Origin of the sequence: Buchnera aphidicola (Pemphigus populi), from assembly GCF_964058935.1 — a bacterium.
Lineage (GTDB): Bacteria > Pseudomonadota > Gammaproteobacteria > Enterobacterales > Enterobacteriaceae > Buchnera_C > Buchnera_C aphidicola_D.
Genome location: NZ_OZ060372.1, coordinates 519,043 through 576,528, shown reverse-complemented (window position 1 = coordinate 576,528; position 57,486 = coordinate 519,043). Strand labels below are relative to the sequence as shown.

Sequence of the window (57,486 nt, the reverse complement as noted above, 5' to 3'; positions counted from 1 at the left end):
AGAATTTCTGATAATGGTTTTGGTATGAGTAAAAAAGATTTAAAAATAGCTATTTTACGTCATACCACTAGTAAAATTTTTTTTTTAAATGATTTAGAAACTATAAAAAGTTTGGGGTTTCGTGGTGAAGCATTATCGAGTATTACTGCAATTTCACGTACTACTTTAATTTCTTGTACTAAGAAAAACACTACAGCATGGTTATTATATACGGAAGGATATAATAATCCAATTATATTAAAACCGACTTCTCATCCTATAGGTACTAGCGTAACAGTATGTGATTTATTTTATAATGTTCCTGTACGTCAAAAGTTTATGAAAACTGAAAAAAGTGAATTTATTAAGATTCATGAAGTGGTGCGTTGTATGGCATTATCTAAAAAAAATATTGATATTACATTAAAACATAATAATAAATTAATAAAACATTATGTTAGAGTTGATAATAACTCACAAAATATTATTAGACTACAAAGTTTATTTAATCACAATTTTGTAAAGAAATTAATACCAATAGATTTTAAAAAAGATTTTATGTATGCATCCGGTTGGATTTCATTATCTGAAAAAAAAATTTTCAATCAAAATAAACAATATTATTATGTTAACAATCGTATTGTAAAAAATAATATCATTCGTCATGCTGTACATCAAGCTATTCAAGAAATTTTTGGTAATAATGTTTTTTTTCCTTCCATTTTATATATTATAATTCCAAATAATAAAATTGATATAAATATTCATCCTGATAAATCTGAAATTGAATTTAACCAATCTCGTTTAGTACATGATTTTGTTTATCAAGCAATAATATTTTCTTTTAAAAAAAATAATAAGAGCACTGTATTAATAAAATATGATGACGTGATATTGAAAAATTCAAAATTATCTGATGAAAAATTTTTTAAAATTTCAGGAAAAAATAAGGATAAAATACCTAAAAAACTATTGTTAAAAAATTTTTTAAATAACGATTCCAATCTACAAGAAAAATGGAAAAAATATTATTTTTTTGAAAAAACTGTCTTATTTAATAATTTTTATAAATGTTTTGGTTATTTGCTATCTTTAGTTAATAAGTATTATATGGTTATTGAAAATAATAAAGGTTTTTTTTTAATTTCTCTTCCTATGGCTCAAAGATTAGTTTTTATTAGTAATACAAAAAATATTTACTCTAATAAAATAGAGTTATTTATTTTACCGAAAGCTTTTAAAGTTAAAATTATTGCTATAGAATTACATTCTATTATTAAAAATAAAAATATTTTATTTAAATTTGGATTGTATTTTTTTATTTTTTCTCATTATCTTTATTTAAAAACTATACCTATGGTTTTGAAAAAACAAGATTGGAAAAAATTATTTTTATATTTTTTAAAACATTTGTTTTTAAAAAAAAGTATTACTTATTCATCATTATTAAAATGGTTTGCATTACGTATAAAAATATCACAAATAAAATGGGATAATATTAAAATAATAAAAGTATTATCAGATATGGAAAAATTTTGTCCTATTTTTATAGAATTCCCTCCTTCAGAATTATTACAACCAATAAATTTTAATAAAAAAATGAGTGTTTTAAAAATATGAATTCAATTATGGAAAGAAAATCTATAGTAATTTTTCTCATGGGTCCAACCGCATGTGGAAAAAGTAATTTAGCCATTAAATTAAGAAATTATTTGCCTGTAGATATTATTAGTGTAGATTCAGGTTTAGTTTATAGAGATTTAAATATTGGAACAGCTAAACCAACTAAACAAGAATTAATTCAAGCTCCACATAAATTAGTTGATATTAAAAATGCTGAAGATAACTATTCAGCTGGTGAATTTAAAAAAGAAGTTTTAATTGCAATATCAGAAATAATAAATAATAAAAAAATACCTTTGTTAGTTGGTGGAACTATGTTGTATTATAAAATATTGTTAGAAGGATTAACAGAATTACCTTCTGCAGATATTAAATTACGAAAGCATTTTATTAAAGAAGCAAAAATAATAGGTTTAAGTTGTTTCCATAAAAAATTAAAAATAATTGATCCGGTTTCTGCAAATAGAATTCATCCTAATGATTTACAAAGAGTTGTGAGAGCATTAGAAGTTTATTTTATTTCAGGAAAAACATTATCAGAATTAACTAATAAAAAAAATTATTTTTTTCCCTATCAAGCTATTCAATTTTCATTGATACCAAGAAATATATTATTTTTGCATAAAAAAATTGAGAATAGATTTAGAGATATGTTAGATTTAGGTTTTCAGAAAGAAGTCGAACATTTATTTAATAGAAAAAATTTAAATGTTAATTCATGTTCTATTAATAGAATAGGATATTTCCAAATGTGGAAATTTTTATCTGGTAATATAAGTTATAAAGATATGATAGAACAATCTATTACAGCTACACGTCAGTTAGCTAAACATCAAATGACATGGTTAAAGAAATGGCGTAATGTTCATTACATATATAATGATAGTACCGATTTATCTATAAAGAAAATATTAGAAATTTTTAAATACTATAATTCTAATACGATATTTTAGAATTAAATATATTTTATGTAACTAAAATAATTTTTTATTATTAATAATAACGTATATACAATAAATATTAAATAAATTATTTTTATTTATATAAAACTTATTTATTAAATTTATTTCTCCATATATTTATATTTAGCTCAATATTAAAATATATTTTTAAGATATAATTGATATTAAAAGATTATTGATTTCATTAAAGTAAAATATTATTTTCATTTTTATTAATTATTAATAATTAATATATTAACTAATATAAATATGTTAGTTTTATAATAAACAATATCAATAATGAAATTTTTAATTAATAGTTATAAACTATAACTAAAATTTTTTAAAAAATAAATATAAATTTTAAAAAATATATATCATACATAATTAATTGTAGACGTACGGAGTATGCATATGGTCTGGAATGAACCTAGTGATGATAAATTTAATCACGATCCATGGAGTAAAAAAGATAATAAATCAAATAAAGATATAAAAATAAATAGAAAAAATAAAATATTTTCTTTTAATAAAAAATATTTCTTTTCTTTATTTAGACATATAGTAAAAAACTATGGTAGAAACTTTAATAGATTTAATAATATTAAAACTTCAATTTTTATAATATTAAGTTTGATTTTGTTATGTTCATTTTTTAGTGGATTTTATATTATTAAAGAAAATGAAAAAGGTGTAGTAATACATTTAGGAAAATACAGTCATGTAGTTGATCCAGGATTACATTGGAGACCTATTTTAATTAATAAAATAAAATATATTGATGTTGACATTATACGAGAAATTACATTTTCTAATTTATTATTAAGTATAGAAGAAAAATTATTAAATATAGAAATCAATGCAAAGTATAAGATCGTTAATTTTGAAGATTATCTTTTTTCAGTTGAAAATCCTGATGATAATATTCGTCAAATAATTCGTGGTGTATTGTACAATATAATAGGACGTCATAATATAGATACAATTTTTGTAAAAAATAATGATATCATTAAAAATGAAATTAAAAAAGAAGCAGAAGAAAAGATAAGAATATATAAATTAGGTATCTCTATTACAGATATAAATCTTAAAAAAGTTTGCTATCCGAGAGCAGTGCAATCATCGTTGAATGAAATTAGATTAGCTTATAAGAATAAGCAAAAATATATTAAAATGTCTAAAAATTATGCAAATGAAGTTATTTTTTTAGCTAATAGCAAAGCTCAAAATATTTTAACTCAATCTAAATTATATAAAATGTATAAGATAGAAAAATCAAAAAGTAACATAATTCTTTTCTCAAAAATATTACATGAATATAGAGTTAAAAAAAAAATAATCTTAGAGCAAATTTACATTGAAACCATTGAAAGTATATTAAGTCATATAAAAAAAATATTAGTCGATACAAATCATAATACAATATTATTAATTCCATTAAATAATTTATTACTCAATGATTATAAATTTAACTTATCTCCATATTTTTCTTCTAGAAAAAATATTCAGTTACATTCTTTTCTTTCTATTATAAACAATGATCATGTTGATTATTTTCTATAAAATTTGAGAACAGCTCTTTATAAAATCTTAAAAAATATAGAAAGTATTATTAAAATAGAGGAATTTTTAAAAAATATGAGAAAAATGTATATTTTATTATTAGGTATTTTTTGTTTTTTTTTAAGTACCGGTTTTTTTTTGATTGAAGAAGGAGAACGTGGAATTCTGTTTCGATTCGGGAAAATAGTAAAAAATAAAGATAAAAATATATTACTGTTTACACCGGGATTACATTATAAATTACCTTTAATAGAATCGGTAAAAAAAATAAATTCTAAAATTCAAACCACAGAAAATAGATTACATATTTTTATTGATCAAGAAAAAAAAGATTTAACAATCGATTGTTCCATTCAATGGAAAATAAATGATTTTGGTCGTTATTATTTATCTACCAGAAATAATCATTTCTATAAAATAGAACTTGCATTAAAACAGAAATTAGAAAATATATTATTTTCTACCGTTAATAAATTAAATCAAAATACATCAATTGAAAAAAAAATAAATTTGTTAAATAAAAAAATATATGAAAAATTTAATTTTTATTCATTTGGATTAAAAGATCCTGTTCAAAAATCTTCTTTTTTAAATAAAAAAAATACTATATTAACCAATAAAAATATTAGAGAAGATAGTTTTTCTCTAAAACAACTTATCAATTCTAGTGATATTGAAAATTTAGGGGTACAAGTAGTAGACATATCTATAAAAAAAATTACTTTATCTATTCTAATTTTGAATGAAATTTATCATCATATGCAGTTAGAAAATGAATTTATTGCCAGAAATGAAATATTGAAAGGAAAATTGATAGCTAAAAAAATTAAATCAAAAGCAGATTATGCAGCTATAAAAATATTGTTAGATGCAAATATAAAAGGGTTAATTATTAAAGGAGAAGGTGAAGCAATATCATTAAAATTGTTATCTAGTTTTTTTATCAAAGACCCTAATTTTTATCGTTTTCTTAGAAAACTACAAGTATATGAAAAAATTTTCAATACAGGTAAAAATTTTATTATAATACGTTCAGATAACATTTTTAAAACATATGAAAGATAAAAAAATAATTTTGTTAATTTAAATTGAGATTATTTTTAAAATATTAAATTATATAATAAATATGTTTATTAAAACATATTTATATTTTTTATGTATGAAGACATATTATAGAATTGTATGAAGATCATGTTTTTATAAAATAGGTTATTTTAAAATTATGTATAAAAATATAATAATATTAGGTGCTCAATGGGGAGATGAAGGAAAAGGTAAAATTGTAGATTTATTAACTCAAAAAGCTAAATATGTTGTACGTTATCAAGGAGGTCATAATGCGGGACATACTTTAGTTGTTGAGGGTAAAAAAATAATTCTTCATATAATTCCTTCAGGTATTTTACATAAAAATGTAATAGGTTTACTTGGTAATGGTGTTGTTATTTCTCCCTTTGGATTAATAGATGAAATAAAAAAGTTAGAACAACAAGGTATTTTTGTTAAAGATAAAATATTAATTTCTGAACATTGTTTTTTGATATTACCTTATCATGTAAGAATGGATATAGCACGAGAAAGAAATAGTGGAATGAGTTCTATCGGTACTACAAAACGAGGAATTGGTCCCACATATGAAGATAAAATAGCAAGACGTGGTGTTCGGATTGGAGATTTACGAAATAAAGATAATTTTTCTGTCAATTTAAAAAAGATAATAAAATATTATAATTATCAATTAGTTAATTTTTATAAAGAAAAACCTGTAAATTATAACAACATTTTAAAAGATGTTATGGATGTATCTGATATTTTAATCGATATGACAGCAGATATTCCAAATATCTTATATTCTGCAATTGAATGTAATCAATTGATAGTATTTGAAGGAGCTCAAGGTACTTTATTAGACATTGATCACGGTACCTATCCTTACGTAACATCTTCTAATAGTACTTCTGGAGGTGCAAGCACTGGTTCTGGAGTTGGTCCGTTAAATTTTGATTATATACTTGGAGTTGTAAAAGCATACGCTACTCGCGTAGGGTTTGGTCCTTTTCCAACAGAAGTATTTAATGAATTAGATAATTATTTTTGTAACTATGGATCTGAATTTGGTTCTACGACAGGAAGAAGAAGACGCACTGGTTGGTTAGATATGGTTGCATTAAAACGATCGATAAGAATTAATTCTTTATCTAGTTTAGCTTTAACAAAATTAGATGTTTTAGATAGATTAAAAGAAATTAAAATTTGTATAGCATACAAGAATTTAAAAAACAATTCTATTACTGTTGATACTCCATTTTCTATAGAAGGTTGGAATGAAATAGAACCTATTTATGAAACTTTATCTGGTTGGAATGAAAGTACTTTAGGAATTACTTCTTTATCAAAGTTACCTTTATTAGCACGAAATTATATTAAACGAATAGAAGAGATAACAAAATTACCAATTGATTTTATATCTACAGGGCCTGATCGTAAAGATATAATAAAATTAAATAATTTATTTAATATTTAATAATTATTAAACTAGGGCTAATTTTAAAATTAGTCCTAGTTTAATTTTATAAAACTTTTAGAAAAAATATAAAAAGTTAAATAAATTTTTTAATAAAAATAATTTTTAATTATATGGAATATCGTGTATTGAATTTTTTTTATTACTGCTATATATTATAGTAATAACGTAATTATTTTTTAATAAATTTATTTACTTTTATAAAAATTAATTTTTTAAAAAATCTTATATCCAAAAAGAGTAATTTTATGAGTTATTATGAGATAATATTCATGGTTCATCCAGATCAAAGTGAACACGTACCAAAAATGATAGAACAATATAAAAAATTAATAAAAAAAAATAATGGCACCATATATCGATTAGAAGATTGGGGTAGACGTCAATTGTCCTATTCTATTAATAAATTGCGTAAAGCGCATTATGTGTTAATGAATATAGAAGTTGATTCTAAATTTATTAATACATTATCAAACGATTTTAGGTTTAACACCGCAATCATTCGTAATGTGATTTTAAATATGAAAAAAGCAATAATTGAACCATCTCCTATGGTCAAAATAAAAGAAGAAAAAATAGATAAAAAGGAAGGTATATTGATATAAAAAATGTTTATAACAAATTGTATTTTATAGTTATAATAATCAATATTATATCGTTAATAATAATAACAATTATAAACTATTATTTTTCATAAAAAAAAGGAAAATGTGAATATGGCGCGTTATTTTCGTCGTCGTAAATTTTGTAGATTTACTTCAGAAAAAATTAAAGAAATAGATTATAAAGATATTTCTATATTAAGAAATTATATTACTGAAAGTGGTAAAATTGTACCTAGTAGAATTACTGGCACTAGAGCTAAATATCAACGACAATTATCTCGTGCTATCAAAATAGCTCGTTATTTATCATTACTTCCTTATACCGATCAACATCAGTAATTAAATTTATATTTTTTAATGGAGGATCCATTAATGCAGGTTATTCTTCTTTCTACAGTAAAAAAATTAGGTAATTTAGGTGAATTAGTTCATGTCAAATCAGGATATGCAAGAAACTATTTATTACCTCAAGGAAAAGCAATTTTAGCTACTAAAAGAAATATTGAGATTGTTGAATCTCAAAAAACAAAATTGAGAGAAAAGATAGCTAATAAGTTAAATATTGCTCAATCTAGAGCAAGCAAAATAAAATTAATAGAATCAATAATTATACGATCTAAATCTGGAGAAGAAGGTAAATTATTTGGGTCTATAGGATCCCGTGATATAGCAGAAGCAATAACATTGTTGGGGGTTGCTGTCAACAAAAATGAAATTCGTTTGCCAAATGGTGTACTACGTCATATAGGTAGACATCAAGTAATATTCTATCCTCATAATGAAGTAAGTTTAAATATTAATGTAGATATTGTTTCTAACTCTTAGAGTTTTTGTATATTTTTATTTTTATCAATTATTTTGCAATAAAAGAGTTTTTAAATGTTAAAAAAAATTTTGGTATTAGTTAAAGAAGTTGGATTTATATTAATGAAATACTATCGTAATGAAGTGAAAATGAATATTTCCTATAAACTTGATAAATCTCCTGTAACAGAAGCGGATAAAATAGCGCATAATATTATTAAAAATAAATTAAGTCTTCTAACTCCAAATATTTCTTTTTTATCTGAAGAAAATTTATCTGATTGGAATAAAGATAAAAATTGGAACAAATATTGGTTAATTGATCCATTAGATGGTACAAAAGAATTTGTAAATAAACGAGATGAATTCACAATTAATATTGCATTAATAGATCAAGGAACACCTGTGTTTGGTGTTATTTATGTTCCATTTTTTGATATATTATACTATACAGATAATAATAAAGCTTGGAAACAAGAAAAAGGATATAAAAAAGAAATACATGTCCGTAAATTTTCTCCTCCAAATATTGCTCTGAGTTATTATCATAATAATCATAATATATATGATGCTTTAGAAAAGTTAAAGCCTTATAAAATATTTAAAATAGGTTCTTCTTTAAAATTTTGTTTAGTAGCAGAAGGTAAAATACAGTTGTATCCCCGTATTGGTAAAACAAAAATATGGGATACTGCTGCCGGTGATGCTATTGTTACTGCTGCTGGAGGTATAGTTCGAACATGTAACAATATGCCTTTGAATTACTTTCCATCTATAAATTTTTGTAATCCAGGTTTCTTTGCTGCAAGTGATCAACGATATAAAATAGAATTTTACAAAAACAAAATTAATAATTGATTGATATTAAAATAAAAGTTAAAATGAAAAAAATTAATATTAAGGTATTAGATTCCAGATTAGGCAAAGAGTTTTTATTTTTAAAGTATGCGACTGAAGGTTCTGCAGCTTTAGATTTAATAGCATGTTTAGAAAAAAAATTGAGATTATTATCTTATCAAACAGTTTTATTACCTACTGGAATTGCTATTCATATTGCTGATGCTAATATTACTGCTATGATATTACCTCGTTCTGGATTAGGTCACAAATTTGGCATTGTTTTAGGTAATTTAATAGGTTTACTTGATTCTGATTATCAAGGTGAAGTTATGGTGTCGTTGTGGAACAGGAGTAAAAAAACATATTTTATAAGACCGGGTGATAGAATAGCACAAATAGTTTTTGTTCCTATAATTCGTCCAGAATTTAATATAGTAAATAATTTTACTATAAAGACTGATCGTGGTAATAAAGGATTTGGCCATTCTGGAGATTAATAATTATAATATTTTATTTTTTAGTTCCATATTGTAAACGATAATTATTTAATTTATTTAAATTAAATTTCATATCTTTTTCTTCTGAAAGATAATTAATTACATCTTGTATATTAATTATAGAGATTACTTTACAAGTATATTTACTTTCTATTTCTTTTACGGCAGAGTTTGTTTTATTACCTAATTCTTGACGATCTAAGGATACTATTACTGCAGATATAGATGTTTTATTTTTTTCTTCTATTTTTTTTACTGAATTTTTAATTGCTGTACCCACTGTGATAACATCATCTATAATTATGATGTTTTTTTTCAAATTATGTCCTATTAATTGCCCTCCTTCTCCATATTGTTTTATTTTTTTTCTATTAAAACAAAATGGTAAATTGATATTATAGTATTTATTTAAAGCAAAAGCTGTAGCTGTCACAATAGGAATGCCTTTATAAGCTAATCCATACAATACATTACCATTTATTTTTGATTCAACTATGGCATGAGCATAAAATTTACCTAATTTAGAAATATCTTTTCCGGTATAAAATAAACCGGAATTAAAAAAATAAGGGCTTTTTCTTCCGGATTTTAATTGAAAATCTCCAAACTGTAATACTTTCTTTTTTAAAGAGAATTTAATAAATTCTTGTTTCCAATCAACCATATTACTTATCCTGTGATTTGATAAAAATATCGTTTAAAAAAATTATATTTTAAAAAATAAAATTTTTTTATAAATATAAAAACAATTTTATTTTATAAGAAATAAACATTTTTACATTGTATGTATTACGCTTTCAATCATATACTAGAAATAGTTTTTGGCCCTTGCTGGATTTGAACCAGCGACCAAGCGATTATGAGTCGCCTGCTCTTACCTCTGAGCTAAAGGGCCGATTTCTTTTTTATCTCAGCTATTATATATTATGATTTAAATGATAATATATCAAGTGATATTCTACATATTTTATTAATATTTTTTATAAAAATAAAATTTAAATACATATCATTATAAAAAGAAATTTATTGATATAAAAAAAAAATAATGTTAAAATAATTCTTTCCTCTGTAGTTCAGTTGGTAGAACGGCGGACTGTTAATCCGTATGTCACTGGTTCGAATCCAGTCGGAGGAGCAATTGATTTTCTATTAACAGATTTTATTTCTTTTTACATTTTCTTCTCTTGTTTGATAATATAGTTGATTTAGCTATATAATCATCTTTTCTATTTTTATAATAACTTTTATTATTATCTAGAATATATCGAATTTCTATTCAAATTAATTTTTTAATATAATCACTAATATAATATAATAAAAATATTTTCTTTTTATTATGACGTATTTTCTACATGGTAAATTTTATTTTTTAATTTATTTTCTTACGAAACGAATAAACATAATTATATAGATTATGCAAATTTTTTTTGGATTATTCATATTTTTTACTTTATATTTTTACATTTTTTTGTTTTTATAAATATAAATTTTTTAATTAATTAACAGCGTGTAATTACATCATGATAAGAATTTTAAAAAAATATAAAGATGATACGTTAAAATTCCTATTTTATGATTATGAAACATTTGGAACTAATCCTGCTTTAGATAAACCCGTTCAATTTGCATGTATTCGTACCGATGTTAATTTTAACATGATTGAAGAACCGACAATATTATTCTGTTATCCACCAATAGATTATTTACCTAATGCAGAAGCAATATTAATTACAGGTATTACTCCACAATATACATTTTCATCAGGTTTTAACGAATTTTATTTTGCTAAGAATATTTATAATATACTTAATACAGGTAATACTTGTGTGATCGGTTATAATAATATTCGTTTTGATGACGAGATTACTCGTAACATTTTTTATAGAAATTTGCTTGATCCTTATTATTGGACCTGGATGAATGGGAATTCACGTTGGGATTTATTAGATGTTGTTCGTGCATATTATGCATTTCGACCTAATAAAATTAATTGGCCAATAAATAAATTAGGTATTCCTAGTTTTAAATTAGAAGATATTAGTAAAGCAAATAATATTTCTCACTTCATGGCACATGATGCTCTTTCAGATGTTTATGCAACTATTTCATTAGCAAGATTTTTGAAAGAAAAAAATACTAGATTATTTCAATTTTTATTTCAAAATCGTAGTAAAAAAAAATTATTAAGTATAATAAATATTCATAATATGAAGCCAATGTTTTATGTATCAGGATTATTTGGAAATGCTCGTAGTAACGTTAGTTTAATTGTACCTTTTTTATGGCATCCTAAAAATAAAAATATATTAATAGGTATTGATTTAACAAAAAATGTTTTAACTTTAATAAGTTATTTAAATAATATATATACACAACCAGTAAATTATAATACTATTTTTTCACTTGGACTGATTTTTGTCTATATAAATAGATGTCCAATATTAGCTCCAGAAAGTTGTCTTTCAAAAAAAGATTTAAATAGATTGAATATTGATGATAAATATTGTTATAAAAATTTACATATTTTAAAAAATACAGTATTAATTAAAAAAAATATTTTATTTATTTTAAATTTTGATCATGTAATGGTATCTAAAGATATTGATGAAAGAATTTATGACGCTTTTTTTTGTGATAAAGATAAGAATATTATTAAAAGATTAAATCGGCAACTTCCATTAAATTCTATTAGCAATAGAATTGAGTTCTGTGATGATAGAATAAAAGATATATTATTTCGTTGTAAAGCACGTAATTTTCCTTATTTTTTGAAAAATAATGAAAAAATTACATGGTTAAAGTATTGTCGCACAATATTAAATAAAGAATTAATATATAATTATAGATCCAATATTGAAATTTTATTAAAGAAATATAGTAATCATATAAAAAAAAATTTTTTATTAAAAGAATTATTACTTTATGTTAAAGATTTAGAAAACTATATTTTCTCATAATTTATAATATAAATATTTTCTATTTATTAAAATTATCAAATATAAATATGTAATATTATTTTGGAAATAAAATTCTTATTTTTAGTTATGATTATTAAGCAAATATTTTTTATTAACAATATGATAGATATTTATATATCACTGAATTAGATAAATAATTTAAGAAATTACACATTTTATTTTTTAAAAATCAATGAAAGATATCATCTTTAATTGATATGATAAATAATATAATTATTAACAATATACTTATTCCTTAAAAATAATATTTTTATATTAAGAATAGATTTATTAATCGTATTAATTATTTTATAAATAAAGATAAATATATATATAAATTTATTTTAATAAACAATATAATTTTAATATTGGCACTTATTATTTAATATCTTCCATTATAAATAATGTATTGATTATTAGATGCAGATCTATTTTTTATGGGGAAAGTTTTTATTTTATATTCTTAAACAAGAAATTTATCATATGTTTTTCTATTATCTTCCTGTCATTGACAGAGAATGTGTTTAATTTTTTTTCATTAATTAATATAGTTTGTTTAGATATCCACATGTTCCAAGCTAATTTAGAAATTTCATTATAGATACGTTTGCCTAACGTACCTGGATATATCTGATAATCTTGTCCTTCTGCTTTTTTTTTTAAGAATTTACAAAAAATAATACGATTCATTTTATATTTTTATCTCTTATTATATTTTAAAAAATCACAGTTTATTTAGTATTTTTTTAACAGGACTAGATAAACCAATTAATTGTGGTTTTGTAAGATTATACCAAATAGCATTGCTATTATGATATATATTATTTTTTTGTAAAAGAGTTAAATTTATATATATAGGTACAATATATAATTGTAAATGAGTTAAATAGTGATACATAGGATTGATGATTTTTTTTTCATTTTTTTTAATTTTTTTATTTTTCATCCAAGATAGTGCATTTATTTCATTATAAAATTCTGGAAAAGAAAATAAATTTGCCCAAATACCGTATGAAGGTCGTTTTTTAAGTAATACATAATGATTATATTGTAAAATCAAAAAATAAAAAGTTTTTTTTAAAATATTTTTATTAGTATATTTTTTAGGATACTTTTCAAAATTTTTTTTGGATAAAGTAATACAATTAATATGTAACGGACAGATATTACATTTTGGATTTGTACGTTTACAAATTAAAGATCCTAAATCCATCATAGCTTGATTAAATTTTCCAGTATTATAGATTGGAGTGATTTTATCAATAGTTTTCCATAGTTCGTTTTCTGTTTTGCGTTTATTCATTTCTGTGCTAATTGCATAGTAACGAGTTAAAACTCTTTTAACATTTCCATCTAAAATAGGGTAATAATATCCAAATGCTAGTGATAAAATAGCTCCAGCTGTAGATTTTCCTATTCCGGGCAGTTTAACAAGATCTATAAAATTATCCGGAAATTGATTATTATATTTTTCTGCAATAATTTTAGTTGTTTTGTATAAATTTTTTGCTCTAGTATAATATCCTAATCCACTCCAAAGATATAAAATCTCATTTATAGAAGCCAACTTTAAACTATTGAAATTTGGAAATTTTTTTATAAAAACATTGAAATAAGGAATTACTGTTTTTACTTGTGTTTGTTGTAACATGATTTCAGATAGCCATATTTTATAAGGTGTTTTTTCTGTTTGCCAAGGCAAATTTTTTCTACCATTTACGTGGTACCAATTTATAATTAACTGATGGAATTTAGAAAATGTATTTATCATATACTTATGATCCAGTTGATTTATAATATTTTATTTCCAATGGAGTATAAAATATTTTTACATGATTTTGTAAATAAAATATAAGGATAGTGATGTGATAGAAAATATAATTGTTCCACAATATAACAATAATGGTATATTTTTACGTCAGATTCGTAGTTTTGTTGTTAGAAACAATAAATTCAATGATTCTGAGTTAACAATAATAAAAAAGATTTTTCCTATAATAGGTTTATTGTTTCAAAAAGAAAAAATAAATTTTGAAAATATTTTTGATAGTTTTTCTCCCGTAGTATTAGAAATTGGATTTGGAACGGGAAATACATTAGTAGATACTGCTATTTCAAATGAGAGTAAAAATTTTTTGGGCATTGAAGTACATAAAATAAGTATCATAAAATGTTTAAAATATTCGTTTTTAAAAAAAGTAAAAAATTTAAAAATAATATATCATGATGCAGAAGAGGTATTATTTTATATGATTAAAAACGAAACTTTGTCCAGAGTACAATTATTTTTTCCTGATCCATGGCATAAAAAACGACATCATAAAAGAAGAATTTTAAAAAAAAAATTTATTAATTTAATTTTAAAGAAATTAATGTTAGGTGGTATCTTACATATAGCTACTGATTGCCAGTATTATGCAGATAGCGTGATCGAGATAATAAAATTTATTCCTGGTTATAAAAATTTATCTCAAGAGAATAATTATATTCCAAGACCTGTATTTCGCCCCATAACTAAATTTGAAAAAAAAGCTATTTTTTTAAAAAATTCTGTATTTGATTTAATTTTTAAAAAGATAATGTGATTTCTAATCATGCAGAAAAATTTCTAATAAAGAATTTAAAAATAGTTTACCTTTTTTTGTTGTTTTCCAAGTTTTTGAGGTTTCTTCTAAATAACCTTGAGAAATAGCCAGTTTAATATCTTTTTTAATATAAGTTTCGTTAAGAAAAGTATATTGGTTAAATTTGTTTCGATATGTTGATTGAAATAATCTTAAAGTATTCATAAAATATTCGAAAGGTTTATCTTTATCTTTTACTTTATATTTTTTTTTTATATATTTTCCATTTATAAAATCTGTGACTCCTTTATTTTTAATAATTCTTATTAATGTTCCGTTTTTTTGTGTTAATTTACCATGAGCCCCACAACCTATTCCTAAGTAATCACCATACTTCCAATAATTAATGTTGTGTTGGCAATGATATCCTTTTTTCGAATAAGAAGAAATTTCGTATTGTTTGTAACCAAATGTATTTAATAACTTTCTTCCTTGTTCCCATATTTTCCATATTTCTTCTGTATTTGGTAAATTTAATCGTTTGCTATAAAAGATAGTATTTGGTTCGATAGTTAATTGATACCAAGAAATATGAGATGGATTTAAAGAAATGGCTTTTTTTAGATCTGATAAAGCATCATTGCATGATTGTGATGGCAGTCCATACATGATATCAAAATTGATATTTTTAAGTTTACAATTATACATAATATTTTTAATAGTGTTTATATTAATACTTTCTTTATCTCGTTCTAATAAATTTAATTGTTTTTTATTAAAGGTTTGTATACCTATAGAGATTCTGTTAATACCAATTTCTTTGTATTTTAAAATTTTTTTATATGTAATAGTGTTTGGGTTCGCTTCTAAGGTAATTTCTGCTGATGGAGAAATGTAAACATGTTTTCTTATCTCTTGTAACATAAATTGAATAGATTCACTTTTAAACAAACTCGGTGTACCTCCACCAATAAAAATAGTGTTAATCATTCTTTCAGAAATAAAAGGTATATCATATTTTAAATCTAATATTAGATGATGAATATATTCTTTTTCGTTAATTTTGTTTTTTGTTACGTAAGAATTGAAATCACAATAAGGACATTTTTTAATGCACCAAGGAATATGAACATATAAACTAAGAGGAGGAAGAGCAAACATAGAATTATTTTAACCATTTGATTATTATATATTTTATAAATTTATTAATTTTTTTATTCATGACATAAAATATATGTATTAAAAATAGAAAATTAGAATATACCATATATATTTAAATATATTTTTTCTATAGGTATAGAAACGTTTATTGATTTTATATATAAGATAATAATTGATTATTATATAAATATTTCATATTAGTAATATTTAATATTTTTTAAGAGTGTAAATTTTTTTATATTTTTATCATAAAATTTCAATTATTATGTAAGTTACAGTAATACTTATTTTTTATTAAAAATCATTTTTCTTTGTCAAATAAGTATTTAAGAACCAGCTTTCTAATATAATTACTGCTGACATAGAGTCAATCTTATTTTTTTTAAGTGCTTTAAAACCACCTTTTTCAAATAATATAGATTTAGCTTCTACTGTACTCAAACGTTCATCATGTAATTTTACTGGTAAAAAAAATTTTTTTTTATTAATTTTGCAAATTTTTCTGCTCTTTTTGTTATTTTTTGTTTACTACCATCTATATTTAATGGGAGACCAACTATAATAGATTGTGGTTCCCATTCTAATAAAAGAGAATTTATTTGGTTCCAATTTGGTATACCTAATTTAGCTGGAAGAGCATTTAATGCATGTGCTGTAAAAGTTAATTTTTGTCCTACAGCTACACCAATATTTTTTATTCCAAAATCAAAAGATAATATATTCATATTTAAATATCTCAAAATAAATAATACCATTTATAGTGGTTTTAACCGCTTATTTTTTTCCTTTTTATTATTTCTTTTTCGATAGTATTGATGATTAATTCAGTTATAGATATATCACAATAAGATTCAATTTCGCAAATTCCAGTAGGACTAGTAATATTAATTTCTATTAATTTTTTTCCAATGATATCAATTCCCACAAACAGTAATCCCATTTTTTTTAAGATAGGGGCAATATTATTAGCTATCATAAAATCATTATCATTTAATTTTTCTGGTTTACCGATTCCGCCAGCAGATAAATTACCTCTAGTTTCACCAGATTTCGGAAATCTGGCTAAGCACCATGGAAATACTATTCCGTTTATAATAAAAATTCGTTTATCTCCTTGTTCTATTTCTGGTAAATAATTCTGTGATATACAATATGAGGTTTCATATTTTGTCATAGTTTCAATAATAACTGAGATATTAGGATCATTTTTTTTTATACGAAAAATAGAAACTCCTCCCATACCATCTAAAGGTTTTATTATTATATCTTCATGTTTTCTTAAAAATTGACGAATTAAAGTAGAATTACTAGTCACTAATGTTTCTGGTATAATTGTAGGAAAGTATGTAGCGAATATTTTTTCATTATAATCTCTTAAACTTTTAGGTTTATTAATAATCAATACACCTAATTTTTCTGCTGATTCTAAAATATACGTTGCATAAATAAATTTATTATCTACAGGAGGATCTTTACGCATTAAGATTACATCTAAACTAGATAATGCTATGTATTCTTCTTCTTTAAAAAAGAACCATTTTTTTTTATTTTTTTCTATTTTTAATTTTCGAGTTCTGGCATAACTGTTATTTTTTATCAAAAATAAATCATTAATTTCCATATAATAAATTTCATATTTTTTTTCTTGTGCTTTTAATAGTATAGCAAAACTAGAATCTTTATTAATATTAATAGTAGAAATGGGATCCATTACTATGCCTAATTTAATTTTCATTTTTTCAGTCGTTTTATTTAAAAAATCAGAAAGTTGTGTCCTCATTTTTAATGAGGTATTGAATATAATTAGATAAGGTTAATTTTATTTTTTCTTAATTTTAAAATTTAATTAAATATTGTTACGATATAAGATATATATTAAAAAAATACTAATTTTATAGTAGTAAGAAATAATTCTAATTTTTTATCGATTATTATGGATACATAAAATATATATTTAGATTAATATTTATTAATTCAATTTCATTATTTATTTTTTCAAATAATATAGATAAGCGATTATTTAATCGTCTAATTAGTTAAAAATAATTTAAATATATATTTTTTATCTTCTAATTATGATTATAGCGTATATAAAATGTAAAGCATATAAAAAAGATTATCTTATAGATAAAAAATACATTTTTAGTAAATATTGATATCATATATGGTTCATTCTTCATTATATTGAGGGCCTGCATAATTATCAAATCTAGACCAATGTCCATTAAAAGTTAATCTTATTTTTCCGATAGGACCGTTTCTTTGTTTACCTATAATAATTTCTGCAACGCCTTTTAAATCGCTATCTTCATGATATACTTCATCCCGATATATAAACATGATAAGATCAGCATCTTGTTCCAGAGAACCTGATTCCCGTAAATCTGAGTTAACAGGTCTTTTATCAGATCTTTGCTCTAGCGATCTATTGAGTTGAGATAATGCTATTACGGGAACTTGTAGTTCTTTTGCTAAAGATTTTAAAGATCTTGAAATTTCTGCAATTTCCAATGTTCGGTTATCAGATAAGGATGGTACTCTCATCAGTTGTAAGTAATCCACCATAATTAAACTTAATCCATTATTTTCACGATATATGCGACGAGCTCTTGAACGTACTTCACTAGGAGTTAAACCAGAGGAATCATCGATATACATATTTTTCTTTTTTAATAAAATATTCATTGTACTAGAAATTCTTGACCAATCTTCATCTGTTAATTGTCCAGTACGAATATTAGATTGATTTACCCTAGATAAGGAAGCTAACATTCGCATCATAATTTGTTCTACTGGCATTTCGAGGCTAAATATTAATACTGGTTTATCATAAATCATAGCAGAATTTTCACATAAATTCATAGCAAAAGTAGTTTTTCCCATAGATGGTCTTGCAGCTATGATGATTAAATCAGAACGTTGTAATCCAGATGTTTTTTTATTTAAATCTTGGTATCCAGTATTAATTCCAGTGACCCCGTCATGTGGATTTTTGAATAATTTTTCTATATTCTCTACAGTCATATCAAGAATTTTTTCTATATTTTTAGGTCCAGAATCTTTTTTAGATCTTTTTTCTGCAATTTCAAACACGCTTGATTCAGCGTAATCTAATAATTCTTCGCTTTTTCTTCCTTGAGGATTATATCCAGCATTAGCTATTTTATTTGCGACTACTATCATTTCTCTGACTACAGCACGTTCTCGCACTATGTCTGCATAAGCTGTAATATTTGCAGTACTGGGGGTGTTTTTTGATAGTTCTGCTAAATAAGAAAATCTACCAACTCTTTCTAGAGCTCCTTTTTGTTCCAAAGACTCTGATAAAGTAATTAAATCAATAGGATTACCAAGATCTAGCAACTGTTGCATTTCACGAAAAATTAAACGATGAGGAAGGCTAAAAAAATCATCAGCCACAATACGTTCTGAAACTGTATCCCATCTTTCATTATCCAGCATTAAGCCTCCTAATACAGACTGTTCTGCTTCTAGTGAATGCGGAGGTATTTTAAATGTATGTATTTGATTTTCTTTTATTTTTTTTTTATAAAATTTATTTTCTGACATATGTATATTATATTATCATGTAATGAATAGATTTAAAATTATAACCTAATTTTGATGTAAGAAACTATATGACAATGTATCTATTTACACCTAGTTTCACAAAAATATTTTTAGTTTTTTTTAATTAATAACTTAATTACTTTTATTTTTAGGAATCAATAAAATATTTTTTTAGATTCTAATAATCTGATTTTTTATGTTCTATTACACTAAAAGTTCTATTTTTTTAGAATATAAATTTCTATAGCATATATCTAATATATGATTTAACATTTCTATTGGTTTTTTGTAATTAATTTTTATTTTTTATGAAAATATTGTATATGGAATGTGTTTAATATTTTTTAGGATCATTAAACATTTGAAAGTAATTTAAATAACAGTAATTAACTTTATAATATGTGTTTTCTTATCTTAATGTCTTTATTGTGTGGTTATAATTTATTTTATTTTATGAATTTTATGCAACTATTAATGGTAACGAATAAACTTTTTAAATATTTTATAATCTATAAAATTCATAATTTAGAAAGAAATATTTATATCTTTATAAAGTTTTACGTATATAGATGATACATTTTATGCATGTTTTTTATTTTATAATTTCTTTATAAAGAAATTATTTAAAGAGTAATATATATTATATTATCTTTGCTAATATGTTTAATAGTAAAAATGAGTTTAATACAGCTAAAACATTTTTAATGGAATTTATAGAATTTTATTTTTTATTGGATCTTTTTAAAAGGATTAATTTAAGTCATTTAAAGGAATAGTCTATATTAAAATCACTTTTATTATACATTTTTTATCAGAAATTTTAGTATTACTTTTAATAATTTAGATAGAATAAAATTAGATGTTTATCTTTCCATTGAACGTTAATCTGAATTATTAAAGATTACTTTATTATACTTATAATTAAGAATAGTATTGATAGTCATTTTTGTGGTATATAATGATGTATTAGATGGTTAATTTGAGATTAAAATAACAATAATATTACTTAATATAATTTATTGTGGGTGTTAAAGAAAATTTATTTTTTATTATTTAATAGCATGTTATCATTTTTAATGATAAAAAATATAATTAAAATAGATGTTATTTTATTTTATTTAAAATCAATTGTATATATTCATATTGATTGTTACTTTTATATAATTATTTTTAATAAAAAATTTACTTTTATATAAATATATTAATATTTATTTAATCATTATTATTAATAATAGTTAATATTTTTAAGTATTTACCTATGTGATATAGTTTTATATATAAAAAAATATTTTATATTAAAAATATATTAAAAAATAATAATGTAATTAAATATATTGAATAGGTAAAAAAATGGCAAGCAGAGGTATAAATAAAGTAATTCTCATTGGTAATTTAGGTCAAGATCCAGAAGTTCGTTATATGCCTAATGGTGGTGCTGTAGCAAATATCACCCTAGCCACTTCTGAGACATGGAGAGATAAAAATACAGGAGAAATGAAAGAAAAAACAGAATGGCATAGAGTGGTATTATTTGGAAAATTAGCCGAAATAGCCAGAGAATATCTTAAAAAGGGTGCTCAGGTATATATAGAAGGTGCATTACAAACCAGAAAATGGCAAGACCAAAGTGGTATAGATCGTTATACTACAGAAATTATCGTAAATATTAGCGGTACAATGCATATGTTAGGAAATAGAAATTCTAATCATTCAATGTCTAGTGGATATGTAAAAAAAAGTAATATAATATTACCAGAACAAAATAAATTAGAGAAAAATGATAGACAATCTCATCAATCAAGTTCTTATAATAAGAACGAGACTTCTGTTAATGATGAGAATCAAATTGATTTTGATGACGACATTCCTTTTTAAAAAATATGTTTTTAAAATTAGTATAATCATAGCGCCCCGTATTTAGGGGGGCTAGTAGTTTATTAATTGTTTTAAAAACATATTTATAAATAATTTTAATTTTTTTAAAAAATCATTTTTATTAAATATTTTTAAAATAAAATTTCATGAATAGTAAAATTTTATGAGTAATTATATTATATAATGCTTTTTTTAAATTTTAATAAATATTTACAAAATTCTTTTGGTTTTGTAATAAAAGGTGCATGTGCTGATTTTTTTATAATAATAGAGTTACTATTTGGTATTTTTTTATCTAAAATATTGGCTATTTTTTTGGGCACAAGGGGATCTAAATCACCATATATTCTAAATAATGGAATTTTTAACTTTTTTATGCTATGTCTTAAATCAATAGTACATAAAATTTTAAATCCTTCTTTTAAAGCTTTTTTTTTAGGATGGGGATATGATCCCATCATTTTTTTTAATATTGAAATACCATTATAAGGTTTAAATGAATTAAAAATTTGTAAATCTATAAAATTTTGAATAGTTATTGAATAGTGATTAACTAAATTATGAAAAATATTTTTTAATTTTTTGGAATGAATTCCTGGCCATTTTGGATGAGTTATAAAACAAGGAGAAGAAGCTACGTTAATAATAGCTCGAATATTTTCAGGATAGTATAATCCCATAGTATTAGCAATTAATCCTCCTAGAGACCAACCTAACCAAATAGCGTTTTTTGGCATATGAGAAGATAAAATTTGTATTATTGATTCCAGCGTTATTGCTGAACAATTTCTACTTAACCCAAATCCAGGTAGATCTACTAAATATAATGTAAAATGTTTATTCAGTTTAGGAATAATATGATACCATATTTTTATGTTAGATCCCCATCCATGTAAGAGTATTAAATTAATATTTCCTGATCCTATCTTTTCCCAATATAATCTATCCATATTTTTCTAAAAAAATATTATTTAAGATGCTATATGTAATATATATTACAATAGATAAAGATATTTTAATGTATTTAATTAATATTAATGATCTTATTTTCTATTAGTCAAGAAAATAAATAAATTTTTATCTTGTTATAAAGTAAGCAAATGGGTATTATAAAAAATTATTTACTATTAATATTTTACTAAATTTTTCTTACTATGATTTATATTTCTAAATTAGCTCAACAACATTTTAAGACATTACTTGCAGATAAAAAAATAGGAACACAAATCCGCGTATTTGTTATTAATCCTGGCACATCCGGAGCAGAATGTGGAGTATCTTACTATAATAAAGATGAAATAAAAAAAAATGATGTGGAAATAACATATTCTGGGTTCAATGTCTACATTAGAGAATCTGATGTTCCATATTTAAAAGATGCAAAAATTGACATTGAATTAGAAGGTGTAAATTCTGAATTAACTTTAAGCGCTCCTTTTGCTAAATATAGAAACAATAATGCAAATTTATCTTTAAAAAATAGAGTTCAGTCTTTATTAGATATTGAAATTAATCCTAATTTATCTTTACATGGTGGTCGCGTAGTGTTAATAGATGTTACGGAATCAGGATATGTTAAATTGAAATTTAGCGGAGGTTGTAATGGATGTTCAATGATTAATGTAACATTAAAAGAAAATATAGAAAAAAAATTATTACTCGCTTTTCCTGAATTAAGAGGTATTACTGATTTAACTATGCATAAATATGGCAGTCATTCTTATTATTAATAGCAGTGTAATTTTTATATATTATTATCTAATTTTAATGTAATTTTGTTTTAAAATAAATCAATTAAATATATTTTTACATTCTGGAGTTAATTCTCCTCTTATATTTTCTTGCATTATTTCTCTTATTTTTTTATTAGATAAATTTTTACTAAATAAAAAATGTAGTTTAGTAAGAGTTGCTTCTATGGTTAAATCATATCCACTGACGACTCCAATATCGGCTAATGAATTTCCTGTTGCGTATCCTTTCATATTTACTCTTCCAGATACGCATTGTGTTAAATTAACAATAATTATATTATGTTGGCAAGCAATTCTTAATTCATTTAAAAAATTCCTATCCTGAGGAGCATTACCTACTCCATAAGAACATAAAATTAATGCTTTCACTGGTTGTAGTAGAAAATTATGAATGACTTTAGCTGAAATTCCTGGATAAATTATAATGACTCCAATCGGTTGTGGAGTTACGTAATGTCTTGTAAAATTTTTTCTTATATCTGTTATAAGAGGTTTAAATATATAACGAATTTGTATCCCTATTTCAATTAATGGAGTGAAATTAGGAGAAATAAATGCATTTAATCCGTCTGCATTAGCTTTAGTTGTTCTATTACCTCGGTATAATTTATTATTAAACAGTAGCGTGACTTCAGAAATAGGATAATGTGCCGCTATAATTAAAGCATTAAGTAGATTTTGTCTGCCATCAGAACGTATTTCAGAAAGAGGTATTTGTGAACCTGTAATAATTACTGGTTTTTGTAAATTTTCTAATAAAAAAGATAGTGCTGAGGCAGTATAAGACATGGTATCAGTACCGTGTAAAACGATAAATCCATCATATTTTTTATAGTTTATATAAATATCGTTTGCTATGATTTGCCATTCTATTGGTGTCATATTAGACGAATCAATTAACGGTTGATACTCATGTATTATAAAATTAGGAATTTCTGATTTGTGGAAATCAGGCATATTACTTAATTGTTTTTGTAGATAACCAGATATAGGAATATAACCATGTTTTGATTTTTTCATTCCAATTGTACCACCGGTATAGGCAATATATATAAATTTTTTATTCATTTTCGTCTCTAAATATTAAAAAATTAAAATATTAAATATTGATTTATATTACTATAATATTAATTTTTATAATATATTTAATATTTATAGATATTTTTTTAAAAGACAAATGAATCATTTTTTATAAAAACATTTTTGGTTATTGTATAATATTTTAAATATTAATTTAAAATAGTGTTATTTATAATGATTAAAAAAAAATTAGATTCAAGTTTTTTTTCAGAAATAAAAAAAAGAAGAACATTTGCAATCATTTCTCATCCTGATGCTGGGAAAACAACTATTACTGAAAAGATATTATTGTTAGGAAAAGTTATTCATAAATCTGGTACTATTAAAGCTAGGGGTTCAGGTAAATATGTTACATCTGACTGGATGAAAATTGAAAAAAAAAGAGGGATTTCTATTACCAGTTCTGTTATGCAATTTTATTATAAATTGCATTTAATTAATTTATTAGATACACCTGGCCATGAAGATTTTTCAGAAGATACTTATCGCATCATTACTGCTGTAGATTGTTGTTTAATGATTATAGATGCTGCTAAAGGAGTGGAAGAGAGAACAAAAAAATTAATTGATGTTACTAGATTAAGAAATACTCCTATTATCACTTTCATTAATAAATTAGATAGAGATGCTAAAAATCCTATAGAATTATTTGATGATATTGAGAATCAATTAAAAATATCTTGTGCTCCTATTACTTGGCCAATTAATTGTGGTAATTTATTTCAAGGAATATATCATATACAGAATAAAGAAATATGGATTTATAATAAAAATGTAAAAAATAATAAAGAAAAATTATTTTTTTTTAAAATAACAGATTTGAATGATGATTTTTTAGATAAAAAAATAGGAAAAGAATCAGCTAAACAATTACGTGAAGAAGTAGAGTTAATCCATCAGTGTTATTTGTCATTCGATTATTCTTTTTTTTTACAAGGAATTTTAACTCCGGTATTTTTTGGCAGTGCTTTAAGTAATTTCGGTATAGAGCATATGTTGAATAGTTTAATCAATTGGGCTCCATATCCAATATATAGAAAAACTAACATTAGAAAAGTGGAGCCTAATGAAAAATATTTTTCTGGTTTTGTTTTTAAAATACAAGCTAATATGGATCTTAAACATAGGGATCGTATTGCTTTTATAAGAATAGTTTCAGGAAAATATACTAAAGGTATGAGATTACTACATGTACGAACCAGGAAATATTTTGTTTTAAACGATGCTCTTACATTTTTAGCTGGAGATCGATTTTCAGTAAATTACGCTTATCCAGGAGATATTATAGGCATACATAATTATGGTTGGATAAAAATAGGCGATACTTTTACACAGGGTGAAATAATGAAATTCATTGGTATTCCTAATTTTTCTCCTGAAGTGTTTCGTTGTATTCGGTTGGTTAATCCATTTAAACAAAAACAATTGCTAAAAGGATTAAAAGAATTATCAGAGGAAGGTGCTGTACAAATATTTCGTCCAGTATTAAATAATAATTTAATATTGGGAGTAATAGGTGAATTACAATTTGATATTGTTATTGAAAGATTGAAAGAAGAATATTATATAGAGGCTATTTATGAAAGTATAAATATTATCACTGCAAGATGGATTTCATCTATTGATAATAAACAGCTCAATGAATTTAAATTAAAATATGTGGCTAATTTAGCCATTGATGGTAATAATCAATTAGCATATATTGCTCCGAGTTTGGTTAACTTAAATATTGTTACTTCACGTTATCCAAATATTACTTTTTCTAAAATTAGAGAAAATTAATATTATTTAATAATTTTTAATATTTTTATTTTTAGATAAAATAATAAAAAATTTATATAAGTTATAATTTAAGGGTAATTTAGTAATAACTTTTTAATGTTATCAGGATATATAATAATATATGAAACGTGCATTTGTTTTAGTGTTAGATTCTTTTGGTATAGGTTCAAGTAGTGATGCATATAAGTTTGATGATGATGGTGCAGATACTTTTGGACATATATTACAAGCCTGTTCGAATGGATTAGCTAATAAAAATAGAAAAGGTCCATTAAAAATACCAAACCTAATGTCTTTAGGTTTAGGTGAATTAGTAGAAAAATCAAAAAAAAAAATATTATTTTCTGCTAATGATACCATCAATATTATAGGGAGCTATGCATACGCCAGCGAAATTTCTTCAGGTAAAGATACTATTTCTGGACATTGGGAAATAGCTGGTGTTCCTGTATTATTTAATTGGGATTATTTTAAAAATAAAGAAAATAGTTTTCCTCGGATGTTACTAGAAGAAATTTTAACACGTTCTCATTTAACAGGATCGTTAGGAAATTGTCATGCTTCTGGAACAACGGTATTGGATAATTTTGGTGAAGAACATATTCATACGGGAAAACCTATTTTTTATACTTCCGAAGATTCAGTATTTCAAATTGCCTGTCATGAAAAGATATTTGGTTTGCAAAAACTGTATAATCTTTCTTTAACAGTAAGACAAATATTAAATGAAAATAAATATAATATTGGCAGAGTCATTGCTAGACCATTTATTGGTTTTAAAAAAAAACAATTTATTAGAACAAATAATAGAAGTGATTTTTCCAATCAACCTCATTCTGTGACGGTATTAAAAAAATTAATTGATGAAAAATGCGGTATTGTGATTGGAATAGGTAAAATTTCAGATATTTATGCTGGAGTAGGTATTACACATAATATAAAATCTACTGGATTAAATAATTTGTTAGATGACACTATGAATCAAATAAAAAAATCTGTGGATAATACTATTATTTTTACTAATTTTGTTGATTTTGATTCTTTATGGGGACATCGTCGTGATGTTTCAGGATATGCTAAGGGGTTAGAGTTATTTGATTCTCGTTTACCTGAATTATTAAAATTGATAGAGAAAGAAGATATCTTGATTATAACAGCTGATCATGGTTGTGACCCAACATGGTTGGGTACTGATCATACAAGAGAAAATGTACCTATTTTAATTTATAGACCTGGTATGACATCTAAATATTTGGGCCATCGTAAAACATTTGCAGATATAGGACAGACATTAGCACAGTACTTTAGTTTATCTAAAATGAAGTATGGAATTACTATGTTATAATTTTATGTATATACATATTATTGTCAATAAAATATCACACAAAAGGAAATCAATATGGTTACTCCTCATATGAATGCCAAGATGGGAGATTTTTCAGATATAGTAATTATGCCAGGTGATCCAATTAGAGCGAAATATATAGCTGATAATTATTTAAAAAATGTTATTGAAGTAAATAATATCAGATCAATGTTTGGATGTACTGGTACTTATAAAAATCGTAAAATTTCCATCATGAGTCATGGTATAGGTATACCATCATGTTCTATTTATGTAAAAGAATTAATTACTGAATATCAAGTAAAAAAAATTATAAGAGTGGGGACCTGTGGAGCTGTAATGAATCGTATAGGTTTACATGATATCGTGGTTGGCATGGGTGCATGTACTGATTCAAAAGTTAATAGATTAAATTTTAAGGATAATGATTTTTCAGCTATTGCTAGTTTTCCCATGTTATTAAATGTATTTACAGCAGCTAAAACTCTTAAGATAAATATAAATATAGGAAATTTATTCACAACTGATTTATTTTATTACGATAATAAGGATATGTTGGATATAATAGAAAAATATGGAATTTTAGGGATAGAAATGGAAACAGCAGGAATATATGCTTTAGCAGCAAAATACAATATTGAAGCTATTTCTATTTGTACGGTAACAGATCATATCAAAAAATCAATTAAAGTTACTGCAGAAGATAGACAGTCTACTTTAGATAAAATGATTTATTTATCTTTGGAATCTATTTTATTGTAAATAAAAAAATTAATGTGTATTTATCATACATTATATATTTAAGATGGATAAAAAATTAAATTTTAAAAAATAATTTTATAATTTTTTGGTGAGGAAGGGATTCGAACCCTTGATACGTTTCCATAATACACGCTTTCCAGGCGTGCTCCTTAAGCCTCTCGGACACCTCACCTATTTTAAAATAAATTTTAAATATTTTTAATATATAATAATTAACATAAAAAATAAGATCAAGTTTTTTATATTTTTAATTATTTCAACGTTTCTTATTACATAAGATTGAAATATGATTGTGTAAATAAATATTTTTATAAATTAAATTATTATTATAATAATATTATTTAATTTTTCAATTAACATTTTTTTAGATGAATAATCTATTTTGTATATATGGAATATGTAAATTTTTTATAAAGCAGTATTCTTATACTGATATCATAGAGTATTAATTTTTTATTAAAAATTAATTACTTATTAATTTAATACAATAAACATTGTTCATAATTAACTATAATTAATAGTTATTATACACATATTTTAAAATAAATATTTATAATCTTTGATGTGAAATATTTGGTGCTATTAAAATTATTTAGTAATATAGTTAAGTCTTTTATCTAGTAATAAAATATTGTTAGTGATTCACAAAAATACAAATTAAGTATGAATAGTATTAATGAATAAAATATAAAAAAACTTTAAAAGTATAATTTTAATTGATGAAATTTTTAGTAATGTGATAAGATAGATTTTTTATAAGTTTGATTTTTTAAAGCACGATAATTATTTTTTAATTTTGATATAACTTTATTTTATGCTTTATTTGAATTTTTATAAATTTATGTCCTACTAGCTTAGTATTTCTGACTGTAGGTATGATTAACAAATTATATTTAATAATATTTAAGAAAAATGGCAGAAAAAAGAAATATCTTTCTGATTGGACCTATGGGTGCTGGTAAAAGCACTATTGGTCGTCAATTATCTCAACAACTTAGAATGGAATTTTATGATTCTGATCAAGAAATTGAGAAACGAACTGGTGCTGATTTAAGTTGGGTGTTTGACGTAGAAGGTGAAAAAGGATTTCGTGATCGAGAAAAAAAAATAATTGATGAACTTACTAAACTCCATGGTATTATATTGGCCACAGGAGGTGGTTCCATAAAATCTAAAGAAGCACGGAATCAACTTTCATCGAGGGGTATTGTAATTTATTTAAAAACTACAATTGAAAAACAATTGTTGCGCACACAAAGGGATAAAAAACGTCCATTATTGCAAAAAGATATATTGACTCGTCGGGAAATTTTAGAAAACCTGGCATACGAAAGAAATCCATTCTATCAAGAAATAGCAGATATAGTAGTTAATACAGATGAAAAAAGCGCAAAAATTGTAGCTCATCGTATCATTTATTTGTTAGAAAAAATTCATTAGATTTTGACTAGCATCTTTTATAAAAGTTGATTAAATATGGAAAAATTGATCGTTGATTTAGGAAAAAACAGTTATTTCATTAGCATAGGTTCTAATTTATTAGTTAAAAAAAATATATTTTGTCCTTTAAAATCAGGTGATCAAGCAATGTTAGTTACTAATAAAACATTAGCTAATATTTGGAAAGACAAGGTTTTATATTACCTTAATAAGGCAGGAATTAGAGTAAATCAAGTAGTTTTACCAGATGGAGAAAAATATAAAAATTTATATGAAATGGAATCTATAATTTCTGCTTTATTAGAGCATAGGCACGGAAGAGATTCTACTTTAATTGCATTAGGAGGTGGAGTAATAGGTGACATTACTGGATTTAGCGCAGCTGTATATCAGAGAGGTATCAGATATATTCAAATTCCAACAACATTATTATCTCAAGTTGATGCATCTATAGGAGGTAAAACTGCTGTTAATCATCTTTTAGGAAAAAATATGATAGGTGCTTTTTGGCAACCTAGTTCAGTATTAATCAATATAGATTTTTTACATACTTTACCTAAAAGAGAGTTAATTTCAGGTATAGCCGAAATAATAAAATATTCCATTATTTTTGATGTTGATTTTTTTGTTTGGTTAGAAAATAATATTGATGGAATATTAAGTCTTGATAGTGAGGTAATAAAATATTGTATTCTTAAATGCTGTGAATTTAAATTAAAATTAATTGAACTAGATGAACGAGAAATGAATCTTCGTGCTTTATTAAATCTTGGACATACCTATGGTCATGCTATAGAATCTCATGTAGGTTATGGTAATTGGTTACATGGAGAAGCTGTATCAGCTGGTATTGTTATGGCAGCACGTACTGCAGAAAAAATGGGAAAGTTAGATAATAAAGATGTTCAACGTATAGAATTATTGATTGATAGAGTAGGTTTACCCATTAAAGGACCTAAAAATATGTTACCTTCTTCTTATTTTCCTCATTTTATGAGGGACAAAAAAGTTTTATCTGGTATGATTAGAATGGTTTTACCAGTTAAAATTGGTCAAGCTGAAATATTTACTGGAATTGATAAAAGCGTGATTTCATCTGTAATTGAAGATTGTATTTAAAAATATTATTTATAATATAAATTATGTTCATATTAAAAATAATTTTTTATGAAAATATATATTTCAATAATATTTATTATAAATATTATTTCAACTTAAAATATTTAATATTCTTAATATTTGTAATTTTCATTACAAAATTTATAATTATATATAAAGATATTAATTAAAAAATAAAATATTTTTATTTATATTTAATAAATTTTACTTTTACAAATATAAAAATTTTTATTGAATATATTAATTTATAAATTCAAGTATATGTATGTAATATATTTTTTTTGGTAATAAAATATATATAAAAATACATTATATATTAGTAATTTTTTTAATTTTTTTGAAATTTATTTTATTTATGATAGAAATGTTAAGTTTAAAATAAGATTTATATCTTTATTGAAAAAAATATTTTTTAGTGTATACATCAATTATTTTTATTATTAAAAATAAATAGATATTTTTTTTATAGAGTGAATTTTATTTTTTACAGATATATTATTTAGTAGGTATAAAATAGTTATAGGAAGCATATGAAAAAATTTTTATTGTCATCTTCAATTTTGTCTGCCGATTTTGCCTGTCTTGGAGAAGATACAAAGAAAGTATTAGAATCAGGTGCAGATATGATCCACTTTGATGTTATGGATAATCATTTTGTTCCTAATTTAAGCATGGGACCAATGGTTTTAAAAGCATTAAGAAATTATAATATTCATGCTGACATTGATGTGCATCTTATGACAAAGCCAGTGGATAATTTAATTCCTCAATTTGCAGATGCAGGAGCGAATTATATAACTGTTCATCCGGAATCTACATATCATTTAGATCGTACTTTAGATTTAATCAAGTTTCATGGTTGTAAAGTAGGATTAAGTTTCAGTCCGGCTACACCCATTGGTTTTCTTGATTATGTAATGGATAAATTAGACATGATATTACTAATGTCAGTAAATCCAGGATTTGGTGGACAATCTTTTATTCCCTCTGCTTTAGATAAATTACGTGAAATTAGAAAAAAAATTGATTCAAGTGCATATAATATTTTACTGGCAGTAGATGGAGGTGTAACGGTTAATAATATTGCTAATATAGCTTTAGCCGGTGCAAATGTTTTTATTATTGGTTCAGCAATTTTTAACTCTGATAATTATAAAAAGGTTATAAAAAATATGCATAATGCGTTGGAAATAGTAAATTATGGAGCTATTCATTAATTTTTTTTAATTGTATTACTATTTAACAGAAGAATTCTATAATGGAAAAAAATAAATCTATTTTGTTAAGTGCTATACAACCAACGGGTTGTTTAACTATTGGAAATTATTTAGGTGCCTTATCTCAGTGGAATAAAGTACAAAAAGAATATAATTCTATTTATTGTATAGCTGATTTACATTCAGTTACTGTTCAACATAATAATAAAGATTTACGTAAAAACATATTTGATACATTAGCTTTATATTTAGCTTGCGGTGTTGATCCAAAAAAAAGTATTATTTTTGTACAATCACATGTTTATGAACATACTCAATTAAATTGGATATTAAATTGTTATTCTTATTTTGGAGAATTAACACGCATGACGCAATTTAAAAGTAAATTAATTGATGGTAGAAAAAATATTAATATTGGTTTGCTTAATTATCCTGTTTTAATGGCATCGGATATTTTATTATATCAAACTAATCATGTGTTAGTGGGTATCGATCAAAAACAACATGTAGAATTAGTTATTAATATAGCTAATCGTTTTAATAATTTCTATAAAAGTAAAATATTTACTATTCCTGCTATATTACTATCTCAACAAGGTTCTAAAATTATGTCATTGTTAGAACCTACAAAAAAAATGTCTAAATCTAATATAAATAAAAAAAATACTATTTTTTTATTGGAAGAAATAAATTCTATTAGAAAAAAAATTAAAATGGCTGTGACTGATTCGGAAGAACCGGCAAGAATTTATTATAATTTTGAAAAAAAACCTGGAATTTCTAATTTACTAACTATTTTTTCTTGTTTTACAGGAAAAACAATTGCTGAATTAGAAAATGAATTTTCTAAAAATTCATATTTAGAATTTAAGGAGGCGTTATCGGATGCATTGTCTACTGTAATCTGTCGGTTACAAAGGTCTTATTTTGAATACCGTGAAGATGAATCTTATCTAACAAGGATTATAGTTAATGGAGCATCGCAAGCACGTGAGTATGCAAAAAAAACACTAGAAACTGTATATTATGTTTTAGGTTTACGTTAAACATGTGTATTTATTATACATAGAGGTATTAAATATAATAGATATCTTATCAAATATTAAGAATTTTACTTAATATTTTAGTATTTTTAATAAAATTTTATTTTAAAAATTAATGTTTTCTATGTTTTGTAAAAAAACCTAAAATAAATAATAAGATAAATACTATCAGATATAATATATTTGCAGTTATTAATGCTGAAGTAATACCAAATTTTGCTACAATAGGACTGGTAACAATAAACGTTAATAACGTTCCCATAGTACCAGCAGTTAAAATAAAATTAATTATTTTAGGTGAATTTCTTTTAGTTTGTAATGACCCTAATGTAATAATTAAAGTATAAATAGCACTAGAAAAAAATCCTAATAAAATAATTATCCATTGCAGGTATTCATAATTTATATTTTTAATAAATAAGTACATTAATGTACAGGAAATACCTGTAAGAAAAACTGCTATACGTTGTAAATCAAAGAATTTTAAGATACCACTGAAACACCACATACCTAACATGTATGCCATCCAGAAATTACTTACTAATTTACTAGCATCGACAATATTTGTTCCTATTAATTTTATTGAAAATTCGGGAATCCATGAAATAAATCCTAATTGTCCTAAAATATAACATAATGCGGACAGAGATAGTAAAAATATACTAATAGTATATTTTTCTTCTTTATTTATTTTTTTTTCTTGAGTTACGATATTTAAATGAGGAAATTTCGAGTTTATTGTTAATAAAAAAATAAATAAATAAATAATTCCTATTAATAGATAGATCCAGTACCATGTAATATTTTTTTTTAGTAAAAAAGCAGTAAAAATAGGAACAAGCATACCAGACATACTAAAAAAAGAATCTGTTAATAGCAGTAAGGAAGCTCTTTTACTTCCTTTATATAAATTAGTAATTAAAAAAGTTCCTATTGACATCGTAATACCGCTAATTATACCAAGCATAAAAATGCTAAATGAAAAAAATATTAAACTATGATTTAATATTAATATACATATCGATAGGATCATAAGAAAAAATCCTAAAATTATTTGTTTTTTTAATGGAATAATTTCCATTAGCCAAGCATTTAAGAATATAGATATTAAGATTCCAGCATTTAAAAAAGTAAAAATATTACTGGTATATGATAGTGATATTTGGAAGTATTCTGAAACTTTTCCCATAACTAATCCAGTAACAACAATTAATGCACCAGTTAAAGCGTAAGAAAAAAAACTAATCCAAATAAGACTTATACGATTTATTTTTGTCATTTTCTAATATCCTGAATTAAATTTATTCAATTTTATTAATTTTACATTATAATTAAATAATTAATATGAGTTGATTAATATATGATATTTTCGTATACAATCAGATAAGATATATAGAATATTAAAAATATAACTCATTTTCTATTTTTAAATATAAAAGTTAAATCAATAAACATTTAAAATATATTTTTAATACTAATTAATTTAATTATTATTAGAATAATTTTTATATATATCATGTATTTTTTAATACATATATTTTAGGTATTATAGGATATAAAAAATTTTTAATATATTTTAGGATAAATTTATGTTTTTATTGGTATTGTAAAGTTGATATTTATTTTTAATAATATTGCTTTATTTTTTAGTATAATATATTTGAATATGGGTATCATTTATTAATAGAATGATAATATTCTACGTAATATAAATAATATAATTATCATTTATATATAATACATGTTTAAGAAATATTTTTATAAATTAAATTATAGATAAAGTAATAAAAGAATTCATTTAGGTTTAATAGATAATGATTAATTGTGATGTTTTTAATAAATTTATTATGGTTATTTATGATATTTATAATCGCATATAAGTTTCAAAGAAAGAAGTGAATTATTAATTTTATTAATAAAAGAGTATATTTATTTTTTAGATCATAGTTGTGAGAAATTAGTTAGTGTTGTTTTAATTATTTTTAATTAACACTATGTAGGAAAAGATAAATAATTATTAAATATTGGTAGAATAGTAATTTATTAGTTAGTTTTAAAATTAGATAAAATTAATTACTAATAATTTCTTATTAATTCTATTAATAGAAGAAATAAGAAATTTCTAAATTAAAGAAATATTATATTAATAATATATTTAATATTAATGAAAAACAAGTTTTTTTATAAAAAATTTAATAATGAGAGATTCTTATAGTTTTCATCATTATTTGATAAAAAATTTTGATATTTTTAGTATTAAAAATATAGATATTGTCTTTTTATTTTTAAAATTTATTAAAATAATTTAATTTTTATTAAAAAATACTCATTTCAATATTTTTATTAAATTTATTTAATAATTTTCTTATTTTCAATATATCTATTTTTTAAATAGCATAAAATTTTTATTGATATGGATCATATCCATTTTAATGATCAGTGAAATATAAACTAAAATAGTGAAATTATTTCCTTATAAAAATTGGGTTTTTATCTTTAATTAATAACTTAAATAAATATTTAGTATTAATTTTTTATAAGTGGAATATAGGTGTTTAAAATAACTCATTTTGTTATAATTAGTATTGATTATTAAAATAATTAAGAATATTTTGGTATTATTTATATAAGAAAAATTAGATATTTTAAATATATTAATATTTTATTAGATAAAATACATATTATATAATATTTTTAAACAGATATACATTATATTAATAATAAATGAAAAATTGTTTCATGAGATAAGAGATAAAATGGTAAATAGTATTGGTATTTATAAAAAACAAATATTTTTTAATTTAAACTTATTTAAATTTTATTTTTTAAAAAAAATATTCATCATATTTATGATTTATGGAATAAAGTAGATTTATTTAATTTTTTAATAGATAATTTTATTATTGGAGTATTTTTTATTTTTCTAAAAAATTTATCTAGGTATAAATAAATTTAATATAGCATGTAAAATAAAGATTTTATGTTGATAATAAAGTATAATATTTGTCTATAACAAGGATAAAAAAATAATATAATTATGAATATTAAAAGTAATACTGTTCTCAAGAAATATCTCAATATATTTAAGTGTATTTGCATACTATATGGTGTATTTTTAATGCCTAGCGTATTTTCAGCATATAAATATTTTGAAACCACATCATTGAAAGGAAATATATCTTATATAACTCATGCACCTAATTTTAAAGAAGATAATGAAAAAACCTCTTATGCATTAGGGGCTTCATTAGGTAATTATATGGAGCATTCATTGATGGAACAGGAAAAATTAGGTTTTTTTCTAAATAAGATGCAATTTATTGCAGGGATAAAAGACACAATATTAGGAGAATTAAAATTATCTAATGAAGAGATTGCAAACAGATTAAAAAATTTAGAAAATAAATTAAGAGGTACAGAAATGATTTTTTTAAAAAAACAAACTGAGGAAAATAATAAAAAAGGAAAAATATATATATCTAAATTTATCAAACAAGCAGATGTGAAGAAAACAAAAACAGGATTATGCCTTTTAATAAAAAGAGCAGGAGATGGTACTACGCCTAAAAGTAATGATATGATTTTAGTGAATTATAAGGGAATATTCATTGATGGCACTGAATTTGATAATTCATATGTCAGCGGACCAATATGGTTATCTTTAAAAAATGTAATTCCAGGATGGCAAGAAGGTATAAAATACATAAAAAAGGGTGGACAAATTAAATTAGTAATACCTCCTCAATTGGCTTATGGAGAAAATGGGGTACCAGGTATTCCTGGTAATTCAACTTTGATTTTTGATATAGAATTAATAGATTTTAAATCTGTATTAGAGTAAAGAAATATTGACTATTAATGTCAATATAATAAAAATTCTTATTACTTAATTTTAAAAAAATGTTTTATTTATATTAAACATTATTTATTTTTTAAAATATTTTTGGTTGCAATAATGTATGAATTATTTGGTAATAGTAACTGGTTCGGCGTATGGCACAGAAAATGCTAGTACAGCTTTATTATTTTCTAAAGCTTTAATTGATTGTGGGCATGAATTGAATAGTGTTTTTTTTTATTTCAATGGTGTGTTAAATGCTAATAAAATGATATTTCCAGCTGATGACGAATATAATTTAGTTAAAGCTTGGGAAGATTTTAATGATCAGTTTTCAATTAAATTGAATATTTGCATTAGCGCAGCATCCAGAAGAGGCGTTATAAGTGATGAACAAGCTTTAAGAATTGGGCTTCAAAAAGGAAATTTGGCAAATGGATTTCAATTAGCTGGATTAGGTGCATTATCTGAAGCGATTCAAAAATGTGATCGTATCATACAATTTTAAATTAATTTTATGAAAAATATTGCTTTTGTTTTTTCCCATGCTCCACATGGTACTGCTTTTGGAAGAGAAGGTTTAGATATGATCTTATCGGCTTCTTTGACAATACAAAATATTTCTATTTTTTTTATTGGTGATGGAATTTTTCAATTAGTAAAAAATCAAAAACCAGAAAAAATATTATCTCAAGACTATGCATCTGCATTTTGCATTTTACCTTTATATGGTATCAATACATTTTATTTTTGTGCTAATTCTTTAATCGAACGAGGAATTTTAGAAAAAGATATTTTTTTATTAGACATAAATATTTTAGATAAATATGTTTTTCAAAAAAAAATTAGCACATGTGATGGTATTATCAATTTTTAAGAAGTTCTTATTATGCTACATACTTTAATGAATTCCCCTTTTAAAAGTAATATGGTATTATTATTAGATAATTTGAGAAAATCAGATGATTTTTTAGCGTTACAAGATGGTGTACTTATTGCTGTAAGAAAAAATTATTTTTTAAGAGATATCTTAAACTCATCAGCTAATCTCTATGTATTACAAGAAGATGTTGAAGCACGTGGTCTTAGTAATAAAATTTCAACGGAATTTATGATGATTAGTTATCAGAAATTTGTTTTTTTAACTGAAAAAAATAAGCAGCAAATGAATTGGTAAGTAATTAGTATTTTTTATAAAGTTTGATATCTTTGATTAATCTAAATTCTGCATGACCATAGCATTCTCAATTTAATTTATTATCTTAGCAATTATGAAAAATTTTATAATAGGAGTTTTTATGGCCACAATAAATCAGTTGGTTCGCAGACCTCGTGTTCGTAGAATTACAAAAAGTAATGTACCAGCATTAGATGGATGTCCACAAAAAAGAGGAGTATGTACCAGAGTTTATACAACTACTCCTAAAAAACCTAATTCAGCACTAAGAAAAGTTTGTCGGGTACGATTAACAAATGGTTTTGAGGTAACTGCCTACATTGGTGGAGAAGGACATAATTTACAAGAGCATTCAGTAATTTTAATCAGAGGTGGACGAGTAAAAGATTTACCAGGAGTTCGTTATCATATTGTTAGAGGTTCATTAGATTGTGCGGGAGTTAAAGATCGTAAAAAAAGTCGTTCTAAATATGGTGTAAAAAGATCAAAAGCGTAAATGTAACATTTACATATAACTGATATCCTTTTTGCAATTAGTTTGTTTATAAAAAATATAAATTTTCCCAAATGGAGTGTTTATGCCTCGTCGTCGTGTCATTGGAAATCGTAAAATTTTACCAGATCCAAAATTTTCGTCTGAAACGTTAGCTAAATTTATTAATATATTAATGGTTGATGGGAAGAAATCAATAGCTGAAGTAATTGTATATCGAGCGTTAAAAAAATTATCTCAACGTATAGGTAAATCTGAATTGGATATTTTTAATCTTGCATTAGAGAATGTACGTCCTACAGTGGAAGTTAAATCTCGCCGAGTGGGAGGATCTACTTATCAAGTTCCGGTAGAAGTACGTCCCGTAAGAAGAAATGCTTTAGCGATGCGTTGGATTATTGAATCTGCACGTAAACGATCGGATAAATCTATGTTTCTCAGATTATCTAATGAAATTTCTGACGCTACAGAAAATAAAGGAAACGCTGTTAAAAAAAGAGAAGAGATTCATAGGATGGCGGAAGCAAATAAAGCTTTTGCGCATTATCGTTGGTAAAATATTTTTTTATTTTTTAAGAATTAGTATTTTTATATATACATAAAGCCATTATTTTTTATTTATTAATGATTTAGACTATTTGAGGATCAGAGGAATAAAATGGCTCGTACTACTCCTATTACAAATTATAGAAATATTGGAATTAGTGCTCATATAGATGCTGGAAAAACTACTACGACTGAACGAATTTTATTTTATACAGGAATTAATCATAAAATAGGTGAAGTACATGATGGTGCGGCTACAATGGATTGGATGGAACAAGAACAAGAGAGGGGTATAACCATTACTTCTGCTGCAACAACTGCATTTTGGTCTGGTATGGCCAATCAATTTATGCCTCATAGAATTAATATCATTGATACTCCAGGACATGTTGATTTTACGATAGAAGTGGAACGCTCTATGCGTGTCTTAGATGGTGTTGTAATGGTTTATTGTGCAGTAGGTGGGGTGCAATCTCAATCTGAAACTGTTTGGCGTCAAGCAAATAAGTATAAAGTACCTAGGATTGCATTTGTTAATAAAATGGATCGGATGGGAGCTAATTTTTTAAAAGTAGTTGAACAAATTAAAAATCGTCTTGGTGCGAATCCTATACCTATTCAACTGGCAATTGGTAGTGAGGATACGTTTACAGGAGTAATTGATTTAATTAAAATGAAAGCTATTTGTTGGCTTGATACAGATCAAGGAGTAACTTTTACTTATACAGATATTCCGATTGATATGTTAGAATTATCTAAAAAATGGAATCATAAATTAGTTGAGTCTGCTGCTGAAGCTAATGAAGTTATCATGGAAAAATATTTAAATGGAGAACCATTATCTGAAGAAGAAATAAAATCAGCATTGCGACAAAGAGTTGTAAATAATGAAATCGTTATTATTACTTGTGGATCTGCATTTAAAAATAAAGGAGTACAATCTTTATTAGATGCAGTAATAGAATATTTACCATCTCCTATAGATATACAAAAAGAAAAAGAAATTGTAGACAAAAATGGAAATATAACTACTTTACCCAGTTCTGCTGATTCAGCACCATTTTCAGCATTAGCTTTTAAAATTGCTAGTGATCCATTTGTTGGTAATTTAACATTTTTTAGGGTTTATTCTGGTGTAGTTCGCTCGGGAGATACTGTTTTTAATTCTGTAAAATCTCAGAAAGAAAGATTTGGGCGTATTGTGCAGATGCATGCAAATAAAAGAGAAGAAATTAAAGAAGTACGATCTGGTGACATAGCTGCTGCTATTGGATTAAAAGATGTCACAACAGGTGATACTTTATGTGATAAAAAATACAAAATCATTTTGGAACGTATGGAATTTCCTGAACCAGTGATTTCTATTTCTGTAGAACCTAAAACCAAATCTGATCAGGAAAAAATGGGATTCGCTTTAAATAGATTAGCAAAAGAGGATCCTTCGTTTCGAGTGTGGATAGACGAAGAATCTAATCAAACTATTATTGCAGGCATGGGTGAATTACATTTAGAAATTATTGTTGATCGCATGAAAAGAGAGTTTAATGTAAGTGGTAATATTGGTAAGCCTCAGGTGGCTTATAGAGAAACAATTAAAGAATTAGTAAAAGATGTAGAAGGTAAACATATTAAGCAATCTGGAGGAAGAGGTCAGTACGGGCATGTAGTGATTGATTTATTTCCATTAGCACCAGAAACTAGTGAATCTAATTATAATTTTATAAATGATATTAAAGGTGGAGTAATTCCAGGAGAATATATTTCAGCAATAGATCAAGGTATTCAAGAGCAGCTAAAATATGGGCCCTTAGCAGGATATCCAGTGGTAAATATAGGTGTTCGTTTACATTTCGGATCTTATCATGATGTAGATTCTTCTGAAATAGCATTTAAATTAGCAGCATCTATAGCATTTAAAAATGCTTTTAAAAAAGCTAATCCAGTATTACTTGAACCTATCATGAAAGTAGAAGTAGAAACTCCAGAAGATTATATGGGAGATATCATTGGGGATTTAAATCGTCGCAGAGGCGTGATTGAAGGTATGAATAATATAATTAATGGGAAAATTATTTTTGCTAAGGTTCCTTTATCTGAAATGTTTGGATATGCTACTGATTTGAGGTCTCAAAGTCAAGGAAGAGCTATTTATTCTATGGAATTTTTACAATATTCTGAATCTCCTGCTAATATAGCTAAAAATATTATCTTAGAAAGAGAGAAATAAAATTTTTTTTATTTTATAAAGTATTAATAAGGGTGATAAATTATGTCTAAAGAAAAATTTGAACGCTTAAAACCTCATGTAAATGTAGGAACAATAGGACATGTTGATCATGGAAAAACTACTTTAACAGCGGCTATTACTACAGTATTAGCCAAAAAATATGGTGGATCTCCTCGTGCATTTGATCAAATAGATAATGCTCCTGAAGAAAAAGAAAGAGGTATTACTATTAATACTTCTCATGTTGAGTATGACACTCTTAATAGACATTATGCGCATGTTGATTGTCCTGGTCATGCTGACTATATAAAAAATATGATTACGGGAGCTGCTCAAATGGATGGAGCTATTTTAGTAGTAGCAGCTAGTGATGGTCCCATGCCGCAAACACGTGAACATATTTTATTGGGTCGTCAAGTAGGTGTTCCCCATATTATTGTATTTTTAAATAAATGCGACGCTGTTGATGATGAAGAATTATTAGAATTGGTAGAAATGGAAGTGAGAGATTTATTAACGCAATATGATTTTCCAGGTGATGATACCCCTATTATAAGAGGTTCAGCTTTAAAAGCATTAGAAGGTGTGCCAGAATGGGAAGAGAAAATTGTTGATTTGGCTAATTTATTAGATAGTTATATTCCGGAACCAAAAAGATCAATTGAAAAATCATTTCTGCTGCCTATAGAAGATGTTTTTTCTATTTCTGGTAGAGGAACAGTGGTAACTGGTAGAGTTGAACAAGGTATAATTAAAGTTGGCGAAGAAGTAGAAATTGTTGGCATAAAAAATACTATAAAAACAACATGTACTGGTGTTGAAATGTTTCGTAAATTATTAGATGAAGGGAGAGCTGGAGAAAATGTTGGAATATTATTAAGAGGTACTAAACGAGAAGATATAGAAAGAGGACAAGTATTAGCAAAACCAGGAACTATTCATCCTCATATTAAATTTGAATCTGAAGTTTATGTGTTATCAAAAGAAGAAGGAGGTCGTCATACACCTTTTTTTAAAGGATATCGTCCTCAGTTCTATTTTAGAACCACAGATGTAACTGGTTTTATTGAATTACCTAAAGATATAGAAATGGTGATGCCTGGAGATAATATTAAAATGACTGTTACGTTAATTCATCCTATTGCAATGTCTGATGGATTACGTTTTGCAATTCGTGAGGGTGGTCGCACAGTTGGAGCAGGTGTAGTTGTTAAAGTGATTAGTTGATTGGTTTTTATTAAAGCAATGATTAAAAATCACATTGATATTAATAAAAGGAAGAGCTGATAAAGCTCTTTCTAGTTTCGAAAAATATAAAAAATAATTTTAAATACTATGGTTTACAAAGATAGATATATTTTTTATGATATATATCACATACGTATTTTTTAAATATTGATGTATTTTCTACTTTTTTTAATTTTTAAAATATCTACCATATGATATAAAAATTTTAATTTCATCTGATGTAAAATTTTTAATTTTAAATTATTGGAATTTCTTATATAATATAAGAAATTTAATACTCCTAATTTTGGAGTTGTGCATGAAACTATTACGCTTACTTACTAATTATATAGTGAGAAAAGTGTTTTTTATTTTCTATAGAATTGGAGTTCTGGTCTTATGCAGAACCAAAGAATACGTATTCGTCTTAAAGCTTTTGATCATCGTTTGATTGATCAATCAACCACAGAAATTGTTGAAACAGCTAAAAGAACTGGAGCACAAGTTCGTGGTCCTATACCCTTACCTACGCGTAAAGAACGTTTTACTGTTTTAATTTCTCCTCATGTGAACAAGGATGCGCGTGATCAATATGAAATTCGTACACATAAGCGACTGATTGATATAGTGGAACCTACTGAAAAAACAGTAGATGCTTTAATGCGATTAGATCTTGCTGCTGGTGTAGATGTACAAATCAGCCTTGGTTAATAAAAGAATGAAGTAATCAAAGGGTTGAAAAATCATGATTGGTTTAGTTGGTAAAAAAATAGGTATGACAAGAATTTTTAGTAAAGAAGGTATTTCCATACCTGTAACAGTGATTGAAGTACAAGAAAATCGAATCACTCAAATTAAAAATTTTGATAATGATGTTTATCAAGCTATACAAGTTACTACAGGTACAAAAAAGTCTAATCGGTTAACCAAGCCTGAATCTGGTCATTTTATTAAGTCAGGTGTAACAGCTGGTCGTGGTTTATGGGAGTTTAGAATTTCTAATATTAAAAATTTTAAAGTAGGTAATATAATTGACTTGAATATTTTTTCAAATATAAAAAAAGTTGATATTACTGGTTTTTCTAAAGGAAAAGGATTTTGTGGTACGGTGAAAAGATGGAATTTTCGTACTCAAGATGCGACTCATGGTAACTCATTATCTCATCGTGTGCCTGGTTCTATTGGTCAAAATCAAACTCCAGGAAGAGTATTTAAAGGTAAAAAAATGGCAGGGCATGTAGGAAACATTCGGGTAACAGTTCAAAATTTAGAAATAATTAGAATTGATACTGACCAAAACTTGCTGTTGATAAAAGGTTCTGTTCCTGGTGTGACCGGTAGCAATCTTATTGTTAAACCGGCTATTAAAGCACAAGGAGTATAAGATGAAATTATTACTTAAAGATGAATCAACCTCACTTAATTTATCTGAGGTAATATTTGGACGAGACTTTAATAAAGCACTTGTGCATCAAGTGGTAATGGCTTATCAGTCTGGATCTAGACAGGGTACACGTGCTCAAAAAAGTCGCGCTGAAGTTTCTGGATCTGGAAAGAAACCATGGCGTCAAAAAGGAACAGGACGTGCAAGAGCTGGATCATTTAGAAGTCCATTATGGCGTTCTGGGGGGGTTACATTTGCTTCTAAACCAAAAAATTATGAACAGAAAGTTAATCGTAAGATGTATCATGGTGCTATGCAAAGTATTTTTTCAGAATTAGTGCGTCAAAATCGTCTTTTAGTGTTTAAAAAATTTTCTTTGGATTTACCGAAGACTAAATTATTAGTGGGTAAATTAAGGGATATAGGGCTAAATAATGCATTAATTATTATAAAAGGTATAGATAATAATTTATTTTTAGCTGCTCGTAATTTGTATGGAGTTGATGTTTGTGATGTTCATTTAATAAATCCGGTTAGTTTAATTTCTTTTAAAAATATCATTATAACTGTTGAAGCTATCACTAAAATAGAGGAAATGTTTGCATGATGTATGAAGATAATCTTTTTAAAGTATTATTAGCTCCTAGAATTTCAGAAAAGTCTTCTTTGTCTGCAGAAAAATCTAATACTATAGTTTTTAAAGTCATGGCTAATGCAAAAAAAAAAGTGATAAAAAATGCTGTACAAGTATTATTTAACGTAGAAGTCAGTGCTGTTAATACACTGTTGATAAAAGGGAAAAAGAAACGTAAAGGGAATCAAGTTAGTCGCAATAAAAATTGGAAAAAAGCTTATATTACTTTAAAAAAAGGTCATAATGTAGATCTATTAGGTAGTACGGATTAGTTTTTAGGGAAATAGAAATATGGCAATTATTAAATGTAAACCAACATCTCCTGGGCGTCGTCATGTTATTAAAGTTATTGACAAAGGTTTGTATAAAGGTAGATCATTTTCTTTATTAACTAAAAAAAATACCAAAACAGGTGGAAGAAATAACGATGGTAGAATTACTACTCGTCACATAGGTGGAGGGCATAAAAGAGCATATAGAATTATTGATTTTAAAAGAATAAAAGATGGTATACCGGCTATTGTGGAACGTCTTGAATATGATCCTAATCGTTCGGCCAATATTGCTTTGATACTTTATAAAGATGGGGAACGTAAGTATATTTTAGCTCCAAAAGGGTTATCTATCGGAGATAGAATAATTTCTGGTGTACAGGAAGCTATAAAAGTAGGCAATGCGTTACCTTTAAAAAATATACCAGTGGGTGAATTGGTTCATAATATAGAGATCAAACCTGGAAAAGGAGGACAAATAGCACGTTCTGCTGGTAGCTATGTGCAATTGGTAGCTAGTGAAGGATCCTATGTTACGGTTCGATTAAGATCAGGTGAAATAAGAAAGATTTTATCTAATTGTCGAGCTACTATTGGAGAAGTAGGAAATTCAGAACATATGTTAAGAGTACTGGGTAAGGCAGGTGCTGCACGTTGGAGAGGTATTAGACCAACAGTACGAGGTACTGCTATGAATCCTGTTGATCATCCGCATGGAGGAGGAGAAGGTAGAAATTTTGGGAAACATCCAGTTACTCCATGGGGTATTCAAACAAAAGGAAAAAAAACTAGAAAAAACAAACGTACTGATAAATTTATCTTACGTAGTCGAAAAAAATAATTATATGGGATAAAAAATGCCGCGTTCTCTGAAAAAAGGTCCTTTTATAGATTTTAGTTTGCTTAAGAAAGTAGAGAAGGCTGTTAAAAAAAATGATAAAAAACCATTACGGACTTGGTCTCGTCGTTCTACTGTTTTTCCTAATATGATAGGTTTAACTATAGCAATACATAATGGTCGACAACATATACCTGTTTTTATTACTGAAGATATGGTCGGACATAAATTAGGAGAATTTTCTTTAACTCGGACTTATAAAGGTCATGCTGCTGACCGAAAAGTGAAAAAACGTTAGTTAAAAAAAGAGGAATAAATGGAAGTTTTAGCGCAATATCGTCAAGCTCGTTCTTCTGCTCAAAAGATTCGTTTAGTGGTTGATTTAATTCGTGGTAAAAGAGTACAAAAAGCTTTAGAAATACTGATGTATTCTAATAAAAAGGCATCAAATTTAGTAAAAAAAGTCTTGGAATCAGCAATATCCAATGCTGAACATAATGATGGTGCTGATATAGATGATTTAATAATAAAAAAAATTTTTGTTAATGAAGGTCCAACTATGAAACGGATGATGCCACGTGCTAAAGGTCGTGCTGATCGAATTTTAAAACGTACTAGTCATATCACCATAGTTGTTTCTGATCGCTAATATTTTGGAGACTAGTCATGGGTCAAAAGGTGCACCCTAATGGTATGCGATTGGGTATAATTAAATCTTGGAATTCTATTTGGTTTTCGAATAGTAAAGATTTTGCTGATAATTTAAATAGCGATTTTCAAGTTAGAAGTTTTTTAAAAAAAGAATTATGTAAGGCGTCTGTATCTCGAATTATTATTGAGCGTCCCGCTAAAAGTATTCGAATTACAATTTATACAGCACGTCCGGGAATTGTTATAGGAAAAAAAGGAGAAGATGTAGAAAAATTAAGAACTGTTATTACAGCTATAACAGGTGTTCCAGCACAAATTAACATTTCTGAAGTAAGGAAACCAGAGTTAGATGCAAAATTAGTAGCCGATAATATCACATCTCAACTAGAAAGAAGAATAATGTTTCGACGTGCCATGAAACGAGCAGTGCAAAATGCTATGAGACAAGGAGCAAAAGGAATAAAAGTAGAAATAAGTGGACGTCTGGGAGGAGCTGAAATAGCAAGAAAAGAATGGTATCGTGAAGGTAGAGTTCCTTTACATACATTGCGCGCTGATATTGAATATAATACCTCAGAAGCGCATACAACATACGGAATTGTTGGAGTAAAGGTATGGATTTTCAAAGGAGAAATATTAGGTGGTATGTCTTCTATTAAAAAATTAGAACGGCCGCTTGCACAAACTAAAAAATATTATCGCAGGCACCGTAAGTAAGGAGATTCACTAATATGATGCAACCAAAACGAACTAAATTTCGAAAAATGCATAAAGGACGGAATCGTGGTCTTGCTGTTGGAACAGATGTTAAATTCGGAAGTTTTGGTTTAAAGTCTGTAGATAGAGGACGTTTAACAGCTCGTCAAATTGAAGCAGCTCGAGTGGCTATTACTCGTTCTGTAAAAAGACAAGGAAAAATGTGGATACGTATTTTTCCTGATAAACCTATTACTCAGAAACCATTAGAAGTTAGAATGGGAAAAGGGAAAGGTAATGTTGAATATTGGGTTGCTTTAATTCAACCAGGAAAGGTTCTGTATGAAATAGAAGGTTTATCAGAAGAATTATCTCGAGAAGCATTTAAGGCAGCAGCTGCAAAATTACCTATTAAAACTATATTTGTTACTAAAACGGTGATGTAATGAAAATTTTTGAACTGCGTAAAAAAAATATTATAGATTTAAATTGTGAATTATTAAATTTATTAAGAGAAGATTTTAATCTTCGTATGCAGTTTTCGTCTGGTAAACTTAAAAAATCTCATTTGTTAAAAAAAGTACGTAAAAGTATTGCTAGAGTAAAAATGTTGTTGTTAGAAAAGGAACATTCATCATGACCAAGAAGTATAATATCTTACAAGGTTGTGTTATCAGTGATAAAATGCAAAAGTCTGCAGTTGTATCCATAGAGCGTTTTGTCAAACATCCTATGTATGGAAAATTTATAAAACGTACTACAAAATTACATTTTCATGATGAAAAAAATGAATGTGTTGTTGGCGATATAATAGAAGTTCGAGAATGCAGACCTATATCTAAAACTAAATCTTGGATTTTAGTGCGTATACTTGAAAAAGTAACACTTTAAAATTTTATACCACCAGCATGAACAGTAGTTATTAGTGAGCTGTTCATGTTTTTTGGAAATAAATAAAAAATAATGTTATGATATATTTTTAATATGAGCATTAATGTCTTGTTTTTTTAGAATGAATAAGTGTAATAATTGGAGCTTGAAGATGATTCAAGAACAAAGTATTTTACATGTAGCAGATAATTCGGGTGCACGGGCAGCTATGTGTATTAAAGTTTTAGGTGGTTCTAGGAGACGTTATGCAGGAATTGGGGACGTTATTAAAGTAACTATAAAGGAAGCGACTCCTAAAGGTAAAGTAAAAAAAGGGGATGTTCTTAAAGCTGTAATTGTTCGTACTAAAAAAGGGATTAGACGACCAGATGGGTCTATTATTCGTTTTGATACCAATGCATGTGTAATTTTAAATAATAGTACTGAACAACCTATAGGAACTCGTATTTTTGGCCCGGTGACTCGAGAATTAAGAATAGAAAAATTTATGAAAATTATTTCTTTAGCTCCTGAAGTACTATAAATAAAAAGGAAAAATTTTTATGGCAGCTAAAATACGTTGCAATGATAAAGTAATAGTTTTATCAGGTAGAGATAAAGGTAAAATCAGTATTGTAAAGAAAGTATTATCTAATAATAAATTAATCGTAGACGGGATTAATTTAGTAAAAAAACATCAAAAGTCTATTCCTGCTAAAAACAAACCAGGAGGAATTATCAGTAAAGAATCAGGTATTCATGTTTCTAATTTAGCTATATTTAATTCGACAACAGAAAAAGCTGACCGTATAGGTTTTAGATTTGAAAAAGGTAAAAAAGTTCGTTTTTTTAAATCTAATAATAAGACGTTAAATAATATGGAGTCTTAATCGTGTCAAGTTTTTATGATTATTATAAAAAAATAGTATCACAACAGCTTATGATTAAGTGTGGTTATCATTCTTTAATGCAAGTTCCTAGAATTGAAAAAATAACTTTAAATATGGGCATTAGTGCTGCTATTACTGAAAAAAAAACACTGGATCAAGCAATGCTAGATTTATCATTAATTTCTGGTCAGAAACCTTTAGTTACTAAAGCTCGTAAATCTATAGCAGGATTTAAAATTCGTCAAGGGTATTCTATTGGTTGTAAAGTCACCTTAAGAGGTAAACGTAAATGGGATTTTTTAGAGCGGTTGATTACTATAGCCATACCGCGTATTAGAGATTTTCGTGGTTTATCTAAAAATTCTTTTGACGGTAAGGGGAATTATAGCATGGGTATTCGTGAGCAAATTATTTTTCCAGAAATTGATTATGATAAAATAGATCGTATTCGTGGTATGAATATAAGTATTACTACTACTGCCAATTCTGATCAAGAGGGTTTATTATTATTATCATATTTCCATTTTCCATTTCGTAAATAAAAAGGTACTAAATGGCTAAACAATCAATGAAAGCACGTGAAGTCAAACGTATCAAGCTTGCTAAAAAATTTTCTAAAAAACGTATAAATCTAAAAAAAATTATTTCTGATATGTCTAACTCACAAGAACTACGCTGGCAAGCTGTACTGAAATTGCAAATTTTACCAAGAGATTCTAGTCCTTCACGTCAACGCAATCGTTGTCGTCAAACGGGTCGACCGCATGCATTTTTACGTAAATTTGGTTTAAGTAGAATTAAACTTCGGGAATCAGCTATGCGAGGTGAAATACCTGGTCTTAAAAAAGCTAGTTGGTAAGTTATTACTCATTACATTTATTAGGAGTTAAAAGATGAGTATGCAAGATCCTATTTCAGATATGTTGACATGCATTCGTAATGGTCAAGTATCTAATAAATTGTCAGTTATAATGCCTGCATCCAAATTTAAAATAGCTATTAGTCATGTTTTAAAAAAAGAAGGGTATATCAAGGATTATATAATTAAAGGTGGAATAAAATTAAAGTTAGAAGTGATACTCAAATATTTTAATGGCAAAGGTGTAATTGAGAGTATTAAACGTATTAGTTGTCCTAGTTTACGAATATATAAAAAAAAACATGAATTACCAAAAGTAATGGCTGGTTTAGGTATCGCTATTATTTCGACTTCTAGAGGTTTAATAACTGATCAGGAAGCGAGAAAAACTGGTCTTGGCGGTGAAATTATTTGTTATGTTTCTTAATTGGAGAAAAATATGTCTCGTATCGCCAAAAATCCTGTTGTCATTCCCTCTGGTGTAGAAATTAATTTAAAAGAACAACAGATTTTTATTAAAGGGAAACATGGTGAACTAACTTATATTTTTCATAAAAGTGTAATAATAGAACAAAAAAAATCTTTATTATTTTTTACGGCACGTTTAAATTATGTCGATGGTTGGTCACAAGCAGGTACATCTCGAGCATTAGTATATTCAATGATAATTGGTGTAACAGAAGGATTTTCAAAAAAATTACAGTTAATTGGTGTAGGATATCGGATAAGTCTCACAAAAAAAAATGTTATTAATATGTCTTTGGGTTATTCACATCCTATTAAATATGAATTACCTTGTGGTGTTTCGGCGGAGATTACATCTCAAACAGAAGTTGTGCTAAAAGGTGCAAATAAACAATTAGTAGGACAGGTAGCGGCTAATTTACGTTCCTATCGTATACCTGAATCTTATAAGGGAAAAGGTATTCGTTATGAAAACGAAGTAGTGCGTATAAAGGAGGCTAAAAAAAAGTAGTATGACATTTATTAAAAATAAAAAATTATCCCGAATACGTCGTGGTTTTAATACACGATATCGGTTGAAGAAATTAGGTGCTGTTCGTTTAGTTGTACATCGAACTTCTCGTCATATGTATGCACAAATTATTTCTTCAATTAATGCTAAAGTAATGGTAGTAGCCTCTACACTAGAAAAAAAAATAAGTAAAGATATTATTTATACTGGCAATAAAATGGCGGCAGCTGTAATTGGAAAAGTTATTGCTGAACGAGCATTAAAAAAAGGTATTATAAATGTTTCTTTTGATCGTTCAGGTTTCCAATATCATGGTCGAGTCCAGGTATTAGCAGAATCTGCACGTAAAGCTGGATTAAAGTTTTAAGGATAACGTACAATGGTGAGTATTGAGAAAAAAAATCATTCAGAATTTAAAGAAAAATTAATTACAGTTAATCGTGTATCTAAAACAGTAAAAGGTGGTCGTATATTTTCTTTTACTGCATTAACAGTGGTTGGAAATGGTCAAGGTAAAGTTGGTTTTGGATATGGAAAGGCGCGTGAAGTACCTGCAGCTATTCAAAAGGCAATGGAAAAAGCACGTAGAAATATGATTAATATAGAAATTAAAAACGGCACTTTGCAACATTCTGTTACAGGTTCACATACAGGTTCTAATATATTTATGAAACCTGCATCAGAAGGCACAGGAATCATTGCTGGAGGTGCTATGCGAGCAGTATTAGAAGTTGCAGGTGTACATAATGTATTAGCAAAAACATATGGTTCTACTAATCCTATTAATGTGGTGCGGGCAACAATGAAGGGATTAGAAAGTATGAAATCACCAGAATTAATTGCTGCTAAAAGGAATAAATCTGTTTCAGATTTTATGGGATAAATTAATAATGAAAAAAACTATTAATATTACACAAGTAAAAAGTTCAATAGGTCGGTTATCTCACCATAAATCTACATTAATTGGTCTCGGTTTGCGTTACATTGGACATACGGTAGAACGTGAAGATACACCAGCTGTTCGGGGTATGATAAGATTATTATCTTATATGTTGAAAATACAGGAAATATAAAAAATGTATTTAAATAGTATTTCTCCGGGAAAAGATGCCCATAAAAAAAGAAGACGAGTAGGAAGAGGGATAGGTTCTGGTTTAGGTAAAACATCTGGTAGAGGACACAAAGGACAAAAATCACGTACTGGAGGTGGTGTTAATCGAGGATTTGAAGGAGGTCAAATGCCACTATACCGGAGAATACCTAAATTTGGATTTGTATCTCAAAAAAAACGAATAAAAAAAGAAGTTCGGTTATCAGTATTAGGTCAGTTTAAAACGCAATTAATTACTTTAAATTTATTAAAAGAATACAATATTGTTAATAAAAATATTAAATTTGTAAAAATTATTTTATCTGGTAGTATTTCTTCACCAATTAAGATATCAGGTTTGCGTGTAACGAAAGGTGCACGTATAGCTATTGAGACCTATGGTGGTACAATACAAGAATAAGTAGCATATAATATGATTAAGAAATTGGGATTAGATTATCAAAATAATCGTGGTGGTTTTAATATACTTAAAAAAAGAGTGATGTTTGTTACATTAGCATTAATTATTTTTCGTATTGGTTCTTTTATTCCCATTCCTGGTATTGATGTTACTCTCTTATCGAGATTATTAGAGAAACAGCACGGTACTATTATTGAAATTTTTAACATGTTTTCTGGTGGTTCTTTAAGTCGGGCTTCTATTTTTGCATTAGGGATTATGCCGTATATTTCAGCATCTATAATTATTCAATTGTTAACATTAATTTGTCCAAAATTAGTAGAAATAAAAAAAGAAGGTGAATTTGGAAGACGTAAAATTAATCAATATATAAGATATACTACTTTATTATTAGCAATTTTACAGTCTATCGGTATTGCGATGAGTTTACCTAATATACCTGTTTTACGTTTTTTAATTATTCATCCTGATTTATATTTTTATTGTATTGCTATTATTAGTTTAGTAACTGGTACTATTTTTTTAATGTGGTTAGGTGAATTAATTACTGAGAAAGGTTTAGGTAATGGAATCTCGATAATTATTTTTTCTGGTATTTTGGCTGGATTACCTTCTGCCATGAGTCATACATTGGAACAAGTGAGAATAGGTGAATTAAATTTCTTATTGTTTTTATTTATTATTTTTTTTATTTTTTTTATTATTTTTTTAGTAGTACTAATTGAACGTAGTCAAAGAAAAATTAGCATATTTTATGCAAAACGGCAGCAAGGAAGACGAATTTATGCTGCACAAAATAGTTATTTACCATTAAAAGTTAATATGTCAGGAGTTATTCCTGCTATATTTGCTTCTAGTATTATTCTCTTCCCAGCAACTCTGTTTTCTTGGTTGGGGGATGGTAGTAAATGGCAATGGTTAATTAATATTTCATTGTATTTACAACCAAGTAAATTGATTTATATGTTTCTTTATGCTATTGCAATAATTTTCTTTTGTTTTTTTTATACGGGTATAGCATTTAATCCTCGTGAAACAGCAGAAAATTTAAAAAAGTCAGGAGCGTTTATTCCCGGTATTCGACCTGGTGAGCAAACTTCAAGGTATATTAATAAGATAATGTTACGTTTAACACTTATTGGATCTATATACATTACGTTTATTTGCTTAATTCCAGAATTAATGCGGATGGCTATTCATGTTCCATTTTATTTTGGTGGTACATCTTTATTAATTGTAGTAGTTGTTATTATTGATTTTATTTCTCAAGTGCAAACATTAATAATGTCTACACAATATGAGTCTGCATTAAAAAAATCCAAGTTGAATTTTAAAGATATTTATAGAGATTAAAGATCTATTTGGAGATTCAATGAAAGTGAGAGCATCTGTAAAAAAGTTATGTCGTAATTGTAAGATCGTACGAAGAAAAAATGTTATTCGTGTAGTTTGTACTCATGAATTAAAACATAAACAACGTCAGGGTTAAATTAATTATTTATATAGTAATTAATTTTTTAGTTGTTAGAATTTATATTCTCAAAAATGTCAAACTGTAGGAGTGAATAGTGGCTCGTATTGCAGGTATCAATATTCCTGATAACAAACATATCATTATTGCATTATTATCTATATATGGTATTGGTAAAACTCGTGCTAAATTAATTTGTTCTGTTTCTGGTATAAAAGAGAATATACAGGTTAAAAATTTAGTTGAAGAAGAAATAGAATTATTACGTACTGAAGTAAGTAAATTTGTTGTGGAAGGTGATTTAAGAAGAAAAAATACATTAAATATAAAAAGATTAATGGATCTTGGATGTTATAGAGGATTGCGTCACCGTCGAGGATTGCCTGTCCGTGGTCAACGCACCAAAACAAATGCTCGTACGAGAAAAGGTCCGCGTAAATCTATAAAAAAACAATAATACAGGGATTCTAATTTATAATGGCAAAAATACCGGCTCGTATTAAAAAACGTATTAAAAAACAGGTGTTAGATGGTGTAGCTCATATTCACGCTTCATTTAACAATACTATTGTTACAATTACTGATAAATACGGAAATACCCTAGGTTGGGCAACTTCAGGTGGTTCTGGTTTTAGAGGTTCCCGTAAGTCTACTCCATTTGCTGCTCAGGTGGCTGCAGAACGTTGTGCAGAATCAGTAAAAGAATATGGAATAAAAAATTTAGAAATTATGGTAAAAGGACCTGGACCAGGTAGAGAATCAACTATTCGTGCATTAAATGCCGCTGGTTTTCGTATTACAAACATTACTGATGTAACTCCTATACCTCATAATGGTTGTCGTTCACCAAAAAAACGTCGTGTATAAGATTTTTATATCAATGGAAGAGTGAAAAAATGGCAAAATACTTAGGTCCTAAATTAAAACTATGTCGTCGTGAAGGTAGTGATTTATTTTTAAAATCTGGAGTGCGTTCTATCGATACTAAATGTAAGCTAGAGCAACCTCCTGGTCAACATGGTAGTCGTAAACCTCGCTTGTCTGATTATGGTATTCAATTAAGAGAAAAACAAAAAGTACGCCGTTTATATGGGATATTAGAACGCCAATTTCATAATTATTATAAATCAGCTGCACGTTTAAAAGGTAATACAGGGGAAAATTTACTAAAATTACTAGAAGATAGATTAGACAATATTGTTTATCGTATGGGTTTTGGTTCAACTAGGTCAGAGGCTCGTCAATTAATTAATCATAAATCAATTTTAGTGAATAGTCGTATTGTTAATATTGCTTCTTATCAACTCTCTATTAACGATCGAATAACTATTCGAGAAAAATGTAAAAATCAGTCTCGTATTAAAGCAGCTTTAGAATTATCTGAACAAAGAGAAAAGCCAAATTGGTTAGAAGTAGATATTAACAAAATGGAAGGTGTTTTAAAGCGTTTTCCAGAGAGATCTGATTTACCTGCAGAAATTAATGAACATTTGATAGTTGAACTTTATTCTAAATAAAGTTTAAATTAACAGAAGAGGACATAATGCAGAGTTCTGTCACTAATTTTTTAAAACCTCGTTTAGTAGATGTTGAACATATTAGTCCTACACATGCCAAAGTTATTCTTGAACCTTTAGAGCGTGGTTTTGGGCATACTTTAGGAAATGCACTACGTAGAATATTGCTTTCTTCTATGCCAGGTTGTGCAGTTACAGAAGTTGAAATTGACGGAATATTACACGAATATAGTACTAAGGAAGGAGTACAAGAAGATGTTCTGGAGATTCTGCTTAATTTAAAAGGTTTAGCTGTAAAGTTATACGGTAAGGATCAAGTTATTTTAACTTTAAATAAATCTGGAATCGGTGAGGTTACAGCTGCAGATATTATGCATGCAACTGATGTAGAAATTATTAATCCTAAACATATTATTTGTCATTTGACTTGTAAACAGTCTGTAATTAACATGAGAATCACAATACAAAGAGGGAGAGGTTATGTTCCGGCTGCCACTAAAATATCTTTAGAAGAACATAATCGTTTTATAGGAAAGTTATTTATAGATGCTTGTTATAGTCCTATCGATCGTATTGTATATACTGTAGAAGCAGCTCGTGTGGAACAACGCACTGACTTAGATAAATTAATAATTGAGTTGGAAACTAATGGAACTATTGATCCAGAAGAGGCAATTAGATGTGCAGCAACTATTCTAGCTAATCAACTGGAAGCTTTTGTTGATTTACGTGATGTCAGCGAACCTGAATTAATAGAAGAAAAACCGGAATTTGCACCTATTTTATTACGAACGGTGGATGATTTAGAATTAACCGTTCGTTCTGCAAATTGTTTAAAGGCTGAGAGTATTCATTATATTGGTGATTTAGTTCAGAGAACTGAAATAGAATTGCTGAAAACACCTAATTTAGGTAAAAAGTCTTTAACAGAAATTAAAGATGTACTAGCTGCAAGGGATTTATCTTTAGGTATGCGTTTAGAAAATTGGCCTCCAGAAAGTATTTTAGATGATTAACAAATTTTTATCTTTTAGTTTTATGTAAAAAGGAGAAAATAATGCGTCATAGGAAAATTGGTCGTCGATTAAATCGTAGTCCTGATCATATAAAATCGATGTTTCAGAATATGGTATGTTCATTATTACATTATGAATTAATTAAAACGACTTTAGCTAAAGCAAAAGAATTACGTCGTATAATAGAACCATTAATTACCAAATCTAGAATAGATAATATTAAGAATCGTAGATTAATATTTGCTAAAATTAGGAATAATGATATGGTTGCTAAATTATTCACTGATCTGGGTCCTTATTTCTCAAATCGTTCAGGTGGTTATACTCGTGTATTAAAATGCGGATTTAGATCAGGTGATAAAGCTCCCATTGCTTATATACAATTTGTAGGTAGAGTTAAATTAAAGAGAGAAATATTATCTAAAAATTAAAATTTTATTTTATATGAAAAATATATTTTTATAGGTTGAATGTCTTTAAAACTAACGGTAACAAACGGCATATCATGCCGTTCTGTTTTTTCAATTATTTTATTAATATTGTATGTTTAGAGCGGTATTTAATTTTTTATTTTTTTTTAAAATAAATTTTATCATATGAAAATAATTATTCTTGGATCTGGTCAGGTTGGTAAAACTGTAGCAGAATATTTACTTACTGAAGATAATGATATTACTGTAGTAGATAATAATAAATTACGTTTATTTAGATTACAAGATAGATTAGATTTACGCGTTGTTTTAGGCTGTGTAGGATATCCTGAAGTATTGAGAGAAGCAGGTGCAGAAGAATCTGATATATTAATTGCTGCTACTGATTCGGATGAAATGAATATAATGGCATGTCAAATGACATGTTCTTTTTTTTCTATTCCAAAATGTATTGCGAGTATTCAATCAACAGATTATATGGAAATAGAGGATAAAATTTTTTCTAAAAATAAAAAATATATTAATTATTTTATACATCCACAAAAAATGATAATAAATGGTTTAATTAATTTTATAAAATATCCTGGAATATTAAAAATTATTTATTTACTTGATGGTAACATAGTTTTAGCGTTATTTCGAGTATCTAATAATAGCCATTTAGTTGATGCATCAATTTCTGATATAAAAAATAGAATTGCTAGTATAACTTTTAGCATCCCTATTATTGTTCGTAAAAAGATTCCATTTTTTCCTATTAATTCAACTATTTTAAAAAAAAATGATGAATTTTTGATTTTATGTTTAAGTAAGAATTTTTTAAAATTAATAAAAAATTTTAAAAATTTTACACAAGTAACAAATAGAAATATTGTTTTATTAGGTGGGGGTAATATAGGATTCGGTATAGCTCGTAG

The 57,486-nt window shown here is 25.8% G+C and carries 68 protein-coding genes, 3 tRNA genes and 1 pseudogene (2 of these 72 cut by a window edge); 59 read left to right on the top strand and 13 right to left on the bottom strand.

What is annotated here, in order from left to right; all coding sequences use genetic code 11:
* From mutL to dut, 10 genes are all read left to right on the top strand, one after another.
* A protein-coding gene (mutL, locus tag AB4W65_RS02500; protein ID WP_367673573.1) for a DNA mismatch repair endonuclease MutL crosses the window boundary here: on the top strand, positions 1-1,599 show its 3' portion. The gene continues 162 nt to the left of window position 1, outside the view; the window shows 1,599 of its 1,761 coding nt (coding positions 163-1,761); its start codon lies off the left edge, out of view; the stop codon is at positions 1,597-1,599.
* Positions 1,600-1,637: 38 nt separating this feature from the next.
* The gene (miaA, locus tag AB4W65_RS02495) at positions 1,638-2,555 is read left to right on the top strand and encodes a tRNA (adenosine(37)-N6)-dimethylallyltransferase MiaA (protein ID WP_367673838.1); all 918 of its coding nucleotides are present in this window, start codon (positions 1,638-1,640) and stop codon (positions 2,553-2,555) included.
* Between the two features lie 402 nt (positions 2,556-2,957).
* Positions 2,958-4,106 (top strand): FtsH protease activity modulator HflK, encoded by a 1,149-nt coding sequence (hflK, locus tag AB4W65_RS02490; RefSeq protein ID WP_367673572.1) that lies wholly within the window; start codon positions 2,958-2,960, stop codon positions 4,104-4,106.
* Between the two features lie 84 nt (positions 4,107-4,190).
* Positions 4,191-5,171, top strand: a complete 981-nt coding sequence (gene hflC / locus AB4W65_RS02485) for a protease modulator HflC (RefSeq protein WP_367673571.1) — start codon at positions 4,191-4,193, stop codon at positions 5,169-5,171.
* 157 nt (positions 5,172-5,328) lie between these two features.
* Entirely contained in the window at positions 5,329-6,630 is a 1,302-nt protein-coding gene (locus AB4W65_RS02480) for an adenylosuccinate synthase (protein ID WP_367673570.1), read from the top strand.
* A gap of 248 nt (positions 6,631-6,878) precedes the next feature.
* Positions 6,879-7,235, top strand: coding sequence for a 30S ribosomal protein S6 (gene rpsF / locus AB4W65_RS02475; RefSeq protein WP_367673569.1), 357 nt, complete (start codon positions 6,879-6,881; stop codon positions 7,233-7,235).
* A gap of 111 nt (positions 7,236-7,346) precedes the next feature.
* Positions 7,347-7,574 (top strand): 30S ribosomal protein S18, encoded by a 228-nt coding sequence (gene rpsR / locus AB4W65_RS02470; protein ID WP_367673568.1) that lies wholly within the window; start codon positions 7,347-7,349, stop codon positions 7,572-7,574.
* A gap of 33 nt (positions 7,575-7,607) precedes the next feature.
* On the top strand, positions 7,608-8,060 hold the full coding sequence (rplI, locus tag AB4W65_RS02465; RefSeq protein ID WP_367673567.1) for a 50S ribosomal protein L9: 453 nt from the start codon (positions 7,608-7,610) through the stop codon (positions 8,058-8,060).
* A gap of 54 nt (positions 8,061-8,114) precedes the next feature.
* Positions 8,115-8,897: a 3'(2'),5'-bisphosphate nucleotidase CysQ gene (gene cysQ / locus AB4W65_RS02460; RefSeq protein WP_367673566.1), complete on the top strand. Its 783-nt coding sequence runs from the start codon at positions 8,115-8,117 to the stop codon at positions 8,895-8,897.
* 23 nt (positions 8,898-8,920) lie between these two features.
* Positions 8,921-9,376 carry a dUTP diphosphatase gene (gene dut, locus AB4W65_RS02455; RefSeq protein WP_367673565.1) on the top strand — a complete coding sequence of 152 codons (456 nt, stop codon included), beginning with the start codon at positions 8,921-8,923 and terminating at the stop codon, positions 9,374-9,376.
* A 13-nt stretch (positions 9,377-9,389) separates the two neighbouring features.
* Here the strand turns inward: dut and pyrE are convergent, their stop codons facing one another.
* Both pyrE and AB4W65_RS02445 read right to left on the bottom strand, forming a co-directional pair.
* Entirely contained in the window at positions 9,390-10,040 is a 651-nt protein-coding gene (gene pyrE / locus AB4W65_RS02450; RefSeq protein WP_367673564.1) for an orotate phosphoribosyltransferase, read from the bottom strand.
* Between the two features lie 158 nt (positions 10,041-10,198).
* Positions 10,199-10,271, bottom strand: a tRNA-Ile gene (locus tag AB4W65_RS02445).
* A gap of 167 nt (positions 10,272-10,438) precedes the next feature.
* On the opposite strand from AB4W65_RS02445, the gene AB4W65_RS02440 reads away from it, so the two are divergent.
* Positions 10,439-10,511 (top strand) — tRNA-Asn (locus tag AB4W65_RS02440).
* A gap of 24 nt (positions 10,512-10,535) precedes the next feature.
* On the opposite strand, the gene AB4W65_RS02435 is transcribed toward AB4W65_RS02440, so the two are convergent.
* Positions 10,536-10,637: a hypothetical protein gene (locus AB4W65_RS02435; RefSeq protein ID WP_367673837.1), complete on the bottom strand. Its 102-nt coding sequence runs from the start codon at positions 10,635-10,637 to the stop codon at positions 10,536-10,538.
* A 259-nt stretch (positions 10,638-10,896) separates the two neighbouring features.
* On the opposite strand from AB4W65_RS02435, the gene sbcB reads away from it, so the two are divergent.
* The gene (gene sbcB / locus AB4W65_RS02430) at positions 10,897-12,333 is read left to right on the top strand and encodes an exodeoxyribonuclease I (protein ID WP_367673563.1); all 1,437 of its coding nucleotides are present in this window, start codon (positions 10,897-10,899) and stop codon (positions 12,331-12,333) included.
* Positions 12,334-12,783: 450 nt separating this feature from the next.
* On the opposite strand, the gene AB4W65_RS02425 is transcribed toward sbcB, so the two are convergent.
* Both AB4W65_RS02425 and mutY read right to left on the bottom strand, forming a co-directional pair.
* Positions 12,784-13,023: an oxidative damage protection protein gene (locus AB4W65_RS02425; protein WP_367673562.1), complete on the bottom strand. Its 240-nt coding sequence runs from the start codon at positions 13,021-13,023 to the stop codon at positions 12,784-12,786.
* 34 nt (positions 13,024-13,057) lie between these two features.
* Entirely contained in the window at positions 13,058-14,104 is a 1,047-nt protein-coding gene (gene mutY / locus AB4W65_RS02420; RefSeq protein WP_367673561.1) for an A/G-specific adenine glycosylase, read from the bottom strand.
* A 94-nt stretch (positions 14,105-14,198) separates the two neighbouring features.
* On the opposite strand from mutY, the gene trmB reads away from it, so the two are divergent.
* Positions 14,199-14,918 (top strand): tRNA (guanosine(46)-N7)-methyltransferase TrmB, encoded by a 720-nt coding sequence (gene trmB / locus AB4W65_RS02415; protein WP_367673560.1) that lies wholly within the window; start codon positions 14,199-14,201, stop codon positions 14,916-14,918.
* Positions 14,919-14,921: 3 nt separating this feature from the next.
* Here trmB and hemW read toward each other — a convergent pair whose 3' ends face one another.
* From hemW to dnaB, 4 genes and pseudogenes are all read right to left on the bottom strand, one after another.
* Positions 14,922-16,058, bottom strand: coding sequence for a radical SAM family heme chaperone HemW (hemW, locus tag AB4W65_RS02410; RefSeq protein WP_367673559.1), 1,137 nt, complete (start codon positions 16,056-16,058; stop codon positions 14,922-14,924).
* Positions 16,059-16,352: 294 nt separating this feature from the next.
* Positions 16,353-16,783: pseudogene (gene ruvX, locus AB4W65_RS02405) on the bottom strand (Holliday junction resolvase RuvX).
* A 41-nt stretch (positions 16,784-16,824) separates the two neighbouring features.
* Entirely contained in the window at positions 16,825-17,838 is a 1,014-nt protein-coding gene (gshB, locus tag AB4W65_RS02400) for a glutathione synthase (protein ID WP_367673558.1), read from the bottom strand.
* Positions 17,839-18,227: 389 nt separating this feature from the next.
* Positions 18,228-19,628 carry a replicative DNA helicase gene (gene dnaB, locus AB4W65_RS02395; protein WP_367673557.1) on the bottom strand — a complete coding sequence of 467 codons (1,401 nt, stop codon included), beginning with the start codon at positions 19,626-19,628 and terminating at the stop codon, positions 18,228-18,230.
* A 1,350-nt stretch (positions 19,629-20,978) separates the two neighbouring features.
* Here dnaB and AB4W65_RS02390 point away from each other — a divergent pair.
* Positions 20,979-21,503: a single-stranded DNA-binding protein gene (locus tag AB4W65_RS02390; RefSeq protein WP_367673556.1), complete on the top strand. Its 525-nt coding sequence runs from the start codon at positions 20,979-20,981 to the stop codon at positions 21,501-21,503.
* A gap of 176 nt (positions 21,504-21,679) precedes the next feature.
* Here the strand turns inward: AB4W65_RS02390 and bioH are convergent, their stop codons facing one another.
* The gene (bioH, locus tag AB4W65_RS02385) at positions 21,680-22,453 is read right to left on the bottom strand and encodes a pimeloyl-ACP methyl ester esterase BioH (protein ID WP_367673555.1); all 774 of its coding nucleotides are present in this window, start codon (positions 22,451-22,453) and stop codon (positions 21,680-21,682) included.
* 204 nt (positions 22,454-22,657) lie between these two features.
* Here bioH and AB4W65_RS02380 point away from each other — a divergent pair, with 204 nt between their 5' ends.
* On the top strand, positions 22,658-23,233 hold the full coding sequence (locus tag AB4W65_RS02380) for an NfuA family Fe-S biogenesis protein (protein ID WP_367673554.1): 576 nt from the start codon (positions 22,658-22,660) through the stop codon (positions 23,231-23,233).
* Positions 23,234-23,293: 60 nt separating this feature from the next.
* On the opposite strand, the gene ansA is transcribed toward AB4W65_RS02380, so the two are convergent.
* A complete protein-coding gene (ansA, locus tag AB4W65_RS02375) occupies positions 23,294-24,325 on the bottom strand; it encodes an asparaginase (protein WP_367673553.1) in 1,032 nt (343 codons plus the stop codon).
* Between the two features lie 186 nt (positions 24,326-24,511).
* Between ansA and AB4W65_RS02370 the strand changes: the two genes are divergently transcribed.
* From AB4W65_RS02370 to deoD, 3 genes are all read left to right on the top strand, one after another.
* Positions 24,512-26,119, top strand: coding sequence for a peptide chain release factor 3 (locus AB4W65_RS02370; protein WP_367673552.1), 1,608 nt, complete (start codon positions 24,512-24,514; stop codon positions 26,117-26,119).
* 121 nt (positions 26,120-26,240) lie between these two features.
* Positions 26,241-27,464 (top strand): phosphopentomutase, encoded by a 1,224-nt coding sequence (locus AB4W65_RS02365; RefSeq protein ID WP_367673551.1) that lies wholly within the window; start codon positions 26,241-26,243, stop codon positions 27,462-27,464.
* A 54-nt stretch (positions 27,465-27,518) separates the two neighbouring features.
* Positions 27,519-28,226, top strand: coding sequence for a purine-nucleoside phosphorylase (gene deoD, locus AB4W65_RS02360; RefSeq protein WP_367673550.1), 708 nt, complete (start codon positions 27,519-27,521; stop codon positions 28,224-28,226).
* A gap of 86 nt (positions 28,227-28,312) precedes the next feature.
* Here deoD and AB4W65_RS02355 read toward each other — a convergent pair.
* Positions 28,313-28,398 (bottom strand) — tRNA-Ser (locus AB4W65_RS02355).
* Positions 28,399-29,138: 740 nt separating this feature from the next.
* Here AB4W65_RS02355 and aroK point away from each other — a divergent pair.
* The 4 genes from aroK to trpS all read left to right on the top strand — a co-directional run bounded on the left by aroK (position 29,139) and on the right by trpS (position 33,048).
* Positions 29,139-29,666, top strand: coding sequence for a shikimate kinase AroK (aroK, locus tag AB4W65_RS02350; protein ID WP_367673549.1), 528 nt, complete (start codon positions 29,139-29,141; stop codon positions 29,664-29,666).
* 36 nt (positions 29,667-29,702) lie between these two features.
* Complete coding sequence (gene aroB, locus AB4W65_RS02345; protein ID WP_367673548.1) at positions 29,703-30,785, top strand: 3-dehydroquinate synthase; 1,083 nt, start codon at positions 29,703-29,705, stop codon at positions 30,783-30,785.
* Between the two features lie 530 nt (positions 30,786-31,315).
* On the top strand, positions 31,316-32,002 hold the full coding sequence (rpe, locus tag AB4W65_RS02340; RefSeq protein WP_367673547.1) for a ribulose-phosphate 3-epimerase: 687 nt from the start codon (positions 31,316-31,318) through the stop codon (positions 32,000-32,002).
* A 41-nt stretch (positions 32,003-32,043) separates the two neighbouring features.
* Positions 32,044-33,048 carry a tryptophan--tRNA ligase gene (gene trpS / locus AB4W65_RS02335; protein ID WP_367673546.1) on the top strand — a complete coding sequence of 335 codons (1,005 nt, stop codon included), beginning with the start codon at positions 32,044-32,046 and terminating at the stop codon, positions 33,046-33,048.
* Positions 33,049-33,157: 109 nt separating this feature from the next.
* Here the strand turns inward: trpS and tsgA are convergent, their stop codons facing one another.
* Positions 33,158-34,324, bottom strand: coding sequence for an MFS transporter TsgA (tsgA, locus tag AB4W65_RS02330; protein WP_367673545.1), 1,167 nt, complete (start codon positions 34,322-34,324; stop codon positions 33,158-33,160).
* Between the two features lie 1,839 nt (positions 34,325-36,163).
* Here tsgA and fkpA point away from each other — a divergent pair.
* From fkpA to trkA, 37 genes are all read left to right on the top strand, one after another.
* Positions 36,164-36,886 carry an FKBP-type peptidyl-prolyl cis-trans isomerase gene (fkpA, locus tag AB4W65_RS02325; protein ID WP_367673544.1) on the top strand — a complete coding sequence of 241 codons (723 nt, stop codon included), beginning with the start codon at positions 36,164-36,166 and terminating at the stop codon, positions 36,884-36,886.
* Positions 36,887-37,004: 118 nt separating this feature from the next.
* Positions 37,005-37,391 carry a sulfurtransferase complex subunit TusD gene (gene tusD, locus AB4W65_RS02320; RefSeq protein WP_367673543.1) on the top strand — a complete coding sequence of 129 codons (387 nt, stop codon included), beginning with the start codon at positions 37,005-37,007 and terminating at the stop codon, positions 37,389-37,391.
* A gap of 9 nt (positions 37,392-37,400) precedes the next feature.
* On the top strand, positions 37,401-37,760 hold the full coding sequence (tusC, locus tag AB4W65_RS02315; RefSeq protein ID WP_367673542.1) for a sulfurtransferase complex subunit TusC: 360 nt from the start codon (positions 37,401-37,403) through the stop codon (positions 37,758-37,760).
* Positions 37,761-37,772: 12 nt separating this feature from the next.
* A complete protein-coding gene (gene tusB / locus AB4W65_RS02310; RefSeq protein ID WP_367673541.1) occupies positions 37,773-38,060 on the top strand; it encodes a sulfurtransferase complex subunit TusB in 288 nt (95 codons plus the stop codon).
* Positions 38,061-38,181: 121 nt separating this feature from the next.
* Positions 38,182-38,556, top strand: a complete 375-nt coding sequence (gene rpsL / locus AB4W65_RS02305; protein ID WP_367673540.1) for a 30S ribosomal protein S12 — start codon at positions 38,182-38,184, stop codon at positions 38,554-38,556.
* An 82-nt stretch (positions 38,557-38,638) separates the two neighbouring features.
* Positions 38,639-39,109: a 30S ribosomal protein S7 gene (rpsG, locus tag AB4W65_RS02300; protein WP_367673539.1), complete on the top strand. Its 471-nt coding sequence runs from the start codon at positions 38,639-38,641 to the stop codon at positions 39,107-39,109.
* A gap of 102 nt (positions 39,110-39,211) precedes the next feature.
* Positions 39,212-41,326: an elongation factor G gene (fusA, locus tag AB4W65_RS02295; RefSeq protein ID WP_367673538.1), complete on the top strand. Its 2,115-nt coding sequence runs from the start codon at positions 39,212-39,214 to the stop codon at positions 41,324-41,326.
* Between the two features lie 42 nt (positions 41,327-41,368).
* Positions 41,369-42,553, top strand: a complete 1,185-nt coding sequence (gene tuf, locus AB4W65_RS02290; RefSeq protein ID WP_367673537.1) for an elongation factor Tu — start codon at positions 41,369-41,371, stop codon at positions 42,551-42,553.
* A 399-nt stretch (positions 42,554-42,952) separates the two neighbouring features.
* The gene (rpsJ, locus tag AB4W65_RS02285; RefSeq protein ID WP_367673536.1) at positions 42,953-43,264 is read left to right on the top strand and encodes a 30S ribosomal protein S10; all 312 of its coding nucleotides are present in this window, start codon (positions 42,953-42,955) and stop codon (positions 43,262-43,264) included.
* Between the two features lie 34 nt (positions 43,265-43,298).
* Positions 43,299-43,937, top strand: a complete 639-nt coding sequence (gene rplC, locus AB4W65_RS02280; protein WP_367673535.1) for a 50S ribosomal protein L3 — start codon at positions 43,299-43,301, stop codon at positions 43,935-43,937.
* Position 43,938: 1 nt separating this feature from the next.
* Entirely contained in the window at positions 43,939-44,544 is a 606-nt protein-coding gene (gene rplD, locus AB4W65_RS02275; RefSeq protein WP_367673534.1) for a 50S ribosomal protein L4, read from the top strand.
* Entirely contained in the window at positions 44,541-44,843 is a 303-nt protein-coding gene (gene rplW, locus AB4W65_RS02270; protein WP_367673533.1) for a 50S ribosomal protein L23, read from the top strand. The genes rplD and rplW overlap by 4 nt, the downstream gene beginning before the upstream one ends.
* Positions 44,844-44,862: 19 nt before the next feature.
* Positions 44,863-45,684, top strand: a complete 822-nt coding sequence (rplB, locus tag AB4W65_RS02265; protein WP_367673532.1) for a 50S ribosomal protein L2 — start codon at positions 44,863-44,865, stop codon at positions 45,682-45,684.
* A gap of 16 nt (positions 45,685-45,700) precedes the next feature.
* Complete coding sequence (rpsS, locus tag AB4W65_RS02260; protein ID WP_367673531.1) at positions 45,701-45,979, top strand: 30S ribosomal protein S19; 279 nt, start codon at positions 45,701-45,703, stop codon at positions 45,977-45,979.
* A gap of 18 nt (positions 45,980-45,997) precedes the next feature.
* Positions 45,998-46,330, top strand: coding sequence for a 50S ribosomal protein L22 (rplV, locus tag AB4W65_RS02255; RefSeq protein WP_367673530.1), 333 nt, complete (start codon positions 45,998-46,000; stop codon positions 46,328-46,330).
* 17 nt (positions 46,331-46,347) lie between these two features.
* Positions 46,348-47,049 carry a 30S ribosomal protein S3 gene (rpsC, locus tag AB4W65_RS02250; RefSeq protein ID WP_367673529.1) on the top strand — a complete coding sequence of 234 codons (702 nt, stop codon included), beginning with the start codon at positions 46,348-46,350 and terminating at the stop codon, positions 47,047-47,049.
* A 14-nt stretch (positions 47,050-47,063) separates the two neighbouring features.
* Positions 47,064-47,474 (top strand): 50S ribosomal protein L16, encoded by a 411-nt coding sequence (gene rplP / locus AB4W65_RS02245; protein WP_367673528.1) that lies wholly within the window; start codon positions 47,064-47,066, stop codon positions 47,472-47,474.
* A complete protein-coding gene (rpmC, locus tag AB4W65_RS02240) occupies positions 47,474-47,668 on the top strand; it encodes a 50S ribosomal protein L29 (RefSeq protein WP_367673527.1) in 195 nt (64 codons plus the stop codon). Before rplP ends, rpmC begins: the two co-directional genes overlap by 1 nt.
* Complete coding sequence (gene rpsQ / locus AB4W65_RS02235; protein WP_367673526.1) at positions 47,665-47,919, top strand: 30S ribosomal protein S17; 255 nt, start codon at positions 47,665-47,667, stop codon at positions 47,917-47,919. The genes rpmC and rpsQ overlap by 4 nt, the downstream gene beginning before the upstream one ends.
* A gap of 151 nt (positions 47,920-48,070) precedes the next feature.
* The gene (gene rplN, locus AB4W65_RS02230) at positions 48,071-48,442 is read left to right on the top strand and encodes a 50S ribosomal protein L14 (RefSeq protein ID WP_367673836.1); all 372 of its coding nucleotides are present in this window, start codon (positions 48,071-48,073) and stop codon (positions 48,440-48,442) included.
* A gap of 19 nt (positions 48,443-48,461) precedes the next feature.
* On the top strand, positions 48,462-48,788 hold the full coding sequence (gene rplX / locus AB4W65_RS02225) for a 50S ribosomal protein L24 (RefSeq protein WP_367673525.1): 327 nt from the start codon (positions 48,462-48,464) through the stop codon (positions 48,786-48,788).
* A gap of 2 nt (positions 48,789-48,790) precedes the next feature.
* Entirely contained in the window at positions 48,791-49,330 is a 540-nt protein-coding gene (rplE, locus tag AB4W65_RS02220) for a 50S ribosomal protein L5 (protein ID WP_367673524.1), read from the top strand.
* Positions 49,331-49,341: 11 nt separating this feature from the next.
* Positions 49,342-49,647 carry a 30S ribosomal protein S14 gene (gene rpsN, locus AB4W65_RS02215; protein WP_367673523.1) on the top strand — a complete coding sequence of 102 codons (306 nt, stop codon included), beginning with the start codon at positions 49,342-49,344 and terminating at the stop codon, positions 49,645-49,647.
* A 34-nt stretch (positions 49,648-49,681) separates the two neighbouring features.
* Positions 49,682-50,074: a 30S ribosomal protein S8 gene (gene rpsH, locus AB4W65_RS02210; protein WP_367673522.1), complete on the top strand. Its 393-nt coding sequence runs from the start codon at positions 49,682-49,684 to the stop codon at positions 50,072-50,074.
* Positions 50,075-50,086: 12 nt separating this feature from the next.
* Positions 50,087-50,623 (top strand): 50S ribosomal protein L6, encoded by a 537-nt coding sequence (rplF, locus tag AB4W65_RS02205; RefSeq protein WP_367673521.1) that lies wholly within the window; start codon positions 50,087-50,089, stop codon positions 50,621-50,623.
* A 1-nt stretch (position 50,624) separates the two neighbouring features.
* A complete protein-coding gene (rplR, locus tag AB4W65_RS02200; RefSeq protein WP_367673520.1) occupies positions 50,625-50,990 on the top strand; it encodes a 50S ribosomal protein L18 in 366 nt (121 codons plus the stop codon).
* 12 nt (positions 50,991-51,002) lie between these two features.
* Positions 51,003-51,506: a 30S ribosomal protein S5 gene (rpsE, locus tag AB4W65_RS02195; protein WP_367673519.1), complete on the top strand. Its 504-nt coding sequence runs from the start codon at positions 51,003-51,005 to the stop codon at positions 51,504-51,506.
* A 7-nt stretch (positions 51,507-51,513) separates the two neighbouring features.
* Positions 51,514-51,696: a 50S ribosomal protein L30 gene (rpmD, locus tag AB4W65_RS02190; protein WP_367673518.1), complete on the top strand. Its 183-nt coding sequence runs from the start codon at positions 51,514-51,516 to the stop codon at positions 51,694-51,696.
* Positions 51,697-51,699: 3 nt separating this feature from the next.
* Complete coding sequence (rplO, locus tag AB4W65_RS02185) at positions 51,700-52,134, top strand: 50S ribosomal protein L15 (protein WP_367673517.1); 435 nt, start codon at positions 51,700-51,702, stop codon at positions 52,132-52,134.
* Positions 52,135-52,146: 12 nt separating this feature from the next.
* Entirely contained in the window at positions 52,147-53,487 is a 1,341-nt protein-coding gene (secY, locus tag AB4W65_RS02180; protein ID WP_367673516.1) for a preprotein translocase subunit SecY, read from the top strand.
* A 19-nt stretch (positions 53,488-53,506) separates the two neighbouring features.
* A complete protein-coding gene (gene rpmJ, locus AB4W65_RS02175; protein WP_367673515.1) occupies positions 53,507-53,623 on the top strand; it encodes a 50S ribosomal protein L36 in 117 nt (38 codons plus the stop codon).
* Between the two features lie 79 nt (positions 53,624-53,702).
* On the top strand, positions 53,703-54,062 hold the full coding sequence (rpsM, locus tag AB4W65_RS02170; RefSeq protein ID WP_367673514.1) for a 30S ribosomal protein S13: 360 nt from the start codon (positions 53,703-53,705) through the stop codon (positions 54,060-54,062).
* A 20-nt stretch (positions 54,063-54,082) separates the two neighbouring features.
* A complete protein-coding gene (rpsK, locus tag AB4W65_RS02165) occupies positions 54,083-54,472 on the top strand; it encodes a 30S ribosomal protein S11 (protein ID WP_367673513.1) in 390 nt (129 codons plus the stop codon).
* A 29-nt stretch (positions 54,473-54,501) separates the two neighbouring features.
* Positions 54,502-55,122 (top strand): 30S ribosomal protein S4, encoded by a 621-nt coding sequence (gene rpsD, locus AB4W65_RS02160; RefSeq protein WP_367673512.1) that lies wholly within the window; start codon positions 54,502-54,504, stop codon positions 55,120-55,122.
* A gap of 26 nt (positions 55,123-55,148) precedes the next feature.
* Positions 55,149-56,138 (top strand): DNA-directed RNA polymerase subunit alpha, encoded by a 990-nt coding sequence (gene rpoA, locus AB4W65_RS02155; RefSeq protein WP_367673511.1) that lies wholly within the window; start codon positions 55,149-55,151, stop codon positions 56,136-56,138.
* Positions 56,139-56,179: 41 nt separating this feature from the next.
* Positions 56,180-56,569 (top strand): 50S ribosomal protein L17, encoded by a 390-nt coding sequence (gene rplQ / locus AB4W65_RS02150; RefSeq protein ID WP_367673510.1) that lies wholly within the window; start codon positions 56,180-56,182, stop codon positions 56,567-56,569.
* 165 nt (positions 56,570-56,734) lie between these two features.
* Positions 56,735-57,486: the 5' portion of a Trk system potassium transporter TrkA gene (gene trkA, locus AB4W65_RS02145; protein WP_367673509.1), read on the top strand. It continues 619 nt past the right edge of the window; 752 of the gene's 1,371 nt are visible here — the first part of the coding sequence; its start codon is at positions 56,735-56,737; the stop codon falls past the right edge of the window.

Coding starts and splice junctions, on each gene's coding strand:
- miaA (WP_367673838.1), top strand. CDS start 1,638: ATGGGTCCAACCGCATGTGGAAAAAGTAATTTAGCCATTAAATTAAGA.
- hflK (WP_367673572.1), top strand. CDS start 2,958: ATGGTCTGGAATGAACCTAGTGATGATAAATTTAATCACGATCCATGG.
- hflC (WP_367673571.1), top strand. CDS start 4,191: ATGTATATTTTATTATTAGGTATTTTTTGTTTTTTTTTAAGTACCGGT.
- AB4W65_RS02480 (WP_367673570.1), top strand. CDS start 5,329: ATGTATAAAAATATAATAATATTAGGTGCTCAATGGGGAGATGAAGGA.
- rpsF (WP_367673569.1), top strand. CDS start 6,879: ATGAGTTATTATGAGATAATATTCATGGTTCATCCAGATCAAAGTGAA.
- rpsR (WP_367673568.1), top strand. CDS start 7,347: ATGGCGCGTTATTTTCGTCGTCGTAAATTTTGTAGATTTACTTCAGAA.
- rplI (WP_367673567.1), top strand. CDS start 7,608: ATGCAGGTTATTCTTCTTTCTACAGTAAAAAAATTAGGTAATTTAGGT.
- cysQ (WP_367673566.1), top strand. CDS start 8,115: ATGTTAAAAAAAATTTTGGTATTAGTTAAAGAAGTTGGATTTATATTA.
- dut (WP_367673565.1), top strand. CDS start 8,921: ATGAAAAAAATTAATATTAAGGTATTAGATTCCAGATTAGGCAAAGAG.
- pyrE (WP_367673564.1), bottom strand. CDS start 10,040: ATGGTTGATTGGAAACAAGAATTTATTAAATTCTCTTTAAAAAAGAAA.
- sbcB (WP_367673563.1), top strand. CDS start 10,897: ATGATAAGAATTTTAAAAAAATATAAAGATGATACGTTAAAATTCCTA.
- AB4W65_RS02425 (WP_367673562.1), bottom strand. CDS start 13,023: ATGAATCGTATTATTTTTTGTAAATTCTTAAAAAAAAAAGCAGAAGGA.
- mutY (WP_367673561.1), bottom strand. CDS start 14,104: ATGATAAATACATTTTCTAAATTCCATCAGTTAATTATAAATTGGTAC.
- hemW (WP_367673559.1), bottom strand. CDS start 16,058: ATGTTTGCTCTTCCTCCTCTTAGTTTATATGTTCATATTCCTTGGTGC.
- gshB (WP_367673558.1), bottom strand. CDS start 17,838: ATGAGGACACAACTTTCTGATTTTTTAAATAAAACGACTGAAAAAATG.
- dnaB (WP_367673557.1), bottom strand. CDS start 19,628: ATGTCAGAAAATAAATTTTATAAAAAAAAAATAAAAGAAAATCAAATA.
- AB4W65_RS02390 (WP_367673556.1), top strand. CDS start 20,979: ATGGCAAGCAGAGGTATAAATAAAGTAATTCTCATTGGTAATTTAGGT.
- bioH (WP_367673555.1), bottom strand. CDS start 22,453: ATGGATAGATTATATTGGGAAAAGATAGGATCAGGAAATATTAATTTA.
- AB4W65_RS02380 (WP_367673554.1), top strand. CDS start 22,658: ATGATTTATATTTCTAAATTAGCTCAACAACATTTTAAGACATTACTT.
- ansA (WP_367673553.1), bottom strand. CDS start 24,325: ATGAATAAAAAATTTATATATATTGCCTATACCGGTGGTACAATTGGA.
- AB4W65_RS02370 (WP_367673552.1), top strand. CDS start 24,512: ATGATTAAAAAAAAATTAGATTCAAGTTTTTTTTCAGAAATAAAAAAA.
- AB4W65_RS02365 (WP_367673551.1), top strand. CDS start 26,241: ATGAAACGTGCATTTGTTTTAGTGTTAGATTCTTTTGGTATAGGTTCA.
- deoD (WP_367673550.1), top strand. CDS start 27,519: ATGGTTACTCCTCATATGAATGCCAAGATGGGAGATTTTTCAGATATA.
- aroK (WP_367673549.1), top strand. CDS start 29,139: ATGGCAGAAAAAAGAAATATCTTTCTGATTGGACCTATGGGTGCTGGT.
- aroB (WP_367673548.1), top strand. CDS start 29,703: ATGGAAAAATTGATCGTTGATTTAGGAAAAAACAGTTATTTCATTAGC.
- rpe (WP_367673547.1), top strand. CDS start 31,316: ATGAAAAAATTTTTATTGTCATCTTCAATTTTGTCTGCCGATTTTGCC.
- trpS (WP_367673546.1), top strand. CDS start 32,044: ATGGAAAAAAATAAATCTATTTTGTTAAGTGCTATACAACCAACGGGT.
- tsgA (WP_367673545.1), bottom strand. CDS start 34,324: ATGACAAAAATAAATCGTATAAGTCTTATTTGGATTAGTTTTTTTTCT.
- fkpA (WP_367673544.1), top strand. CDS start 36,164: ATGCCTAGCGTATTTTCAGCATATAAATATTTTGAAACCACATCATTG.
- tusD (WP_367673543.1), top strand. CDS start 37,005: ATGAATTATTTGGTAATAGTAACTGGTTCGGCGTATGGCACAGAAAAT.
- tusC (WP_367673542.1), top strand. CDS start 37,401: ATGAAAAATATTGCTTTTGTTTTTTCCCATGCTCCACATGGTACTGCT.
- tusB (WP_367673541.1), top strand. CDS start 37,773: ATGCTACATACTTTAATGAATTCCCCTTTTAAAAGTAATATGGTATTA.
- rpsL (WP_367673540.1), top strand. CDS start 38,182: ATGGCCACAATAAATCAGTTGGTTCGCAGACCTCGTGTTCGTAGAATT.
- rpsG (WP_367673539.1), top strand. CDS start 38,639: ATGCCTCGTCGTCGTGTCATTGGAAATCGTAAAATTTTACCAGATCCA.
- fusA (WP_367673538.1), top strand. CDS start 39,212: ATGGCTCGTACTACTCCTATTACAAATTATAGAAATATTGGAATTAGT.
- tuf (WP_367673537.1), top strand. CDS start 41,369: ATGTCTAAAGAAAAATTTGAACGCTTAAAACCTCATGTAAATGTAGGA.
- rpsJ (WP_367673536.1), top strand. CDS start 42,953: ATGCAGAACCAAAGAATACGTATTCGTCTTAAAGCTTTTGATCATCGT.
- rplC (WP_367673535.1), top strand. CDS start 43,299: ATGATTGGTTTAGTTGGTAAAAAAATAGGTATGACAAGAATTTTTAGT.
- rplD (WP_367673534.1), top strand. CDS start 43,939: ATGAAATTATTACTTAAAGATGAATCAACCTCACTTAATTTATCTGAG.
- rplW (WP_367673533.1), top strand. CDS start 44,541: ATGATGTATGAAGATAATCTTTTTAAAGTATTATTAGCTCCTAGAATT.
- rplB (WP_367673532.1), top strand. CDS start 44,863: ATGGCAATTATTAAATGTAAACCAACATCTCCTGGGCGTCGTCATGTT.
- rpsS (WP_367673531.1), top strand. CDS start 45,701: ATGCCGCGTTCTCTGAAAAAAGGTCCTTTTATAGATTTTAGTTTGCTT.
- rplV (WP_367673530.1), top strand. CDS start 45,998: ATGGAAGTTTTAGCGCAATATCGTCAAGCTCGTTCTTCTGCTCAAAAG.
- rpsC (WP_367673529.1), top strand. CDS start 46,348: ATGGGTCAAAAGGTGCACCCTAATGGTATGCGATTGGGTATAATTAAA.
- rplP (WP_367673528.1), top strand. CDS start 47,064: ATGATGCAACCAAAACGAACTAAATTTCGAAAAATGCATAAAGGACGG.
- rpmC (WP_367673527.1), top strand. CDS start 47,474: ATGAAAATTTTTGAACTGCGTAAAAAAAATATTATAGATTTAAATTGT.
- rpsQ (WP_367673526.1), top strand. CDS start 47,665: ATGACCAAGAAGTATAATATCTTACAAGGTTGTGTTATCAGTGATAAA.
- rplN (WP_367673836.1), top strand. CDS start 48,071: ATGATTCAAGAACAAAGTATTTTACATGTAGCAGATAATTCGGGTGCA.
- rplX (WP_367673525.1), top strand. CDS start 48,462: ATGGCAGCTAAAATACGTTGCAATGATAAAGTAATAGTTTTATCAGGT.
- rpsN (WP_367673523.1), top strand. CDS start 49,342: ATGGCTAAACAATCAATGAAAGCACGTGAAGTCAAACGTATCAAGCTT.
- rpsH (WP_367673522.1), top strand. CDS start 49,682: ATGAGTATGCAAGATCCTATTTCAGATATGTTGACATGCATTCGTAAT.
- rplF (WP_367673521.1), top strand. CDS start 50,087: ATGTCTCGTATCGCCAAAAATCCTGTTGTCATTCCCTCTGGTGTAGAA.
- rplR (WP_367673520.1), top strand. CDS start 50,625: ATGACATTTATTAAAAATAAAAAATTATCCCGAATACGTCGTGGTTTT.
- rpsE (WP_367673519.1), top strand. CDS start 51,003: ATGGTGAGTATTGAGAAAAAAAATCATTCAGAATTTAAAGAAAAATTA.
- rpmD (WP_367673518.1), top strand. CDS start 51,514: ATGAAAAAAACTATTAATATTACACAAGTAAAAAGTTCAATAGGTCGG.
- rplO (WP_367673517.1), top strand. CDS start 51,700: ATGTATTTAAATAGTATTTCTCCGGGAAAAGATGCCCATAAAAAAAGA.
- secY (WP_367673516.1), top strand. CDS start 52,147: ATGATTAAGAAATTGGGATTAGATTATCAAAATAATCGTGGTGGTTTT.
- rpmJ (WP_367673515.1), top strand. CDS start 53,507: ATGAAAGTGAGAGCATCTGTAAAAAAGTTATGTCGTAATTGTAAGATC.
- rpsK (WP_367673513.1), top strand. CDS start 54,083: ATGGCAAAAATACCGGCTCGTATTAAAAAACGTATTAAAAAACAGGTG.
- rpsD (WP_367673512.1), top strand. CDS start 54,502: ATGGCAAAATACTTAGGTCCTAAATTAAAACTATGTCGTCGTGAAGGT.
- rpoA (WP_367673511.1), top strand. CDS start 55,149: ATGCAGAGTTCTGTCACTAATTTTTTAAAACCTCGTTTAGTAGATGTT.
- rplQ (WP_367673510.1), top strand. CDS start 56,180: ATGCGTCATAGGAAAATTGGTCGTCGATTAAATCGTAGTCCTGATCAT.